Source organism: Ruegeria sp. A5 (assembly GCF_056543005.1).
This window is the reverse complement of the sequence record NZ_JBQGAV010000002.1, coordinates 114295-171335: the sequence shown is the minus strand read 5'-3', so window position 1 is coordinate 171335 and position 57041 is coordinate 114295. Positions and strand designations below refer to the sequence as shown.

The 57041-nt window shown below is 57.8% G+C and carries 58 protein-coding genes (1 of these 58 running past the window's edge); 21 read left to right on the top strand and 37 right to left on the bottom strand.

All coding sequences use genetic code 11. The features are described 5' to 3' along the window. Positions 1-288: 288 nt before the first annotated feature. The 15 genes from ACR0AY_RS06605 (at position 289) to pdeM (ending at position 15532) form a co-directional block, all read left to right on the top strand. A complete protein-coding gene (locus ACR0AY_RS06605) occupies positions 289-483 on the top strand; it encodes a hypothetical protein (protein WP_170511390.1) in 195 nt (64 codons plus the stop codon). A gap of 94 nt (positions 484-577) precedes the next feature. Further along, positions 578-760 carry a hypothetical protein gene (locus ACR0AY_RS06600; protein WP_170397339.1) on the top strand — a complete coding sequence of 61 codons (183 nt, stop codon included), beginning with the start codon at positions 578-580 and terminating at the stop codon, positions 758-760. 168 nt (positions 761-928) lie between these two features. Then, positions 929-1810: a Flp pilus assembly protein CpaB gene (gene cpaB / locus ACR0AY_RS06595; protein ID WP_170424295.1), complete on the top strand. Its 882-nt coding sequence runs from the start codon at positions 929-931 to the stop codon at positions 1808-1810. A 196-nt stretch (positions 1811-2006) separates the two neighbouring features. Next, positions 2007-3413: a type II and III secretion system protein family protein gene (locus ACR0AY_RS06590; RefSeq protein WP_170397343.1), complete on the top strand. Its 1407-nt coding sequence runs from the start codon at positions 2007-2009 to the stop codon at positions 3411-3413. 17 nt (positions 3414-3430) lie between these two features. Next, complete coding sequence (locus tag ACR0AY_RS06585) at positions 3431-4057, top strand: OmpA family protein (protein ID WP_170397345.1); 627 nt, start codon at positions 3431-3433, stop codon at positions 4055-4057. 201 nt (positions 4058-4258) lie between these two features. Further along, positions 4259-5491: an AAA family ATPase gene (locus tag ACR0AY_RS06580; protein ID WP_170397347.1), complete on the top strand. Its 1233-nt coding sequence runs from the start codon at positions 4259-4261 to the stop codon at positions 5489-5491. A 17-nt stretch (positions 5492-5508) separates the two neighbouring features. Next, complete coding sequence (locus tag ACR0AY_RS06575) at positions 5509-6948, top strand: TadA family conjugal transfer-associated ATPase (protein ID WP_170397349.1); 1440 nt, start codon at positions 5509-5511, stop codon at positions 6946-6948. Positions 6949-6960: 12 nt separating this feature from the next. Continuing rightward, positions 6961-7929, top strand: a complete 969-nt coding sequence (locus ACR0AY_RS06570; RefSeq protein ID WP_170397358.1) for a type II secretion system F family protein — start codon at positions 6961-6963, stop codon at positions 7927-7929. A gap of 11 nt (positions 7930-7940) precedes the next feature. Then, positions 7941-8918: a type II secretion system F family protein gene (locus ACR0AY_RS06565; protein WP_170397360.1), complete on the top strand. Its 978-nt coding sequence runs from the start codon at positions 7941-7943 to the stop codon at positions 8916-8918. Between the two features lie 52 nt (positions 8919-8970). Beyond that, positions 8971-9513, top strand: coding sequence for a tetratricopeptide repeat protein (locus tag ACR0AY_RS06560; RefSeq protein ID WP_370644360.1), 543 nt, complete (start codon positions 8971-8973; stop codon positions 9511-9513). 30 nt (positions 9514-9543) lie between these two features. Beyond that, positions 9544-10395: a tetratricopeptide repeat protein gene (locus ACR0AY_RS06555; RefSeq protein WP_170397362.1), complete on the top strand. Its 852-nt coding sequence runs from the start codon at positions 9544-9546 to the stop codon at positions 10393-10395. Positions 10396-10398: 3 nt separating this feature from the next. After that, positions 10399-10944, top strand: a complete 546-nt coding sequence (locus ACR0AY_RS06550) for a prepilin peptidase (protein WP_170404351.1) — start codon at positions 10399-10401, stop codon at positions 10942-10944. Between the two features lie 116 nt (positions 10945-11060). Beyond that, complete coding sequence (locus tag ACR0AY_RS06545) at positions 11061-12368, top strand: ATPase (protein ID WP_170397365.1); 1308 nt, start codon at positions 11061-11063, stop codon at positions 12366-12368. 49 nt (positions 12369-12417) lie between these two features. After that, positions 12418-14829 (top strand): ligase-associated DNA damage response DEXH box helicase, encoded by a 2412-nt coding sequence (locus ACR0AY_RS06540; RefSeq protein WP_480453882.1) that lies wholly within the window; start codon positions 12418-12420, stop codon positions 14827-14829. A gap of 40 nt (positions 14830-14869) precedes the next feature. Beyond that, complete coding sequence (pdeM, locus tag ACR0AY_RS06535) at positions 14870-15532, top strand: ligase-associated DNA damage response endonuclease PdeM (RefSeq protein WP_170511394.1); 663 nt, start codon at positions 14870-14872, stop codon at positions 15530-15532. A gap of 3 nt (positions 15533-15535) precedes the next feature. On the opposite strand, the gene ACR0AY_RS06530 is transcribed toward pdeM, so the two are convergent. From ACR0AY_RS06530 to ruvC, 18 genes are all read right to left on the bottom strand, one after another. Beyond that, on the bottom strand, positions 15536-16165 hold the full coding sequence (locus ACR0AY_RS06530; RefSeq protein WP_480453880.1) for a LytTR family DNA-binding domain-containing protein: 630 nt from the start codon (positions 16163-16165) through the stop codon (positions 15536-15538). Positions 16166-16494: 329 nt separating this feature from the next. After that, positions 16495-17385, bottom strand: a complete 891-nt coding sequence (folD, locus tag ACR0AY_RS06525) for a bifunctional methylenetetrahydrofolate dehydrogenase/methenyltetrahydrofolate cyclohydrolase FolD (RefSeq protein WP_170397373.1) — start codon at positions 17383-17385, stop codon at positions 16495-16497. Between the two features lie 53 nt (positions 17386-17438). Beyond that, the gene (locus ACR0AY_RS06520) at positions 17439-17744 is read right to left on the bottom strand and encodes a chorismate mutase (protein WP_170424305.1); all 306 of its coding nucleotides are present in this window, start codon (positions 17742-17744) and stop codon (positions 17439-17441) included. Positions 17745-17801: 57 nt separating this feature from the next. After that, on the bottom strand, positions 17802-19478 hold the full coding sequence (locus ACR0AY_RS06515) for a formate--tetrahydrofolate ligase (protein WP_170511397.1): 1677 nt from the start codon (positions 19476-19478) through the stop codon (positions 17802-17804). A 166-nt stretch (positions 19479-19644) separates the two neighbouring features. After that, positions 19645-20220: an MOSC domain-containing protein gene (locus ACR0AY_RS06510; RefSeq protein ID WP_170511399.1), complete on the bottom strand. Its 576-nt coding sequence runs from the start codon at positions 20218-20220 to the stop codon at positions 19645-19647. 95 nt (positions 20221-20315) lie between these two features. After that, a complete protein-coding gene (gene ftsH / locus ACR0AY_RS06505) occupies positions 20316-22232 on the bottom strand; it encodes an ATP-dependent zinc metalloprotease FtsH (protein WP_170397380.1) in 1917 nt (638 codons plus the stop codon). Positions 22233-22309: 77 nt separating this feature from the next. After that, entirely contained in the window at positions 22310-23563 is a 1254-nt protein-coding gene (gene tilS, locus ACR0AY_RS06500) for a tRNA lysidine(34) synthetase TilS (RefSeq protein ID WP_170511401.1), read from the bottom strand. After that, entirely contained in the window at positions 23560-24390 is an 831-nt protein-coding gene (gene ybgF, locus ACR0AY_RS06495; RefSeq protein ID WP_170511580.1) for a tol-pal system protein YbgF, read from the bottom strand. The genes tilS and ybgF overlap by 4 nt, the downstream gene beginning before the upstream one ends. 4 nt (positions 24391-24394) lie before the next feature. Next, a complete protein-coding gene (gene pal / locus ACR0AY_RS06490; RefSeq protein ID WP_170397385.1) occupies positions 24395-24898 on the bottom strand; it encodes a peptidoglycan-associated lipoprotein Pal in 504 nt (167 codons plus the stop codon). Positions 24899-24984: 86 nt separating this feature from the next. After that, positions 24985-26304 (bottom strand): Tol-Pal system beta propeller repeat protein TolB, encoded by a 1320-nt coding sequence (gene tolB, locus ACR0AY_RS06485; protein WP_170511403.1) that lies wholly within the window; start codon positions 26302-26304, stop codon positions 24985-24987. Next, the gene (locus ACR0AY_RS06480) at positions 26301-27410 is read right to left on the bottom strand and encodes an energy transducer TonB (RefSeq protein ID WP_170511405.1); all 1110 of its coding nucleotides are present in this window, start codon (positions 27408-27410) and stop codon (positions 26301-26303) included. The genes tolB and ACR0AY_RS06480 overlap by 4 nt, the downstream gene beginning before the upstream one ends. Positions 27411-27425: 15 nt before the next feature. Then, positions 27426-27896: a protein TolR gene (tolR, locus tag ACR0AY_RS06475; RefSeq protein WP_170511407.1), complete on the bottom strand. Its 471-nt coding sequence runs from the start codon at positions 27894-27896 to the stop codon at positions 27426-27428. Between the two features lie 2 nt (positions 27897-27898). Continuing rightward, positions 27899-28594 carry a protein TolQ gene (gene tolQ / locus ACR0AY_RS06470; RefSeq protein ID WP_170589159.1) on the bottom strand — a complete coding sequence of 232 codons (696 nt, stop codon included), beginning with the start codon at positions 28592-28594 and terminating at the stop codon, positions 27899-27901. Positions 28595-28699: 105 nt separating this feature from the next. Beyond that, positions 28700-29083 carry a tol-pal system-associated acyl-CoA thioesterase gene (gene ybgC, locus ACR0AY_RS06465; RefSeq protein ID WP_170511411.1) on the bottom strand — a complete coding sequence of 128 codons (384 nt, stop codon included), beginning with the start codon at positions 29081-29083 and terminating at the stop codon, positions 28700-28702. Continuing rightward, a complete protein-coding gene (locus tag ACR0AY_RS06460) occupies positions 29080-29703 on the bottom strand; it encodes a hypothetical protein (protein ID WP_170511413.1) in 624 nt (207 codons plus the stop codon). Before ACR0AY_RS06460 ends, ybgC begins: the two co-directional genes overlap by 4 nt. 64 nt (positions 29704-29767) lie before the next feature. Then, complete coding sequence (gene ruvB, locus ACR0AY_RS06455) at positions 29768-30787, bottom strand: Holliday junction branch migration DNA helicase RuvB (RefSeq protein ID WP_170397397.1); 1020 nt, start codon at positions 30785-30787, stop codon at positions 29768-29770. Positions 30788-30803: 16 nt separating this feature from the next. Next, complete coding sequence (ruvA, locus tag ACR0AY_RS06450) at positions 30804-31481, bottom strand: Holliday junction branch migration protein RuvA (RefSeq protein WP_170511415.1); 678 nt, start codon at positions 31479-31481, stop codon at positions 30804-30806. Beyond that, the gene (ruvC, locus tag ACR0AY_RS06445) at positions 31478-31975 is read right to left on the bottom strand and encodes a crossover junction endodeoxyribonuclease RuvC (RefSeq protein WP_170404395.1); all 498 of its coding nucleotides are present in this window, start codon (positions 31973-31975) and stop codon (positions 31478-31480) included. Before ruvC ends, ruvA begins: the two co-directional genes overlap by 4 nt. Positions 31976-32308: 333 nt before the next feature. Here ruvC and ACR0AY_RS06440 point away from each other — a divergent pair, with 333 nt between their 5' ends. Further along, positions 32309-32524 carry a DUF1127 domain-containing protein gene (locus tag ACR0AY_RS06440; protein WP_170397404.1) on the top strand — a complete coding sequence of 72 codons (216 nt, stop codon included), beginning with the start codon at positions 32309-32311 and terminating at the stop codon, positions 32522-32524. A 108-nt stretch (positions 32525-32632) separates the two neighbouring features. Here ACR0AY_RS06440 and ACR0AY_RS06435 read toward each other — a convergent pair whose 3' ends face one another. The 4 genes from ACR0AY_RS06435 to ACR0AY_RS06420 all read right to left on the bottom strand — a co-directional run bounded on the left by ACR0AY_RS06435 (position 32633) and on the right by ACR0AY_RS06420 (position 37528). After that, positions 32633-32977 carry a hypothetical protein gene (locus tag ACR0AY_RS06435; protein ID WP_170397406.1) on the bottom strand — a complete coding sequence of 115 codons (345 nt, stop codon included), beginning with the start codon at positions 32975-32977 and terminating at the stop codon, positions 32633-32635. A 104-nt stretch (positions 32978-33081) separates the two neighbouring features. Beyond that, entirely contained in the window at positions 33082-33954 is an 873-nt protein-coding gene (locus ACR0AY_RS06430) for a 50S ribosomal protein L11 methyltransferase (protein WP_170511417.1), read from the bottom strand. A gap of 66 nt (positions 33955-34020) precedes the next feature. Beyond that, positions 34021-35253: an MFS transporter gene (locus ACR0AY_RS06425; RefSeq protein WP_170511419.1), complete on the bottom strand. Its 1233-nt coding sequence runs from the start codon at positions 35251-35253 to the stop codon at positions 34021-34023. A gap of 79 nt (positions 35254-35332) precedes the next feature. Next, on the bottom strand, positions 35333-37528 hold the full coding sequence (locus tag ACR0AY_RS06420) for a primosomal protein N' (protein ID WP_170511421.1): 2196 nt from the start codon (positions 37526-37528) through the stop codon (positions 35333-35335). 88 nt (positions 37529-37616) lie between these two features. On the opposite strand from ACR0AY_RS06420, the gene fsa reads away from it, so the two are divergent. From fsa to ACR0AY_RS06400, 4 genes are all read left to right on the top strand, one after another. Beyond that, positions 37617-38270, top strand: coding sequence for a fructose-6-phosphate aldolase (gene fsa / locus ACR0AY_RS06415; protein ID WP_170404410.1), 654 nt, complete (start codon positions 37617-37619; stop codon positions 38268-38270). Between the two features lie 197 nt (positions 38271-38467). Then, on the top strand, positions 38468-39175 hold the full coding sequence (locus ACR0AY_RS06410; protein ID WP_170397417.1) for a DUF484 family protein: 708 nt from the start codon (positions 38468-38470) through the stop codon (positions 39173-39175). Continuing rightward, positions 39172-40092: a tyrosine recombinase XerC gene (locus ACR0AY_RS06405; RefSeq protein ID WP_170397419.1), complete on the top strand. Its 921-nt coding sequence runs from the start codon at positions 39172-39174 to the stop codon at positions 40090-40092. Before ACR0AY_RS06410 ends, ACR0AY_RS06405 begins: the two co-directional genes overlap by 4 nt. Before the next feature lie 54 nt (positions 40093-40146). Continuing rightward, positions 40147-40860: a CDP-alcohol phosphatidyltransferase family protein gene (locus ACR0AY_RS06400; protein WP_170397421.1), complete on the top strand. Its 714-nt coding sequence runs from the start codon at positions 40147-40149 to the stop codon at positions 40858-40860. Here the strand turns inward: ACR0AY_RS06400 and ACR0AY_RS06395 are convergent. The 11 genes from ACR0AY_RS06395 to ACR0AY_RS06345 all read right to left on the bottom strand — a co-directional run bounded on the left by ACR0AY_RS06395 (position 40845) and on the right by ACR0AY_RS06345 (position 52542). After that, entirely contained in the window at positions 40845-41312 is a 468-nt protein-coding gene (locus ACR0AY_RS06395) for a hypothetical protein (RefSeq protein ID WP_170397423.1), read from the bottom strand. The genes ACR0AY_RS06400 and ACR0AY_RS06395 overlap by 16 nt on opposite strands. Positions 41313-41388: 76 nt before the next feature. After that, positions 41389-41847, bottom strand: coding sequence for a methylated-DNA--[protein]-cysteine S-methyltransferase (locus tag ACR0AY_RS06390; protein WP_170397424.1), 459 nt, complete (start codon positions 41845-41847; stop codon positions 41389-41391). A 137-nt stretch (positions 41848-41984) separates the two neighbouring features. Then, the gene (gene ileS / locus ACR0AY_RS06385; RefSeq protein ID WP_170511423.1) at positions 41985-44894 is read right to left on the bottom strand and encodes an isoleucine--tRNA ligase; all 2910 of its coding nucleotides are present in this window, start codon (positions 44892-44894) and stop codon (positions 41985-41987) included. A gap of 164 nt (positions 44895-45058) precedes the next feature. Beyond that, positions 45059-47767: a DUF2339 domain-containing protein gene (locus ACR0AY_RS06380; RefSeq protein WP_170511425.1), complete on the bottom strand. Its 2709-nt coding sequence runs from the start codon at positions 47765-47767 to the stop codon at positions 45059-45061. Positions 47768-47868: 101 nt separating this feature from the next. Further along, entirely contained in the window at positions 47869-48348 is a 480-nt protein-coding gene (locus tag ACR0AY_RS06375) for a DUF2269 domain-containing protein (RefSeq protein WP_170511427.1), read from the bottom strand. Continuing rightward, positions 48348-48644 carry a DoxX-like family protein gene (locus ACR0AY_RS06370; RefSeq protein WP_480453875.1) on the bottom strand — a complete coding sequence of 99 codons (297 nt, stop codon included), beginning with the start codon at positions 48642-48644 and terminating at the stop codon, positions 48348-48350. The genes ACR0AY_RS06375 and ACR0AY_RS06370 overlap by 1 nt, the downstream gene beginning before the upstream one ends. Further along, the gene (locus ACR0AY_RS06365; RefSeq protein WP_170511429.1) at positions 48641-48841 is read right to left on the bottom strand and encodes an NAD-dependent epimerase/dehydratase family protein; all 201 of its coding nucleotides are present in this window, start codon (positions 48839-48841) and stop codon (positions 48641-48643) included. The genes ACR0AY_RS06370 and ACR0AY_RS06365 overlap by 4 nt, the downstream gene beginning before the upstream one ends. An 86-nt stretch (positions 48842-48927) precedes the next feature. Further along, positions 48928-49638: a VIT1/CCC1 transporter family protein gene (locus ACR0AY_RS06360; protein ID WP_170404431.1), complete on the bottom strand. Its 711-nt coding sequence runs from the start codon at positions 49636-49638 to the stop codon at positions 48928-48930. A 54-nt stretch (positions 49639-49692) separates the two neighbouring features. Beyond that, a complete protein-coding gene (locus ACR0AY_RS06355; protein WP_170511431.1) occupies positions 49693-50682 on the bottom strand; it encodes a YcjF family protein in 990 nt (329 codons plus the stop codon). Continuing rightward, a complete protein-coding gene (locus tag ACR0AY_RS06350; RefSeq protein ID WP_170511433.1) occupies positions 50675-51130 on the bottom strand; it encodes a GNAT family N-acetyltransferase in 456 nt (151 codons plus the stop codon). The genes ACR0AY_RS06355 and ACR0AY_RS06350 overlap by 8 nt, the downstream gene beginning before the upstream one ends. After that, entirely contained in the window at positions 51127-52542 is a 1416-nt protein-coding gene (locus tag ACR0AY_RS06345; protein WP_170511435.1) for a YcjX family GTP-binding protein, read from the bottom strand. Before ACR0AY_RS06345 ends, ACR0AY_RS06350 begins: the two co-directional genes overlap by 4 nt. Before the next feature lie 107 nt (positions 52543-52649). On the opposite strand from ACR0AY_RS06345, the gene truA reads away from it, so the two are divergent. Beyond that, positions 52650-53417: a tRNA pseudouridine(38-40) synthase TruA gene (truA, locus tag ACR0AY_RS06340; RefSeq protein ID WP_170511437.1), complete on the top strand. Its 768-nt coding sequence runs from the start codon at positions 52650-52652 to the stop codon at positions 53415-53417. A gap of 2 nt (positions 53418-53419) precedes the next feature. On the opposite strand, the gene ACR0AY_RS06335 is transcribed toward truA, so the two are convergent. From ACR0AY_RS06335 to ACR0AY_RS06320, 4 genes are all read right to left on the bottom strand, one after another. Then, the gene (locus ACR0AY_RS06335) at positions 53420-54358 is read right to left on the bottom strand and encodes a HoxN/HupN/NixA family nickel/cobalt transporter (protein ID WP_170511438.1); all 939 of its coding nucleotides are present in this window, start codon (positions 54356-54358) and stop codon (positions 53420-53422) included. Further along, positions 54343-54990 (bottom strand): DUF1007 family protein, encoded by a 648-nt coding sequence (locus ACR0AY_RS06330; protein ID WP_170511583.1) that lies wholly within the window; start codon positions 54988-54990, stop codon positions 54343-54345. Before ACR0AY_RS06330 ends, ACR0AY_RS06335 begins: the two co-directional genes overlap by 16 nt. A gap of 70 nt (positions 54991-55060) precedes the next feature. After that, positions 55061-55861 (bottom strand): thioesterase family protein, encoded by an 801-nt coding sequence (locus tag ACR0AY_RS06325; protein WP_170511440.1) that lies wholly within the window; start codon positions 55859-55861, stop codon positions 55061-55063. 15 nt (positions 55862-55876) lie between these two features. Then, a protein-coding gene (locus ACR0AY_RS06320) for an acyl-CoA dehydrogenase family protein (protein WP_170424353.1) crosses the window boundary here: on the bottom strand, positions 55877-57041 show its 3' portion. Its footprint extends 71 nt past the window's final position; the window shows 1165 of its 1236 coding nt (coding positions 72-1236); its start codon lies off the right edge, out of view — the gene reads right to left on this strand; the stop codon is at positions 55877-55879.

Here is a 57041-nt window from a genome sequence, read left to right as displayed (position 1 = left end):
AAAACCAAGCGAATTGGGGCAATTTCGCCTCAATTGCCGCCATTTTGCATCGCCCACACAACGGAAGTACAAAAAAGGTGTGATTTTTTCTATTTATTTTCAATTAGTTACTAAATTCACCAACAAAAAATTAAGCTTTGAGCAAAAAAATATTGGTTTGGCCCAATTCCTGCCACGCACAGGGGTCAAACATATATCCATACCGAGACGATCGGGAGCGGACTGAGAGAGAAAGCTCTGAAAGACGCCGAGGTTAATTAATTTTTGATCCTTTAGGAGGGACATAACATGATCAAGTTCATCAAGAACTTCCGCAAAGACGAAGACGGCGCCGTAACTGTAGACTGGGTCGTTCTGACCGCAGCTGTTGTTGGCCTGGCAGCCGTTGCTTACAACCAGATCCATAATGGTGCCAGCAGCCTGGCAGGCAACATCGATGACGCTCTGGGTTCGGTAACTGTGACAGTTCCGGATACCGACTAATCTGTTATCGGTCTAGCATAACAATTTGGGGCCATGTCTTTACTCAAAGGCGTGGCCCCTTTGTTTTCAGAAGAAAGCGACCCGGTATAGTCCAATGTTAAAAAGAGTACATAGTTTCCGAACCGATGAGACCGGCGCGATAACCGTAGACTGGGTGGTTTTAACTGCTGCAATCGCAGGTCTCGCCGCAATAATCTACTTCATCCTGAGCCAAGGACTTCTAACAGCGGGACAGCCGATCGCAAATGTAGAAGTAGAAGAGATGGTCTTTGAGTAGCGCGGGCCCGTTCCCATTTACTAGCGAAACGGCAACCGTGCGAATAAGCGAATTTTCTGCCAAAAATTACCGGGATTGTCCGCTTTTTCGACACAATTGAAAAATATCTTGGATCCTGAATCGATGTGACTTCAAGAGTCGCGGTCTACGGAAAATAAAGAGGGACAAATGCGAGCTGTTTTTGGACTTGTTCTTATCATCGGGGTCGCGTTGGCCGGTGGTGCTGTCTATATGGCACGCGAATACATCACGGACAATCAGGCCAAACTTGCTCAGGAACGCAAGTTGCGCGAAGAGGCGCTTGCCAATGCGCAGGCGGGCATTGTCCCGACAGTAGGCGTTTTGGTTTCGAATCGCTCCTTCAAATACGGCGAACGTTTGAACCAGGAAGATATCCGCGTCGTTCAGTGGCCAGAGGATGCGATTCCCGAGGGTGCCTTTGTGGACATGACAACCCTATTCCCGGAAATCAAAAACAATGAACGATTCGTTCTCCGCGCGATGGAGAAAGACGAAGCGATTATGGAAGTCAAAGTCACCAATCCAGGCGAGACTGCGGGCCTCAGATCACAATTGCCCAAGGGAATGCGCGCATTTGCGATAAGCGTTGATGTGGCATCTGGCGTATCAGGCTTCTTGCGCCCAGGCGATACGGTGGATGTGTATTGGACCGGCTCATTGCGTGGCACCAGTGATTCTGGCCGCGGTGAGATTACTCGTTTGGTACTGACGAACATCGAATTGGTCGCTGTTGATCAATCGGCGGGACTGGATGTAACCGGCACAACCATTGCTCGCACGGTCACAGTTGCAGCGACGCCACAACAGATCGCCGCTTTGGCGCAGGCTCAGAACACGGGTCGCATGTCGCTGGCACTGGTTGGCGCTCAAGATGACAAGGTGGCAGAGGTGGTTGAAGTCGATCAGCAGTCTTTGCTTGGCATTGAAGAGAGGGCCCCGGCCCCCGTCGCGGCTCCGGAGAAGGTCTGCACAATCCGCACCCGTCGTGGCGGCGAGACGGTAGAGACCCCAATTCCCTGCACAAACTAACTAAGTTTCAGACCTTTACGAGACAAAGACCGCGCATTTTGCGCGGTCTCTTTCTTTGTGTTGTTGCGCATAATCCACATAAGGAACTTTCCAGAAACCATTGATTATTGCAATAAATCTGGTTCTGTCGCAGGGTTTCATAGCATAGGGCATAAGACCCAAAAAAAATCGAGTGGTGATCGGAGAGGCAGGTCACATGACAATACGTTCCTGGATCAGCGCAACCCTGCTGGGGTTGTCGCTAGTTGTGAGCCCAATCGGCGATGCCGCTTGGGCCCAAAATCTTCGCGTGGTTAAAAAGGGTACAGCGGAAACGCTGGATGTCCCCGTAAATCGCGCAATCGTGGTGGAAAGCGAACAACCGTTCGCAGACATCAGCATTGCCAATGCAGGCATAGCGGATATTTCGACCCTGTCGGACCGCACTATCTATGTTCTCGGTCGGGCACCGGGTACAACCACCCTGACAATGTTCGACGGCGCGGGTAATCTGATTACCAACGTGCGTGTGCGTGTTTCCCCTGATGTTTCGGAATTCAAAGAACGCTTACGTCAGATTCTTCCCAGTGAGCGAATCGAGGTTCGGACCGCCAATGATGGGATCGTCTTGTCGGGAACAGTTTCCAGCAGTGCCAAACTGGCGCGTGCGCTTGAGTTGGCAGAACGGTATGCCCCTGAACGTGTATCGAACCTGATGAATGTCGGCGGCGTGCAGCAGGTCATGCTGAAAGTGCGCTTTGCGGAAATGAACCGCTCTGTAGCCAAAAACTTGTCGGCATCGTTGGGCTTTGGCGGTGGCGACACCACTGCGGGCTTCAATTCCTTGAATAACCAGGGCGCACTGAACAACGCACTGGCGAACAACATCCCGTTTGTTCAGACAAATTCCGGTGCCATTCTGTTCGGTTTCGGCGCGGGTTCAACGCAGGTTAGACTGCTTTTGGAAGCCCTTGAAACCAAGGGTTTGGTTCGCAGCTTGGCAGAACCGAATCTTTCTGCACTGTCTGGCCAAGAGGCGGAGTTCCTTGCCGGTGGTGAGGTGCCAATCCCAGTACCCCAAGGCGACGGTGTCGTTGCGATCGAGTATCGTCAGTTTGGCGTACAGCTGCTGTTTGTTCCGCGCGTCGTCGATGGCAACCTGATCAACCTGGAACTGGGTGCATCAGTATCGAGCATCGACCAGAGTGCGAACTTCACGATCAACGGCGACAATGTTCCTAGCTTCATCACGCGTCAAACACGGACAACCATCGAGTTGCGCGACGGTGAGAGCTTTGCCATTGCAGGCCTAATCCAGGATGATTTCACGGATCTGAACAGCCAGGTTCCCTGGCTTGGCGATGTGCCTGTATTGGGCGCGTTGTTCAGGAGCGCTCAGTATCAGCGTGAGCAGAGTGAATTGATCATCATCATTACCGCGCATCTGGTGTCGCCCACTCGTGGCGAGGCGCTTGCCCTGCCGACCGATCGCGTGAAACCGCCCAGCGAGTTCGATCTGTTCGTAAACGGCAAGATCTCTCGGACTGAACGCGCCGGAAATGGTGCAGCCTCTGAAGTTGCCAATCAGGATTTTGGCACCTCTTACGGCTACGTGCTGGACTGATAGAGAGGATAGAACCAATGGAAAAGTGGATCATCACACTGGGTCTTTCGGTTGCTGTCGCCGGTTGTACACGCGAGGCCGGGTACGAAATCGATCAGGGCACGTTTGGTAACGCTACACTGAACAACATTCAGGTCATGAATGGTGAGTTGACGTATGGCCAAATCCTCGCGCGGCGTTTCGCTGCCGAGGTGCCTACACAGATCAACTTTGCCTTCGATAGCGCACAATTGGACGCTTCGGCGCAACGAATCCTGTTGCAGCAGGCGGCCTGGATCAAACAGTTCCCCGAGGCGCGGTTCCGTGTCTATGGGCACACGGATGCCGTTGGCTCTGAGGCATATAACAAGCGATTGGGCCAGCGCCGCGCCAATGCCGCCGTTGCATTCCTGACACGACAAGGAATATCGCGTTCACGGTTGGAAGCCGTTGTTTCCTTTGGCAAATCCAGGCCGTTGGTTGCCACCCAAGATCGGGATCGACGCAATCGGCGGACAGTGACCGAGGTATCCGGCTTCTTCGACCGGCATCCAAATATTCTAGATGGAAAATATGCGGACGTGATCTATCGCGAATACATCTCAAGCGCGATCCCGATAAGCGATATCCAACGGCAAGAAGACGCCGGTGGTACCAGCGACTAATAAATAGGAAATGGGCGGCATTGTCGCCCATTTCCCTACAATTGGTTCTTTTGCGCCCAATTCTTGCCTAACTTCCAAGCCAGTTTGTGAACAATTGGGTGACCTGCGGCCAAAATCGACCGCATCGGGCGACAGCATACCAGAACTGAATCTTCTCGCGTTCAAATGGTTTGCTCAGCCCTCTCGATGAGGATTGTGTTAATGACGAGCGCGACGCCGCAAGACGATAATAACGCCATTTTGGCCTGTACCATCAGCCGTGATGTCCAGAACTTCGACCTTTTGATCGAGGATATGGAAGCTGCGCTGGGCGAACGCTGGGGTGATCTTGGATTTGCCGAAGCGCTTGCGTTCTTTAGCCAACCCGAAGCCAAGACGCTTCAATTTGTAGCGCTGGCGCTGGACGGCGATGATGAAGACAACCTGACACTGATGGGTGAGATCATCACTCAGGCCAAGGAAAAAGGCATCAAAGTTGTCTTGATCGCCGAGGATGTCACCCCTGCCGCATTGCATCAGCTGCTACGCAGAGGTGCGGACGAGTTTGTCCCCTACCCGCTTCCCGAAAATGAACTTCAGGAAGCAATCGATCGTATGCAACAACCCGATCCGGTTGTGGCACCACAAGCAGCGCCTACTGCGACGAACGGCTCCTCGAAAGAAGGGGCGCTTTTTGTCGTACAGGGTCTGGCAGGTGGTGTCGGTTCTACAACCATGGCGGTCAATCTGGCATGGGAACTTGTAACGGTTTCAGCCAAAGAAGCCCCGAAAGTGTGCCTGATCGACCTGGATCTGCAATACGGCACTGTTTCGACCTATTTGGATCTGCCTCGTCATGAAGCCGTGTTCGAAATGCTCTCAGACACGGATTCGATGGACGAAGACTCCTTTGGACAAGCGCTCCAGACGTTTGAAGAGAAGCTGCAAGTTCTAACGGCACCATCTGACATGGTGCCGCTGGACATCATCACGCCTGAGGACATTCAGCGTGTGATCGACACCGCACGCGCGAATTTTGATTATGTCGTCATAGACATGCCAAAAACACTTGTTCACTGGTCAGAAACGGTTCTGCAGGCCGCCCATGTCTATTTTGCGTTGCTTGAGCTGGATATGCGCTCGGCCCAGAACGCATTGCGTCTGAAACGGGCACTGCAGGCCGAAGAATTACCCTTCAACAAACTGCGGTTTGCTATGAACCGGGCTCCTAAATTTACCGATCTCAACGGTAAAAGCCGGGTTAAACGTATGGGTGAAAGTCTGGGTATTTCCATTGATCTGCTTCTGCCCGATGGCGGCAAACCCGTCATGCAAAGCGGCGACCACGGTTTACCGCTGGCAAATTCAGCGGCCAAGAACCCGCTGCGCCGGGAAATCGCCAAATTGGCTCAATCGCTTCATAGCCTTGGCAGTAGTGACGCCGAAGCCGCATAACTCAAAGGGGAGCTGCCGTGTTTTCAAGATACAAAAAACAGCCTTCGGCACAGCCGGTTGAAACCCAGGCGTCGAAAGTCGAGGCCCCGGCAGCAGCAGCTGCGGCACCAGCTGCCAACGCAATTGCGCGCAAGCCGGTCAAGAAAAAGGCGGCAGAAGTTGTTGGAAACGACAAGGAACGCAAGCGCAAGGAACGGCTGGGCGAAATCAAGCTTGAGCTGCACCGCGAGCTTCTTGAAAACCTGAACCTCGCAGCCCTTGAAAAAGCTGAAGAATCAGAACTGCGGACAGAAATCAGCGCGATTGCCAGCGAAGTTCTGGAAGCCCGCAACATCGTTCTGAACCGTGAAGACCGCAGCCAGCTAAACAAAGAGCTTTATGACGAGGTCACCGGTCTCGGGCCGCTGGAAGCGCTGCTACAAGACGACTCGGTCAACGATATTCTGGTCAACGGCCCCCAGCAGATTTTTGTCGAACGGGCCGGTAAGCTTGAGATCAGCGACATCACGTTCAAAGACGAAAAGCACCTGATGCGGATCATCGACAAGATCGTTTCTGCCGTTGGTCGCCGTGTCGATGAATCCAACCCGTATGTTGACGCCCGCTTGGCTGATGGCTCACGTTTCAATGCGATGGTGCCGCCGATCGCGGTGGATGGTTCGCTTGTTTCCATTCGTAAGTTTAAGAAAGACAAGCTCGGCATCGACGATCTGGTCAATTTCGGTGCGTTTACCGAAGAAATGGCAGCCTATCTGCAAGCCGCCGTGTCGACTCGTCTGAATATCATTGTTTCGGGCGGTACCGGTTCCGGTAAAACGACAACGCTGAACGCGCTGTCGAGCTTTATCGACGACGCCGAGCGCATTCTGACCATTGAGGATACCGCGGAACTTCAGCTGCAGCAGACCCATGTGGGTCGGATGGAAAGCCGTCCGCCCAACGTTGAAGGCAAAGGCGAGGTCAGTCCACGCGATTGTTTGAAAAACGCCCTGAGGATGCGCCCCGACCGCATCATCGTGGGCGAGACCCGTGGCGCCGAAGTGATCGATATGCTGCAGGCCATGAATACCGGCCACGACGGATCAATGACCACGATCCACGCGAACTCGGCCCGTGACGGTATCTCGCGTCTTGAAAACATGATCGCCATGGCGGGGATCGAAATGCCGATCAAAGCGGTCCGCAGCCAGATCTCGTCGGCTGTGAATCTGATCGTTCAGGCCAGCCGTCTGCAGGATGGTTCGCGCAGGATGACATCAATCACCGAAATTACCGGCATGGAAGGTGACGTCATCTCGATGCAGGAAATATTTAAATTTCAACGTGTTGGCCTGACCCCCGACAACAAGATCATCGGTCATTTCACCGCCACAGGTGTGCGCAGCCACTATTCCGAGCGCTTCCGTCTGTGGGGCTTCGATCTGCCCGCCTCGATCTACGATCCAACCACGATGTAGGAGAACCAAGATATGCAACTGCCTGTCGAGGCGCTCATCTACATCGTGATTTTCGTCGGGGTCTTTGCCCTGGTCGAAGGTATCTATCTCGTCGCATTCGGAAAATCGATCAGCCTGAACAGCCGCGTCAATCGCAGGCTGGACATGATCGATAAGGGCGTCGGGCGCGAGCAAGTACTGGAGCAGCTGCGCAAGGAAATGCAGCAGCACATGAAATCGCAGAGCATACCGCTCTACTCGCTATTGGCAGACAAGGCGCAGAAGGCGGCGATCGCCTTCTCTCCTCGGCAGTTGATTGTGATCATGGCACTGGTTTCAGGGCTGGCTTTTGTAGGTTTGAGCGTAGGAACAGCGACCGAACCGACGCTTCGGGCGGCTCTATCGGTCGCGATCGGGGTCGGAGCGGTGTACGCTTGGGTCAATAACAAAGCCAATAAACGTATGGCCTTGATTGAAGAACAATTGCCCGACGCGGTGGAACTGATGGTTCGGTCACTTCGCGTCGGAAACCCATTTGTTTCCTCGATCCAAATCGTTGCTAACGAGGTCGAGGACCCCCTTGCGACAGAGTTCGGTGTTATCTCGGATGAATCCGCTTATGGCCGGGATGTCGGTGAAGCACTCAAGGATATGGCAGAGCGGCTGGATATGCAGGATTTACGGTTTTTGGCCGTCGCCGTTTCGATCCAGCAACAATCGGGGGGTAACCTTGCCGATATTTTGGCCGGATTGGCCAAGGTGATCCGCGCACGTTTCCGACTGTTCCGCCGGGTGAACGCTATCACCGCCGAAGCCAAATGGTCGGGCAAATTCCTGTCGGGTTTCCCGGTCGCCTGTCTTCTGTTCATCATGGTTAAGGACCCGAACTACTACGACGCCGTAATCGACGATCCGCTTTTCATTCCGGCATGTTTCTTTGTCGGTATCACGCTGACCCTGAACCTGATCGTCATGCGTATCCTGACCGACATTAAGGTTTAAGAGGCCCAAAGATGGAATTTTTGAACCAGATCAATGAGCTGTTGAAGCAGAACTTGGGTGAATTCGGTCCGCTGATTGTCGTGGGCGTTTTGGGATTGTTCATGATCCTGGTCACGATCCCGCTGATGCTGAACCAGCCGGAAGACCCACTAAAGAAGTTGCAGCGGTCAAATTCACCGCCAAAAAACAACAAGAAAGAAAAGAAAGAGCGTCTCAGAACAGCCAGCCGGAACGAACAGCTTGAGAAATTCGCCAACTTTCTCGAACCAAAGAACGAAGAAGAGTATACCGCCGTTCAACTCAAGCTGAGACAAGCCGGCTATCAGTCCAAGGACGCGGTTCGTTTCTATCACTTCGCTCAGTTCGCATTGGGCATAATCGGGATCCTGATCGGCGTCTCGCTGGTTACCGTATTTGCTGGCGATCAGGAATTTGACTCGACACAAATCCTCATTCGCGTTCTGGGGCCAGGTATTGCGGGTTACTTCGTGCCCAAATACTGGATCACGCGGCGCGTAGAGGAACGCAAGGAAGCGATCGTAAATGGTTTCCCTGATACGCTCGATCTGATGTTGGTATGCGTCGAGGCCGGGCAGTCCTTGGATCAGGCCATTGTACGGGTCGCGTCTGAGATGAAAGCATCTTACCCAGACATCGCGCTTGAGTTCGAGGTTGTCGCCTACGAAATGAAAGCCGGTAAAGAAAAGGACACCGTTTTGCGCGACTTCGCGACGCGATGCGGCGTTCAGGACGTCAGTGCGTTCGTCACCGTGATGATCCAATCAGCGACATTCGGGACATCCATTGCCGAAGCGTTGCGGGTTTATGCCGATGAAATGCGTGACAAACGCGTGATGCGCGCCGAAGAGGCAGCGAATAAGTTGCCAACCAAAATGACGCTTGCGACAATGATGTTGACCGTCCCTCCTCTACTGGTCATCCTTGTTGGACCTTCGGCAAAAGGTATTATGGAGTTTGGAAACCGATAACGCCTTCCCGCTTCTTCGCTGGGTTGCCAAATCAGGTTGTTGGCACCTTCGTATGACAATTCAGGCCGCCATGGTTTTCACCATGGTGGCCTCTTGCACTGAAACAGGCGCGACAGACGATCCGTTTGCCCCTGGCGTCGACCCAGATGGGCCTGCGGTAGATGAGGTGACCGTCGGAAACCGATTGATGGCGGCGGGCGAATATGAGCTTGCACTTGAATCCTTCACCCGTGCAGCGTTGCAACAGGGTATGACCCCGCAAATCCTGACTTCGCTTGGGACAGCTAATTTGGGATTGCGCCGGATTGGCCAAGCTGAACCGCTATTGCGTCGTGCTGTCGAGGACGATCCCGAGTGGCCTGTGGCATGGAACAACCTGGGTGTCTTCTTGGTGGAAACGGGCGAATATGCCGAAGCCGCGCAGATGTTCCGCAGAGCCTATGCGCTGGACAATGGCGAAAGTGACGCAATCCGCGACAATCTGCGGTTAGCACTCGCAAAAATGGAAAATCCTGTTAATAATACCCCACAAGAACAAGAATTTGAACTGGAGCAGCGCGGCAACGGGCAATTTGTTCTGCGTAAAATCCAGTAATAGAGGCAGAGCAGTAAAGGACGCACAAAAATGCGCCAACCCTTCTTGATTCCGACGATGCTGGCGTGCGGGCTGGTTTTGGCCGCCTGCGCAAAGGAAACCGAAGAGGAAAAGGTTGAACGTACTTTTCAGGAAGTGAACGTTATCGACGAGACCAACCTGAATGACGTGATGCTGAATGCGGCCGATCCCAATGAGGCGGTGACCTATTTCCAAAGTGCGGCCGCCAAGAACCCCGACCGCATCGACCTGCAACGAGGACTAGCGATCACGCTGACCCGTGCCAAGCGCAGCACTGAAGCTTCCGCCGCGTGGAAACGTGTGCTGAGCATGAAAGGGGCCAACAACGCCGACCGTGTCGAATACGCTGATGCTCAGATTCGCAGCGGCAACTGGGATGGCGCAAAGGCGACATTGGACAAGATCCCCCCTACATATGAAACCTTTAAACGGTATCGGCTTGAAGCGCTGGTGGCAGATGCCAAAAAAGACTGGAATCGCGCCGACCATTACTACGAAACCGCGGTGGGCCTGACGACCCGCCCTGCCGGAGTCATGAACAACTGGGGCTATTCCAAACTGACGCGCGGGCAATATGCGGAAGCCGAGCGGCTGTTTACCGACGCCATTAGGCAGGACAATTCTATGTTCACCGCCAAGAACAACCTTGTTCTGGCGCGCAGCGCGCAAGGCAACTACAGCGTCCCTGTTGTCCCAATGACGCAGACCGAACGGGCGAAACTGTTGAACACCATGGCCATTTCAGCCGTGAAACAGGGGAATATCAACCTGGCCAAGAACCTCTATCGCGAGGCGATTTCCACCCACCCGCAGCATTATGACGAGGCGGTCCGCTCGCTTCGGGCCCTTGAGGACGCCTGATCCATGATCATACCAGCGGCAGCGGCGGCCTGGTTTCTACCTTTTGTTCTGCCGATCTGTTTCTACGTTGCCTTTACGGATATGCGTGAGATGCGGATCAAGAACCACGCTGTCGTCGCGCTGGCGGTTGTTTATCTCATCGTCGGGCTTATCGCATTGCCACCGTGGTCCGGTCCGTGGATCCCCGGCAACATCGGGCCGTTAACCCTGACCCTGCCTGTCTACGGATGGCAGCTGCTTCACATGGTTGTCGTTCTTGTTATCGGCATCGTGCTAAATGCAGCTGGTGTGATGGGGGCCGGAGACGCGAAGTTCTGTGCCGCAGCCGCAGCGTTTGTCTGGGTCGGTGACCTGATGTGGGTCATGGTGATTCTGACGGCAACTCTGCTGGGAGCGTTCTTTGCCCACCGGTTGGCGAAATACACCCGGCTGCGCCAGATCGCACCACATTGGGAAAGCTGGGATCGCGGCAAACAGTTCCCTATGGGTCTGACGCTGGCTGGCAGCCTCGTTGTTTATTTGATTTTGGGCATAATCCACGGATCGTGAACAATCATCAGCGCGCCTTGCCCGCGCCTTTGTCCTGCCACAAATCCGCGCCAAATTCTTCCAAAGCGGCCCCGCAAGGGCCTTTTGCGTGATTTTTGGATGGACGAGCCCCGCTCATGAATATGCAGACCTCCTCTGTGATTGCCCCCCCTGCCCCTAAAGGCCTGGGAGAAATGCAACTTCCGCTGGTGATGATGCGGGACATTCTGTTGAAGACCGTCTTTCGCAAGAACGTGGATACGGTCAGCGAAATTGCGGGTGCCATCTGTCTGCCCGGGTCCGTGACACAGGAACTAGTTGATATCGCACGCGAGCAGAAACTGCTTGAAGCGACCGGGACTCTGAACGCCAACTCCGGCAATGAAATGGGCTATCAGCTGACCGATGCAGGCAAGGCCCGGGCGCTGGACGCGTTGAGCCAGTCTGAGTATTTCGGCGCGATGCCCGTGCCGCTCGATGTTTACCGCGAGCAGGTCAAGCGCCAGTCGATCCGCAACATTCAAGTCACCCGCGACCAGCTAACCGGCGCGATGGGCCATCTTGTTCTGCCCGACAGCCTGCTGGATCATCTGGGCCCGGCGGTCAGCGCCGGTCGCTCAATTCTGATGTATGGCCCTCCGGGCAATGGTAAATCCTCGATCTCGAACGGCATTCGTGATGCTTTGGGGGACAACGTCTATGTTCCGCGCGCAATCGAATATGCTGGTCAGGTGATTACGGTCTACGACCCGATCGTGCACACCGCGATCGAGCAAGAAGAGGACGATCCCAACAGTCTGCGCCGTCGCAAGCGGTTCGACACTCGCTATGTTCAATGTGAACGTCCCACCGTTGTGACTGGTGGTGAACTGTCACTGAGCATGCTGGATTTGGTCTACAACCCCACCGCGCGTACCTATCAGGCGCCTTTGCAGCTGAAATCCACCGGCGGCATCTTCATCGTGGACGACCTTGGACGTCAGGCAGAGCCCCCTCAGGCCCTGATCAACCGCTGGATTGTTCCGCTTGAAGAAAGCAAGGATATCCTTGGCCTGCAATCGGGTGAGAAGTTCGAAGTACCATTCGACACGCTGGTTATATTTTCGACCAACTTCCACCCGAATGAGATTTTCGACCAAGCGGCCCTGCGCCGGATTTTCTTCAAGATCAAAATCGACGGCCCGAACCAAGAGAACTTCCTGAAGATCTTTGCCATGGTCGCCCGCAAGCGCGGTATGCCACTAGACGAGGCGGCGTTGGTGCATTTGCTGAAGGTCAAATACCCGACCATCAACAACATCTACGCAAACTATCAGCCGATCTTCCTGATCGACCAGATGATCTCAATCTGCGAGTTTGAGGGTATCCCTTATCAGATGAGTCCGGACCTGATCGACCGAGCCTGGGCCAACATGTTCGTGAAGGAAGAAAAGATCATTCACTGATCCCCTTGTCCTGGTTTCCATGGCCTGAGGGCTGCGCTAGGTTTGCCGGATGGTGCAGATTCCCCCGGCAATCCAAAACTGGTTTTCGAACAAAGGCTGGTCGATTCATCCACATCAGCAAGAAATGTTTGAGCGGGCGAATGATCCCGCGACCCTTCTTATCGCTCCAACTGGTGGCGGGAAAACCATGGCCGGGTTTCTGCCTTCCCTGGCCGAGTTGGCGCTGGGGCAGCATGACGGATTGCACACGCTTTATGTGTCTCCTCTCAAGGCGCTGGCAGCGGATATCAGGCGCAATCTGCGCGTTCCCGTCGAGGAAATCGGCCTACCAATTCGGATCGAAGATCGCACCGGCGACACATCGGCCACGCAGAAGAAACGCCAGCGCGCCGATCCTCCACATATCCTGCTGACCACGCCCGAAAGTCTGGCGTTACTTACTTCATACGAAGATGCTCCGCGCATGTTTGCTGGGGTCCAGCGCATTGTTGTCGACGAAATACATGCACTGGCAGAAAGCAAACGGGGGGATCAACTGATGCTGGCGCTGGCACGATTGCAGACACTCTGCCCCGATCTGTGCCGCGTAGGCTTGTCCGCCACGGTTGAAGACCCCGAAGGCATCGCACGATTTCTAGCCCGCAATCCCGATCCTTGCCGAGTTATTCAGGCTGATCCCGGCCCTGACCCCGATATCTCGATGCTGCAAACACAAGAGATGCCGCCATGGTCGGGCGGTGGCGCAGCCTATTCCATCCCCGCTGTGATGGAGCAGATCAAAAAGCACAAGACGACACTTATCTTTCACAATACTCGGGCGCAGGCCGAGATTTTCTTTCACAACCTCTGGCTCGCCAACGACGACGCTCTGCCCATTGGCATTCATCACGGCAGCCTGGATCGGCAACAACGCGAACGGGTCGAGGCCGCGATGGTCAGGGGTGATCTGAGGGCAATTGTCTGCACCGGCAGCCTCGATCTGGGGATCGACTGGGGCGATGTGGATCTGGTGATCCAGATCGGCGCGCCGAAGAACGTCAAGCGGCTGGTGCAGCGGATCGGGCGCGCAAATCACCGCTACAATGCCCCTTCCAAAGCTATTCTCGTCCCAGCCAACCGGTTCGAAGTGGTCGAATGTGTTGCTGCGCTGGAAGCTGTGCAAGAACATGATCTGGATGGCGACCCCCGCGGGCCAGGACCTAGGGACGTTTTGTGCCAGCATATTCTGATCGCCGCCGCAGCGGGACCCTTTGATGCAGATGCACTCTACGCCGAAATGACGGCTGCCGGGCCTTATGCGCAGATCACCCGTGCTGAATTCGATGCCTGTTTGGAATTCTGCGCCACCGGTGGATATGCCCTGCGAGCCTATGATCGGTGGCAGAGGCTACAGCAGCGCCCGGATGGAGCCTGGCAATTGCGCGACCCGAGGGCGGCACAGCGTATCCGCATGAATCTTGGCACGATTCAGGACACCGACACGCTGAAGGTTCGGCTTAAGCGTAATCGCGGGGGCAAGCCTCTGGGTGAGGTTGAGGAGGGATTCGCGGCCTCGCTAACCCCTGGTGATACCTTCCTGATCGGTGGTCAGATCGTCCGCTATGAGGGTCTGCGAGAGATGGTGGTCGAGGTCAGCCGCCGCGCTGACCGCAAGCCCAAGATCGCGACCTTTTCGGGTACTAAGTTCGCCACGTCCACCCAGCTGAGCGACCGAATCCTACGGATGTTCGCACAGCCGGATTGGCCTCAACTGCCCGGACATACTGCCGAATGGCTGGGTCTTCAGCGCGAGATATCACGCCTGCCGCAAAGTGACCGCCTGTTGATTGAGAGCTTCCCTGACAGGGGGCGCGAGCATCTATGCGTCTACGGATTTGCCGGCCGCAATGCGCAACAGACGCTGGGCTTGCTGTTGACCAAACGCATGGAGGAAACCGGCCTTGCGCCGCTGGGATTTGTAGCCACTGACTATGCCACCTTAATCTGGGGGCTGGATGCGGTGACCGATCCGCGCCCACTATTTCAGTTGGACGCGCTACGAGAAGGATTGGAGACTTGGCTGGCGGGTAACGCCGTGATGAAACGCACATTTCGTGCTTCGGCCACAATCGCGGGCTTGATCGAACGCAACACTGGTGGGCAGCGCAAGAGTGGTCGGCAGGCGACATTTTCGTCAGATATCCTCTATGACACCTTGCTGAAATACGATCCTGAACATCTGCTGATGCAAATCACCCGCGAAGAGGCCATGCGCGGGTTGGTCGATTTCGGACGGATCGAAGCCATGGTCGCCCGGATCGGAGACCGGATTGACCTGCTGCGGCTAGACCGCGTCTCACCCCTGGCGGCGCCTCTGTTCCTCGAAGTTGGCAAAGTCCCCGTCAAGGGTGAAGCCGAGGAACGCCTGCTTGCGGAAGAAAGTTCCCGTTTACTGCAGGCGGCCGGATTGCAACCGGCATAAACCACTTGCGCAATCCGCAAAATCGTATGAAGAACGGATCATGAACAAGATCGCGTTTTCATTTTACGGCCAAGACCTGACTGCGCTTGGGTCGGGCGCACTATGGTGGCCGGAACAGGGCTTGCTCTGTGTTTCCGATCTGCATTTAGGCAAATCCGAACGGATCGCCCGCAGAGGCGGCCCGACCTTGCCGCCGTATGACAGCCGCGAAACATTGACCCGATTGGCAAGTGATCTTGCCCGTACCGGTGCCACGACGGTCATCTGTTTGGGGGACAGCTTTGACGATCTCGATGCCTCGGGCGCGTTGGCTGCCGAGGATAGGCAACAGATCACCGCAATGCAGGCTGGTCGACGTTGGATCTGGATCGAGGGGAACCATGACCCCGGCCCGGTAGAAATGGGCGGCACACATCTGTCCGAGTGGGCTTGCCACGATCTAATTTTTCGCCATATCGCCCAGCAAAACAGTGCAGGTGAAGTCTCGGGCCACTACCACCCCAAAGTTAACCTGAATGCCCGAGGGCGCTCGATCACCCGCCCGGCTTTTTTGTTGGATCAATCACGTCTGATCCTTCCAGCTTATGGCGCTTACACTGGGGGGTTGCGCAGTTCAGCAGAGGCTCTGAGCGGCATCATGGCACCGGATGCGCGGGCAATTCTGACCGGCGCGCAGCCTCAACTCATCCCGATGCCCAGATAGGTTCTAGAGCAACCCGTCGTCCACGAGCTGTTGCTTGTATTTCCTGCTGACAGGAACCTGATCGCCGTTGCTGAGGTGCAAAAAGGATTTTCCCTTTTCTTTTTCGACCCCAACAATCGCCGAATCCACGACCCAGTGTGAACGGTGCGTACAATGGCCTTGTACCGGCTCCATCTCGGCAATCGCGTCGGTAAAGCGCGAGCGGATTGTAAACGTGCCATCGGACGTGACCACATCGACATAGTGATCGCGCACGGTCAACCGATAAACCTGACCCTCAAACTTGGCAGACAAACGATTGAAAAGACGTGGTCTGGGTTCGAATACCGGTGCTGCAGTTTCTTCCCGCCGACGCACAAGCAAAAGTCCGGTGGCGAAGAGAAGACCATAAGGGGCGACTTTCAATATGCCCGGTGCCATCAATCCATTTAGCGTGAACAGAATCCAGGTCAGCAACCACAGCGATGGGGCAAACAATGTCAGGATCAACAGGACGAAGGCAAAATCACGGACCAGCAATCCGGATCGATTCAGCCGTTCGCGTACTAGCTTTCCAGCCGACCAAGTCGCTGCAAGCGCGAGCAGCATAACACCTGTCCAGAACACCATCCGCTGACTGAATGGCAGTGTCATATCCCGAAAGGGGGCAAAGGAATACGCCAATAAAGGAATAAAAACGAGGCCCGCCACTACCCGTTGAAGGCTTATTAACGAGAAGATCGGACTCAGCTTCATCATACCAGGTAACGCACCCCGCCAAAGGTAAAACCATGAAACACGAACAGACAGGATTATAACCCCTTAAACGGCTGGAATAGAAGGATTATCACCGACCGACGCTAGGTCAAGTCAAGATGTAGTTATATAAATATCCTAATCTAATGAAAAAGGCCGGAGAGCTTTTCGCTCTCCGGCCAATTCAATCATGGACGTTGCTCCCGGATTGAACACCGAGGCTGCTATTAAGCAGTCAGACCTTCAGGTTCAGGCAAGCCGTTTGCGCGGCAAGCCGCGGTGAGCGTGTTCGCAAGGAGGCAGGCGATCGTCATAGGGCCAACTCCGCCGGGAACAGGGGTAATCGCACCAGCGCGTTCTGCCGCAGTGGCGTAGTCAACGTCGCCAACCAGCTTGTTCTTGCCGTCGCGTTCGATCCGGTTGATGCCGACATCGATCACGGTTGCGCCTTCCTTGATCCAGTCACCCGGAACCATCTCGGGGCGACCAACTGCGGCGACCACAATATCAGCACGGCGCACAACATCGGGAAGGTCTTTGGTGCGGCTATGCGCGATGGTCACGGTGCAACTGTCGCCCAGAAGCAACTGCGCCATCGGCTTACCCACGATGTTCGACCGACCGATCACTACAGCATCCATGCCGGACAAAGAGCCGTGGTGATCGCGCAACATCATCAGACAGCCCAGCGGAGTGCACGGCACCATTGACTTCTGACCTGTTCCCAGCAGGCCCACATTCGAGATGTGGAACCCGTCCACATCCTTTGCCGGATCGATCGAGTTGATCACCAGATCTTCGTTCAGATGCTTGGGCAGCGGCAGTTGCACCAGAATGCCGTGCACCGCAGGGTCATTGTTCAGTTTGTCAATCAGCGCCAGCAGGTCCGCCTCGGACGTGTCCACATCCAGCTTGTGCTCGTACGAGTTCATGCCGACCTCGACGGTCATCTTGCCCTTAGAACGGACATAGACCTGGCTGGCCGGGTCTTCGCCCACCAGAACCACCGCCAGACCGGGGGTGATGCCGTTCTCTTCTTTCAGCTTTGCAACCTGGTCAGCCACCTGCGCGCGCACTTTGGCGGCAAAGGCCTTTCCGTCGATAACCTGCGCTACCATTCTTTGATCCCTTCTTTCACAAAACGGATCGGGCGCACTAGGCGCCCGTTTCTTCAGTCTGGGCCGAGCACGCGTTCTTCGCGGGCAATCGACCAATCAATCAGTATACGCCAGAGCTTTTCGGCAAGATCGGGGTCCATACCCAACTCATCCGAGCTCTTGCGGACGCGCTGCACCACATCTTCGACACGTTCCGGGATGCGGGCTGGCAGGCCCTCGCCGGGTTTCAGCTGCGACGCGCGGTCGATATAGGTTGCGCGCTTTACCAGCAACCCAATCAATTGGCGGTCCAGCTTGTCGATCTGAGGCCGCAATTCCTTCATCGAATGACAGTCTTGCGGAGGTATCAGAGTGGGCATTTTGGTCTCCTGCGGCCCGGGGATATCCCCGGACCACGAGATGTCTTATTTGAGCGCTTAGAACAAGCCCTCGATCTCACCTGCGTCGTTAAGGCAGATGGTTTCGGCGGCCGGTTTGCGCGGCAGACCGGGCATGGTCATGATCTCACCGCAGACAACGACGATGAAACCAGCTCCGGCGCTCAGGCGAACCTCACGCACCGGAACCGAATGGCCGGTGGGCGCGCCGCGCAGCGACGGATCGGTCGAGAACGAATACTGGGTTTTCGCCATGCAGACCGGCAGGTTGCCATAGCCTGCTTCTTCCCATTCGCGCAGCTGGTTGCGGATCTTGTTGTCGGCCAGAACTTCGTCGGCGCGATAGATACGCTTGGCGATAGTTTCGATCTTCTCGAACAGCGGCATGTCGTCTGGGTAGATCGGTGAGAAGTTCGCGGCACCATTTTCGACGATTTCGACAACTTTTTCGGCCAGAGGCGCAGAGCCATCCGAACCCAGCTCCCAGTGACGCGACAGGATTGCCTCAACACCATGCTCGCCGCAGTAGTCCTTGACCGCCTGAACTTCGTCATCGGTGTCGGTGACGAAGTGGTTGATCGCGACGACAACCGGAACACCGAAGGATTTGACGTTTTCGATGTGGCGACCCAGGTTGGCACAACCTGACTTCACAGCGTCAACGTTTTCCGCACCCAAGTCAGCCTTGGCCACGCCGCCATTCATTTTCATCGCGCGCACGGTGGCAACCAGTACCACTGCCGAAGGAGCAATACCCGCCTTGCGGCACTTAATGTTCATGAACTTCTCGGCACCGAGGTCAGCACCAAAGCCCGCTTCGGTGACAACATAGTCGGCCACTTTAAGCGCGGTCTTGGTTGCGATGACTGAGTTACAGCCGTGCGCGATGTTCGCGAACGGGCCGCCGTGGACGAAGGCCGGGTTGTTTTCCAGCGTCTGCACCAGGTTCGGCTGCATCGCGTCTTTCAGCAGAACGGTCATTGCACCTTCTGCCTTGATATCGCGGCAGTAAACCGGGGTCTTGTCGCGGCGGTAAGCAACAATAATGTCGCCCAGACGCTTCTCCAGATCTTTCAAGTCGTTTGCCAAGCAGAGGATCGCCATGACTTCGGACGCCACGGTGATGTCAAAGCCTGCTTCACGCGGGAAACCATTCGACACGCCGCCCAGAGACGCCGTGATCTGACGCAGAGCACGGTCATTCATGTCGACGACGCGGCGCCATGCAACGCGGCGTGTGTCGATTTCCTGCTCGTTACCCCAGTAAATGTGGTTGTCGATCATCGCCGACAGCAGCGAGTGGGCCGAGGTGATGGCGTGGAAGTCACCTGTGAAGTGCAGGTTCATTTCTTCCATCGGAACAACCTGCGCGTAACCGCCACCTGCGGCGCCGCCCTTCATGCCGAAGTTCGGGCCAAGCGAAGCTTCGCGGATACAGATCATCGCGTTTTTGCCGATGCGGTTCAAGCCGTCGCCCAGACCTACGGTGGTGGTGGTCTTGCCTTCACCTGCGGGAGTTGGGTTGATCGCGGTCACCAGGATCAGTTTGCCGTCTTCGCGGTCCTGTACCGAGTTGATGAAGTCCTGGCTGACTTTGGCCTTGTCATGGCCGTAAGGCAGCAGATCATCGCTGGAGATACCCAGCTTCGCGCCGATTTCCTGAATCGGCTTTTTGTTCGCCTCGCGGGCAATCTCAATGTCGGATTTGTAGCTCATTGGGCAGGGTCCCTGATTGAATTCCGTGCAAAACCGACGCACGGGCGTCGGCGCTGCGCAACATATACTGACGTACACAACTCTGATGGCTAAGGATTCCGACATTTTCATGCCGCGAAACGGCGTTGCGAGAAATCGTAATGCGCAAATCGGAAACGGATTGAACCTAAGGGTTCCAAAGGGGCTGATCCGGCACAAACAATTGCATCTTGTCGCCGCGTTTCAGAGCCCCCGGACGTTCGACCCAAGCCGTTATCCCGCGTCGCCCTTTGGCCGCAGGTTTGAATGCCGCCCCGTAACCAGTGTGATCCGCCTCGATCTCACGGCCCGGAAGAACGCAGGGGGCGTTTTCCATGTCCACAGTGATCGTTAAACCGCTCTCGGCCTGCAACCGCGAAGATGGAGGGATATGAGAGAAATCGGGAATGCCCTTCAGGACAATCGAAGCCCCAAGGTAAGACGGATCAAGCGTTGCCAACTCCATCTCAGCCGCAATATCACCCAATTCCTCTGCCGACAGCACTGACAGTTGCCGCACATTCCGGATCTCGGTGCCCTTTTGATAGAGATTCGCTACTCGAACACAGGACGCCCTATTGAGCCCCTGATGCCGTTCCCCCTGAACGCCATCAAAATTCAGGTCCAAATCGTTGACAGGCTTGGCCCGCAAAGACTGGCCTGCTGGAACATGGCCCAGCCATACCACCTCGGCTGAATATTCTGTTTCACGCAAGAATGGCATGAGGCGCCCCCCTTCAATCACAGGTTAGCAGGCATAATGCCTAGCAAAGCCCTGATGAAAAGAGAAAACCCGGAGGCTGGCTCCGGGTTTTGCAATTATGCAGTGGGTTCTGGTTCCATCCCGCCATCTGGCGGCGATTTCTTGGACTTGGTCTTCGGGATGGCAGTTACGCTGGGGGCGTTGCCCTCATCGGGGCTGTCACCCTCATCATCGCTTTCGGTGGGCGGTTCGCCATTCATGACGCGCTTGATCTCCTCGCCGGTCAGGGTCTCATACTCAAGCAGGCCTTGCGCCAGTCGCTCCCATTCCTCGTTCTTGTCGGTCAGGATCTTGTGCGCGCGTTCATAGCCTTGCTGGATCAGGCGCTTTACCTCTTCTTCGATCAGCTCTTTGGTATGGGCCGATACCGAGAACCCGGCGGTGTTGCCCTGATAGCCTTCATGCGCCTCGGCATAGTCGATGTTGCCGACCTTGTCGGACATGCCCCAGCGCATCACCATGGCGCGCGCCAACTGGCTGGCCTGCATGATATCGCCCGCAGGGCCATTCGAGACGTGGTCCTCACCATACTTGATCACTTCAGCGGCTTTACCGGCCATGGTCATGGCCAGCTTCTGCTCACACTCATCGCGATGATAGTTCAGACGATCCATTTCGGGCAGCGACACAACCATACCCAGCGCTCCACCGCGCGGAATGATGGTCGCTTTATAGACCGGATCGCACAGCGGCAGTTCCAGACCCACAACGGCATGGCCGGCCTCGTGATAGGCGGTTTTTTCCTTCTGGTCCTGCGTCAGCACCATCGAACGGCGCTCGGCCCCCATCATCACCTTGTCTTTGGCGTTCTCAAAGTCCTCCATGGTGACAAAGCGACGACCGACGCGGGCGGCCATCAATGCGGCCTCGTTCACGAGGTTCGCCAGATCAGCACCCGAAAAGCCCGGCGTGCCGCGCGCGATAATGCGCAGGTCGACATCGGGACCCAGAGGCGTCTTGCGCGCGTGCACGCCCAGAATCTTTTCGCGGCCTTTGATGTCGGGGTTGCCAACAGTCACGTTGCGGTCAAACCGGCCCGGACGCAGCAGCGCAGGGTCCAGAACGTCCTTCCGGTTGGTGGCCGCCAGAATGATCACGCCTTCATTGGCCTCGAAACCGTCCATCTCAACCAGCAGCTGGTTGAGAGTCTGTTCGCGTTCGTCGTTACCGCCGCCATAGCCAGCACCACGATGGCGCCCCACGGCGTCAATTTCGTCGATGAAGACGATACAAGGCGCGTTCTTCTTGGCTTGCTCGAACATGTCACGCACACGCGATGCACCAACACCAACGAACATTTCAACGAAATCGGAACCCGAGATCGTAAAGAACGGCACACCCGCCTCGCCCGCAATCGCACGGGCAAGCAGCGTCTTACCAGTGCCCGGAGGGCCAACCAGCAGCGCGCCTTTGGGAATCTTACCGCCCAAACGCGAAAATTTCTGCGGGTTGCGCAGGAATTCCACGATCTCTTCCAGCTCTTCCTTGGCCTCGTCGATGCCCGCAACGTCGTCGAACGTCACCCGGCCATGCTTTTCGGTCAGCATCTTGGCCTTGGACTTGCCAAAACCCATCGCACCACCTTTGCCGCCACCCTGCATCCGGTTCATAAAATAGACCCAGACACCGATCAGCAGCAGGAAAGGCAGCAGCGTGATCAGGAACGACTGGAAACCCGATTGCTGCTGTTTTTCAGCACGTACGGGGATGTTCTTGTCGATCAGCAGCTTCGTCACCTCGGCATCGGTGGGTTTGATGGTGACAAAGTCCTGATTCTCATTCGTGCGATAGCGGATCTGTTCGCCATCCAGCGTCACGCTGGTGACGTCTCCGGCGTCCACGGCGCTGACGAATTCGGAATAGGTGCGTTCATTGTTCTGAAGCGACCCGCTGGGTCCACTGAACAGGTTGAACAGTGCCAGGATCAGCAGAAACAGAACGACCCAGAAGGCGATGTTGCGAGCGTTGCCCAAGGAAAATCTCCCGAAAGGTTTCGGCAGGTGGGGACCTGCCGGGGTTGTTCCTTAAAATAGAGAGGATTGTGGCAGGTTCAATGAGATAAAATCACCGCATCGAAGTCGGACCTTTCTGGAAGTAGTTCAGCCCGCCATTCGTTTGCAAAACCGACCAGGGGTGCAGCCAATAGCGTGCCTTCGGCCCAGACCGAGGGCGTCGACAACACTGCAGCGCGAGGTTTGCCCACAGAGCGCCAGTTTTCCAGCTGCAATATACCATCCTCACCAAGCGCCCGGATTTCCGCATCTTCAGTTTTTGGCCCGGATATAATCCAACGCCTGTCCCAAGGTTCTGAGGGGCGCGCGTGCTGATTGCTGACGGCGTTTAGCTCTCTGCAAATCCAAGTTTTTTTGCCTTCCGGGATTAAAATGCATCCCCCCAGGGTGGCCGTCTGAGCAGACGAAATCGCATCCAACACTTGATCCACCGCTTTGTGTCGTGGCGGATACTCTCCCCCTGCGATCCATGAAACAGACGCGGTCACAAGCCGACGACGGATTTCTTCGGGCAGAGTTTCGAAACCTTCGCGATCAATGCAAAGATCGCCATCCGTCACCGTCATGCACCGTAAAGCGGATTCTTGCGCGTATTGCGCCAATGCTTCACGCGCTTGCGCCATATTTTCAGCGACCCGTGATAATGACTCTGCCGTGATCCCGATTTGATTTAATCCGGAAAGTGCCTGGCGGGCTTTGATCCGGTCAAAACGAGGGTCCTGATTCGACGGATCATCAATCCACGAAATACCTTGCACAGTCAGATATTCCCGAAGATCGGAGCGTGTCGTGGACAGCAATGGGCGCAGCAATGTGACCAGACCTTCTTTTCGCGATACAGCCATGGCCGAAAGCCCCGAAACGCCCGAAGCACGGGCCAGCCGCATCAGTACCGTTTCAGCCTGATCATCCTCCGTGTGGCCCAGCGCAACTGCCTCTAGGCCCTTCGATTCGGCCCACGCGACCAGCAACCGGTATCTCGCACGCCGCGCCTGATCCTGCAGATTTCCGGATCCATCCCACCCCTGCCATTTCAGCGTTTCATGAGGAATGCCTAAGCGCTGCGCCAGTGTCGCGACGGCCAAGGCCTCTGAGGCAGATTCAGCTCGCAGACCGTGATCAACGGTCGCCGCAAACAGCTCGATCTGCTCTTGTCGCGCGATATCAACAAGTAATCGCAACAGGGCAGTCGAATCACTGCCCCCTGATACCGCCACCCCCAGACGGCGCGGCAGTGGATCGGGCAGACCTGCCCGCAAATTGGCCCGAAGCGTATCGGTGTCAGAGGTCAAGAACAGCCCAGTGTTGCCATTTCTTGTGTGGCCGAAGCAGCTGGTGCCGAGGTCGGGAACCGTACGCCAACTTCGCCGAGGGTGATGCAAGCCTGATCGGTTTGGCCCAGCTGTCCAAGCGCTGCGCCCAACTCAAACAACGCCTCGGGTGCCAGAGGCCCTTCGGAGTCGCCCGTGAAGCTGGCCAGAAAGGCGCGCGCCGCTTCGCGTGTATCGCCTACCCCTTTCAGCGCCTGCCCGCGCCGCAGGTTGGCTTGGCTCGCCAGCGGGCTGCCCGGATAGGACTGGTCGAATTGCGCAAACAGATCGGCCGCGGTCTGGAAATCTCCATCCACCAGGGCCTGCGAAGCGGCATCAAAATCCGCTTGTTCACCGACTGCAAGCTCCCCCTGATCAGTGACCGTGGGTTGCGTAGGGTTGGGGGTGGGTGCCACAGCCACATCGGTCGATGTCTCACCACCCAGCGTTGAGGTTTCGCCCAGCGCGCTCAGATCACCGCCTTCAAGTTCAACCAGACGAAACTCCAAATCACCTATACGATTGGTGCCATCGGTCACGACATTCTGCACCCTTTGGTTCAACTGCTCGGTCTGGCGTGTCAGGCGCTGCAATTCTGCCTCGATCGCATCAACGCGCTCAAGCACGGAACTGCCGGACAGGTTTGGCGCGGGGGACCCAGTGGTTGAAAACTCGCGCTTGAGACGCTGAATTTCCACATGCAGCACGGTTAATTCCTGACGGATATCCGCCAGCGTCTGCTGATCCTGAGCCTGTGCCACACCAGCGACGGCCACAACCGCCGCCAGAACCAATCCTGCAATTCGCATCATCTTACCCCAAGGTTGAACCGGTCAGCACCGTCACCGCGCGGCGGTTTTTCGAATAGCAATCCTCGGTGCTGCAAATTTCGATCGGGCGTTCCTTGCCATAGCTTACGGTGGTCAACCGGTTGCCTGCCACCCCGCGTGAGATCAGATACTCCCGCGCTGCATTGGCCCGACGAGCTCCAAGCGCAAGGTTGTATTCGCGCGTGCCCTGCTCGTCTGCATGGCCTTCGATATTGGCGACAAAGTCCGGGTTGGCGAGCAGCCAATCGGCCTGCCCTTGCAGAATCGTTTGCGCCTGCGGGCTGAGCGTGGACTGATCGACCGCGAACAGAACCCGGTCACCAACTGTCTGCTGGAAATAAGCCGGTGAGCGCGGATCACTGGGTGAGCCCGGAACCAGCGCGCCGCTGCCACCAGCGCCGCCACCCAGAGCCGACGGATCATTATTGGAACAGGCCGCAATCAGGGTCAGCGCCCCAATTGCCGCGACTTTGCTCAACAGTTTCATCTCAAGTGCCTCGTGTTTCGTTGTTTATTGCCGCGCTTCTACCACATTGCGGGTTTGTTGTGAACTTTACCTGCTGTCTGTTCCGATCAATTCTGCAGTGGCCCCCAAGACGGGTCGCTACCGCCATCCGGCGTTCTAACAGGACGCAAGTTACGGCCCGAAATATCCACAGAGTAAAGCGTCGATCGACCGCTTGCCCCCTGCGTTTCGCGGGTGAACATGATGACCCGCCCGTTTGGCGACCATGTGGGACCTTCGTCCAGGAACGAGGCGGTCAAAAGGCGCTCTTCGCTGCCATCCGTGCGCATAACACCGATGTGGAAGCGACCTTTGTTCTGCTTGGTAAAGGCAATCAAGTCCCCGCGAGGAGACCAGACCGGCGTGCCATAGCGGCCTTGCCCAAAACTGATCCGCGTTTCCTCGCCTCCGTTGGCGGGCATGATGTAAAGCTGCGGAGTGCCCGACCGGTCGCTTTCAAACACGATCCGACTGCCATCTGGCGCATAGCTTGGTGCAGTTTCAATCGCGGGCGTATTGGTCAGTCGCACGCTTTGGCCCGAGGCCAGATCCATTTTCCACAAATCCGTGTTTCCGCCTTGGGTCAACGAATAAACAATTGAACGACCATCCGGAGAGAAGCGCGGTGAGAAACTCATGGTGCCTTCCTGCGTTTTCAACTCCTGCCGCTTCACGCGGCCGACATCCAGAACGTAAATACGCGGCTGACCGGTCTCGTAGCTGGTATAGAGCAACTGGTCGCCCGTCGGTGAGAACCGAGGCGCCAGAACAATCGCTGCGCTGTCGGTCAGATACTGCACATTAGCGCCGTCGTAATCCATTATGGCCAACCGTTTGCGCCGTTGATCCTTTGGGCCGCTCTCCGACACGAACGCGACACGGCTGTCGAAATAGGCGCCCTCTCCCGTGATCCGGGTATAAACCTGATCCGCGACCTTATGCGCCATGCGCCTCCAACCGTCGGTTGTTCCTGCAAACTGCAAACCGTTGCCGAGTTCCTGCCCCGAGAAGACATCCCAGACCCGGAACCGGACCGTCAGGCGCTTGCCCGACACGTTGACCGCCCCTGTCACCAGTGCTTGAGCGTTGATCGCCTTCCAATCAGCGAACTGTACCGGCGCGTCAAAACTGCTGACGCGGCTGATATATGCATCCGACGAGATTTCACGAAACAGGCCCGTTCCGGTCAGGTCAGACACGACCACCCGCGAGATATCTTGTGCATATTGTGCCGCCGAGGGACCGTCAGGCACAAAGCTTGGCACGGCAAACGGCATAGGTTCGATGATCCCTTCATCGATTTCCAGACGCAGCGGGCCACTTTGGGCGTAGGCCGAGGTCGAAAGAAGGGTCAGGCCAATTAAGAGGCTGGTCAGAAGTTTCATCATTTGATCCGCATCCTCTCGGGATTGAATGTAATCTCAATATCCTGCCATTGATCGTATTTGTCAGCAGGTAGGTCATATCCTTTAGACCCACAGCGCAAAATTGCGCGGCGCGCAGCTTCGTAGGCTTGTTTTGCTGATGCGGCCGAGCCGCCTGTACTGTCGAGTAGCTGCAAACTGCCGCCAACCACTTTGCCATCTCGGGTTAACGAAAACCCGACAACAACCACAGTTTCCAGCGCATCCGTCGACAGGGACCCGACATTCCAACACCGCGACACCGCAACCCGCATCGCGTCTTTTTCACCGCTAGTCAGTGGGGGGCCCGAAGGTTCGGTGCCATTGCCCAATGCTTCGGCCAAGGCGTCATTTATCGCTTGCTCGTTTTGCGCGGGTTCAGTCGGCGCGGGCTCGGGCGTTTCTGCAACCTCAGGCTCTGGCTGGGGTGCCGGTCGGTTCGGGCGCACGCGCGGACGAGGAGAGGTTCGCGGGGCCGGATCTTCGACTTCTTCCGCCTCGGTCACGATCTCGGGCGCGGCCTCTTCTGGAGCCGTTTGATCCTGCTGTTCTTGTTGGATTTCCGCCCCTTCATCCAGCGAAACCGGAGGGGTTTCAATGTCATCCGGCTTGGCCTCAGGCGGAGGAGGAGCAATCTGCTCGGGCGCGATCTTATCCGCAGGGCTTGGTTCTGCCTCTGGGCCCGGAGGCGCAGGAAGCGCCGCCAGCTCAGGCTCGGGCTCTTCAAGCGTTGGAGGCTGTTCTATCAGTTCGGGTTCAGGTGGGATTTCCACTGTTTCTGTTTCTGGTTCTGGTTCCGGTTCCGGATCCGGTTCGGGTTGAGCAACCTGCTCAGGTTCGGGCGTATCTTCCGGCGTCGGGTCCAGTATTTCGATCTCATCAGGTTCTGCAGGCTGTTGCAGTTCAGCCGGGTCAGTCGGCACCTCGGGTGCCTCGCGTTGCGCGGTCATGGCCGCAAACTGCTCAGCCGAGATCACCGAGACATCCTGTACAGCCATCGGCAGCGGCTCGGACCGGAAGGTCCCGCCGATCAGCGCCCAGCCAATCAGGCTGACATGCGCAATTGCCGAAATCTTGGTGCCGGTATCCACCGCGCAGCCTCACTCTCACCCTTCGTCCAGCGTTGGCCCGCCGGTATCGGTCACAAGGCCTACGTTGGAAAACCCACCCGCGTTCAAAGCGCCCATGACCTGCATCACTTGCGCGTAGGGAATCGCGCCGTCAGCACGCAAGAACACACGGTCGCTGCTGCGCTCAGCTGCGATCGCGCGCAGCTTACCGATCAGTTCTTCGCGCAGCACATCCGTGGTCTGGATCTGCACGCGCCCATCTGCGGTCAGGGTCACGGTCAGCGGCTCTTCGTTGTCACCGGGTAAGGCACTTGCGGCAGTCTTGGGCAGATCGACAGGTACGCCGACGGTCAACAATGGGGCCGCCACCATAAAGATGATCAGCAACACCAGCATGACATCAACAAAGGGCGTCACGTTGATCTCGGCCATCGGTTGGGCGCGCCCGCGCCGCCGTCCGCGCCTGCGTCCGTTCCCGCCCGAGTTCTGCTGAACTGCCGCACCCATCGTCAGCTATCCAACTGACGCGACAGGATAGTGGCGAATTCATCGGCAAAGGCCTCGTAGCCGCCGACGATGCGGTCACTGTCTGCGCTGAGTTTATTATAGAATATCACCGCCGGGATCGCGGCCAGCAAGCCAAGACCGGTGGCCAGCAACGCCTCGGCAATACCCGGGGCCACAACGGCGAGGTTTGTGTTCTGCTGCTCGGCAATCTCGATAAAGGCATTCATGATGCCCCAAACGGTGCCAAACAGGCCGATAAACGGCGCTGTCGATCCGACAGTGGCCAGAATGGGCAACCCTTTTTGCAGCCCCTCAGCCTCTTTCGCGATCGCCACGTCCATCGAGCGATCGATCCGCGCCGTCGCCCCTGCGATCAAGCCGCCATCGGTGCGGTGCGAGCGTCGCCACTCGATCATCCCCGCCGCGAAAATCTTCTCGGAACTGCCATCGGGCTGGGTTCCGATCCGTTCGAACAGCTCATCCAGCGGATTGCCAGACCAGAAGCTTTCATCGAATACCTGCGCCTCGCGCCGCGCGGCTCGGTAGTTGATCAGTTTCTGAATGATAATGCCCCAGGACCAGATGGATGCACCGATCAGCATCAACATCACCAGTTTGACGATAAAGGTCGCGCGGGCATACAGCCCCCACATGGAGAAATCGATCTCCTGCGCCAGCGCCAGCGTTTCAGCTTCCATGAACCTGCTCTTTGTTTTGCCTGATGGCCATTTGGCCTTGTTTTGCCAAACGCTAACGCAGATGGAGATGAAAAGCCAACAGAACCACCCCGGAGGCTGAAAATGTTACATCAATGCGCGAATCTCTGCCGGAAGACGAACGGGCTTACCTTGCGCATTCATGCAGACAGCCGTTACCTCGGCGCGGAAAATCTCGGTCTCGCCACGCTTGACCAATTGCGACATTGTCAACCGAGCGCCCGATAGCGAAACCATCTCGGTCTCGACCATCAGCTCGTCTTCAAACCTAGCGGCGGCGAGATAATCCGCCTCGATCCGCCGCACGACCCAGACAATGCCTGCGTCCCGCATCGCGTTCTGATCATTGCCCAGCTTCAGCACCCAGTCTGACCGGGCGCGTTCGATGAACTTCAGATAATTCGCGTGATACACCACCCCGCCCATGTCGGTGTCTTCGTAATACACGCGAACCGGGAAGAGGTGTTTCATTGCGGCGGCTCCAATCTGGCAAACAAGCGCAACGCATGAGAGGCATCCTGCGCCGCACCGGGCAAAATCGGATCGTAGGCGGCGCGGATCAAGGCGGCAATATCAGGCCGCAAGATCGTCGCGTCACCAGCAATCGCCAGAGGTGAGGCGCTGCGAAAAGCTGTGTCGGACCAAAGCAGGATCGTTTGTACAACCTGGCTTAACGCCAGCGTTTCTGCCGGCACTTTCGACAGCTCTTTGTCCATGCGCAAAAACACAAATGCCGCGCGGATAGCGCCGTCATCCTCGAACCGAAATATGCGATACTGATTGGCATCGGCAGCCACCAGCCGGTCAACCAGTGGGGCCAGATCCGGGATCAGGCGATCCAGATCGGGCACGTCCAACAATTCCTGCCACTCACGGAAGAAGAACACCATGCAATTGGCACCCAGTTCGGGATCCGTCTCGGCCATCTTGTGATTTGCCAGAGTGACAACCGCCTCGAACGCACCTTTTACGGTCGACAGCGTTTCATCCTCGACACCAAACACGATGGGCACGATGGGTCTGCCCCAGCGCGCAAACAGAAACTCACCGCTATCGCGTGTGAACAGCGCCTCAATCTCATCGGGTGTCACGCCCCAGTCCTTCTTCTCGATTTAGATACGACCGCCTGAGGCTTAAAATCTAATGCGCCCCACTTCAACCAAACAGATCGCTCTGTCCTTTGGGTGCAGCCATCCCCAGATGCGTCCATGCCTTTTGCGCCAGCATCCGTCCGCGCGGAGTGCGCTGGATCAGGCCTTGCTGCAGGAGATAAGGCTCGATCACCTCTTCCAGCGAATCCCGGCTTTCGGACAACGCCGCCGAGAGTGTTTCAATCCCCACTGGCCCGCCCGCATAGTTTTCGGCAATCAGCTTCAAATACCGGCGGTCGGCCCCGTCCAGACCAAGGTTATCGACCCCCAGCCGGGTCAGTGACCCATCCGCCAAGTCGCGCGTAATCCGCCCATCGCCTTCAACAATGGCAAAATCCACCACGCGTCTCAGCAGACGACCGGCGATCCGTGGTGTTCCACGAGACCTGCGCGCGATCTCACGCGCGCCTTCGTCATCCGCAGGTGCGCCCAGTTTGCGGGCATTGCGGGTGACGATCTCGTGCAACTCGTCGACCGTATAGAACTGCAGCCGGGTCGGGATGCCAAACCGATCGCGCAACGGCGTGGTCAGCAACCCCATCCGCGTTGTCGCCCCGACCAGCGTAAATGGCTGCAGCTCGATCCGTACAGTCCGCGCCGCCGGACCTTCACCAATGACAAGATCCAGCTCGAAATCCTCCATCGCGGGGTACAGCACCTCTTCGACCGCCGGGTTCAGACGGTGAATCTCGTCGATGAACAAGACATCCCGCGATTCCAGATTGGTCAGGATCGCCGCCAAATCCCCTGCCTTGGCCAGAACCGGCCCCGACGTCATGCGGAAATTCACTCCCAATTCGCGCGCCATGATCTGCGCCAGCGTTGTCTTACCCAGCCCCGGAGGGCCATGGAACAGCGTGTGGTCCATCGCCTCACCGCGCTGGCGGGCCGATTGGATGAAGATGCGCAGGTTGGCGCGCGCCTCGGCCTGACCAATGAACTCATCCAGGCCCTGCGGGCGCAGGGCGCGATCATTGTCCTCGGGCATCGGCTCGGGGCGCAGGGCGGGATCGGCGTCTACCATTCAGTTACCCTTTCACTCAGCCTTTGGGGGCCAGTAGCTTCAGCGCGGCGCGTATCAGATCGGCCTCGCCCGCATCTGGCATATTGGCCGCTGCCTCGGCCACGGCCGATGCCGCCTCGGACGGTCCATAGCCCAGATTGCCCAACGCCGACAGCGCATCGGCAGAAGCAGCGGAAGCGCCCGAGGCCGGTTTCGCCACCCGTTTCGGTACAGGCGCAGGCTCGGTCGTCTCAACCACTTCAAGTGCCGGGCCATCCATCGCTTCGGTCACCGTGCCGCCCATCGCCATCACACCCGGGGCCTTGTCCTTGAGGTCAAGCACGATCCGCTGCGCGGTCTTGGGGCCGACACCCTTTGCGGCCTTCACGGCCCCCCAGTCGCCCAAGGCAATCGCGCGGCTGACACCATCGGGCCCCAGCGCACTAAGAATGGCCAGCGATACCTTCGCACCCACACCCTGAACCGAGCACAGCAGACGGTGCCATTCCTTCTCGACCAAGGACAGAAAACCATAAAGCTGCATCAGGTCTTCGCGCACGACCATATCGGTGTAGATCGACATTGCCTCACCCACCCCCGGCAGGGCCGCCATGGTCCGGTCAGAGCAATAGACGATATAGCCGACCCCCCGCACGTCGATCAGTACGTGATCCGCGGCGCGGTAATCCAACCGTCCAGTAAGCTTGCCGATCATGCGCGTACCTCTTTCATCCGTGCCTGTGGTGCGGCGCCATAGTAGGAATGGCAGATTGCAATCGCCAAAGCATCCGCAGCATCGGCCCCTTTGGGGGAACAACCGGGTAGTTGAAGTTTGACCATATGCAGAACCTGCTCTTTTTCGGCGTGGCCGACGCCCACCACCGTTTTCTTGACGCGGTTGGGGGCGTACTCGCCAACCGGCAAACCCGCCTGTGCAAGTGTCAGAAGCGCAACACCACGCGCCTGACCCAGTTTCAGTGTACCGGCCCCATCTTTGTTGACGAAGGTCTGTTCAATTGCCGCCTGATCTGGATTGTGCTCGGCGATGACTTCGACGATTTGATTGTGTAGCGACAGCAGCCTTTCCCCCAGATCATCACCATCGGATTTGCACAATCCATTCGCAACGTGGCTCAGGCGGCTGCCATGCGATTCGATGACGCCCCATCCCAAGGTTCTAAGCCCTGGATCAATGCCCAGAATTCGCATGTTTTGTCTCGGCCTGCTCGGGTTTGTGTGATCTTTTTTCATCGACTAGCACGAAGCGTGAACATTTTCCAAGGAAATCAACTCAGGGTCCAAAACCGACATTCATGTCGCCTCCGGTTCCTCGCGGCCTGTTTGCGACCGGGTTAGGTTCGTTTTCGACGCTTATCCGATCGAACTTTAACCAATGATTTAAGGGGTTTTCATCAATTTCGAGCGTTGCAAAAAATGCATAGGACACATGCAATTTCTGCGCTTGCGCACGGCGAAACTCATCACTAGATGCCGCTCAGATCGCAAGATCAGAGTTTAACACAAACCAGAAGGAAACAGGATATGGCTGCACTGGATACCACCCGCACCACCACTGGCTCATTCGGCCTCGTCGGCCGTATCGGCGCACTTTTTGCATCGGTTGTAAACGCCGTTGTTGAATGGAATGACGCCCGCGCAACCCGTAACGCGCTGAACGGTCTTTCTGACCGCGAACTGGACGATATCGGACTATGCCGCGGCGACATCGACGTTGTCGCCGAAGGCCGCCGTTACTGAGATAACGGACTACCGCATACGCCCCTTCCTCCTCCCTGTGGGGCAAACAGAAACACCGCACGCCGTGAGGCATGCGGTGTTTTTATTAGGAGGGTGCAAGATATCCGGTTAGAACCATACCTTGTTCAGTTGGCTCGAGAAAAACGCGGTCACCGGATCGGCCTGCATGATCCAGGCGCCAGCTTTCTCAACCGGCGTGCCCTGATTCAGGCTTTCAACACGCGTTTCGTACGCAGTCGGGCCAAGATGAGACAGTAAAAAGGCCTTGAAGGCAAAGAAGCCAACCAAACACAGCAACAAAACCCTCGCTGGAACTGCTGAACGCATACGCTGTGGTTTCATCACCACCAGCCCGTCTGAGCGCAACGTGGCGCGATAGCCGCGGCTGAGTTTCTGGTGCTTTTTGTTCAAACGCGAGATGCGTTGATCGAATTCGAGTTGTTTTCCTGTCATGGCAGCCTCCGAAAACCGCCCCCCGAGTGCATTGAAAGACGGTAATTAGAGAATGCGACAAAAACGTGGCAAAAATCCACAAAACTCCCGTAAATGGCCTAAATTCAGCCCTGTTTGCTTAAGATTAGCGTCGCCCACTCACCAATCCGATCCTGGCGAACCAGATTGAAGCCGTTTTGGAGATAAACCGAGATCACGTCATCGGCCTGTTCATTGAGGATTCCCGATAGAATCGCTTGTCCACCCCCCCGCAGGTTCGCCGAAATTTCAGGCGAAAGGGCCACGAGCGGACCTTTTAGGATATTGGCGAATATCAGATCGTAAGGCGCACGCGCCTTCAGATCCGGGTGATCGAAACCTGCCGCTTCAACGCATTTAACCGCACCCGCCATACCGTTCGCCCGAAGGTTGGCCTCGGCCACGTCGACGGCAACCTCATCAATGTCGCTGGCGACAATATCGCCCTCCCAGACCCGCGCTGCGGCCATCGCCAATACGGCGGTGCCACAGCCGATGTCGGCAACCTTGCTGGCCGTAAACCCATCATCCAGAAGATGGTCCAAAGCCGTGAGGCAACCAAGCGTTGTCCCATGGTGCCCTGTGCCAAAGGCCATCGCAGCTTCGATCAGCAGCGGAATGCGGCCTTCGGGCAGTTTGTCGGCATCATGGCTTCCATAAACAAAAAACCGACCGGCCTCGACCGGGGCTAGTTCGCGGCGGACATGGGCGACCCAATCCGTTTCGGGCAGTTCCGAGACCACAAAGGGCTTGGCCACGAACGCGGCGGCCAGAACCGCCAGCGCGGTTTCATCCGGGGTTTCGGTAAAATAGCCGCCGACTTCCCACAGGCCCGAGCCATCCTCGACCTCGAACACGCCGACGCCGGTTGGTTCCGGGTCCAGCCGTTCCATCGCCTCGCCCAATCCTTCGGCGGCTTTCTTGCCGGTCAAAGTGGTCAGAGCAGTGAATGTTGGCATGGGGGCCTCCTGTTTCGATCGAAACAGCGCCTAGGGGCACCGACCGCCAAGGTCAAGCGGAGTCGCTTATTCGGCGGGCGCGGGGGCGTATTTCGACAGGATGGTTTCGTTGCCCGGTTCCGGATGACGCGGGATCAGTAGTGACAGCAGAAGCGAGATGATCGCCATTGCAGCGGCCAAACCAAACACTGCGCCGGGCGAAACGACCCATAGCAGACCTAAAAGTGCTGGCAGGAAAACAGCGGCGATATGATTTATGGTAAATGCCACCGCCGCAGTGGGCGCAATATCCGCCGGGTCGGCGATCTTCTGGAAATAAGTTTTCAAAGCCAACGCCAGAGCAAACAGCACATGGTCGATCACATAGAGAATCGCCGCCAGCAGCACGCCCCAGCTAAACCAGTAGATGCCGCCATAGGCTGCGAAAACGATCGCGAGCCCGGCATATTCAAAGATCAGCGTGCGGCGTTCGCCAAACCGCGCGACTGCCTTGCCCAGCAGCGGAGCCGCCATCATGTTGATCATCAGATTGATCAAGTACAGGCTGGTCAGTTCGTGCACTTCAAAGCCGAATTTCTCGACCATCATGAAACCGGCGAACACGACAAAAATCTGCCGCCGCGCGCCCGCCATGAACTGTAATGCATAATACAGCCAGTAGCGGCGGCGTAGGATCAGCTTCTTGGTCTGCGGCGTCGGCGCGTCGAATTGCGGGTAAGCGATCAGGCAAAACAATGCCAGCAAGGCCGTCACGCCGCCCGCCGCCATGAACACGAAGTTATAGGACAGGTCGAAGCGGTCCCATGTCAGAACGATCAACCCATAGACCACAGCCGTCGCAGCCGAGCCCATAGCCACCAGCCAGCCAAGCACCTGCGGCGCACGGTCTTTAGGCAGCCATTGCAGCTGCAGTGACTGGTTCACCGTCTCATAGTAGTGAAACCCGATCGAGCTGAACAGCGTCACAAACAGCAGCCCGCCAAGGCTGGGAAACCAGGCCGTCACCGCCGTCGCCACGCCCAACATCATCAATGAGATCATGGCCAGTACCTGTTCGCGGATGAAAATGATCACCGCGATCACGCCAACGGCCAGAAAGCCCGGAATCTCGCGTACCGTGTGCAAAAGCCCGATATCCGCCCCGTCGAAGTTCGCCGCCTCGATGACGAAATTGTTCAGCAATGCACTCCACGCGTTAAACGCGATCGGCATGGTCAACGCCATCACGAACAAGAGCGTCATAGGGCGGCGCCAGAGCGGAAGACTCTGCGCCTCAGACAAGGGCATGGGTTTCAGCATGAGGATGCTCTACGCCCATTTGTACTTTTTGGCGAGGGGAAAGCGGCCGGCGCACAGCGGCTCTGCACTGATGCAGGGGTCAGTAGAAGCTTTGCGGATCGATATCCACGGTCAGGCGGATATCGCCTTTCAACTTCAACGGGGCGATCCAGCGGGCGATGGCGTCCTGAATAGGCGCACCTTTCGGGGCTCTGACTAACAGCCGGACGCGGTGACGCCCGCGTATGCGCGCGATCGGGGCTGGAGCAGGGCCAAATACCTGAGCACCAACATCGCGCAACGGCGCATCGTTGCGCGCCATGGCGTTGCCGATGTCGAAGACCGGCCCGACCTCGGGGCCAGACAGGACAATCCCGGCCATTCGACCATAAGGCGGCACCCCGGCGGCCTGACGCCCGGCGGCTTCAGCCTTCCAGAACCCTTCTTCATCGCCCGATAGAATCGCCCGGATCACCGGATGTTCCGGCTGGAATGTCTGCAACAACGCCTGCCCCGGTTTTTCCGCACGACCTGCCCGGCCCGCCACCTGCCGCATCAATTGAAAAGTTCGTTCCGCCGCGCGCAGGTCAGCACCATGCAGGCTAAGGTCCGCATCGATCACCCCAACCAGTGTCAGCTTTGGAAAATTATGTCCTTTGGCCACGAGTTGCGTCCCGATAACGATATCCGCATCGCCTTCGGCAATCTCTTCGATCTTGGCCTTCAGGGCACGAGCCGAACCAAACAGATCAGAGCTGAGCATAGCGATTTTGGCTTCAGGGAACGCCGCCTCGGCTTCTTCTGCCAGCCGTTCAATCCCGGGTCCGACCGGTGCCAGTTTACCCTCGACCCCGCAGGATGGGCAGGCCTCTGGCATTGGCTTGGTCTCACCACATTGATGGCACATCAGACGCTTGAGGAACCGATGTTCAACCATTCGCGCGTCGCAATGATCGCAGGCAATCTGCTCCCCGCACGCCCGGCATAGTGTCACGGGCGCATAGCCACGGCGGTTGATGAACAGCAGTGACTGCTCTTCGCGTTCGATACGCTGTTGCACCGACTGCCGCAGCGAGGGGGAAATCCAAGTCCCGGCCTGCATCTGCTCGGCGCGCATGTCGATCGGCTTCATTTCGGGCAGGACTGCTGCACCAAAACGCGAGGTCAGGTCCAGCCGTTCGTATTTACCCGCCTCGGCATTGGCCCAGCTTTCCAGTGAAGGCGTCGCGCTGGCCAGAATCACCCGCGCTCCGCAGATGGCCGAACGCAGAACGGCCATATCCCGCGCACTATAATGCACCCCATCTTCTTGTTTGTACGAGGTGTCGTGTTCTTCATCGACAACTACGAGACCAAGATCGCGAAATGGAAGAAACAGTGCTGACCGGGCCCCAACGACCAGTTGCGCATCACCCTGACCGACCATCCGCCAAACCCGGCGACGTTCGGTCATGGTCGCGCCCGAATGCCACTCAGCCGGACGCGCACCAAATCGCGCCTCGACACGGGTCAGAAATTCAGCCGTCAGCGCGATCTCGGGCAGCAAGACCAGTGCTTGCCGCCCCACGCGCAGGGCCTCGGCGACCGCCTCAAGATAAACCTCGGTCTTGCCCGAGCCCGTCACCCCTTTCAGAAGAGTCGTTCCATAATCTCCCGTCCGTTGCCCGGTCTGAAGCCGCATCACGGCCTCCGCCTGATCTTCGGTCAGGTCCTTTCCCGGCAATTCTGGATCAAGATGAGGATAGGGAAGATCACGCGGGCTGTCCTCTTCACGCACAGCGTTCTGTTTGACCAACCCCTTGATGACCGAAGATGTGACCCCCGCTTGCTCGGCCAGTTCCTTCAGCGTAAAGGCCAAGCCGCCATAGTCTCGCAAAACTTCAAGTACCCGCATTCGTGCGTCGGTCATTCGGTCCGGTTGACCACCGCCCAAACGATAAACCTTGCGCATTGAGGGCGGATCGCCCAACCCCGGCGCGCGCGTTGCTAGCCGCAGCATCGCAGGCATCGGCGTCAGGGTGTAGTCAGCCACTTTCCCCAGAAACACCCGCATTTCTTCACGCATCGGCGCGACCTCAAGCACCCGGTTCACCGATCGCGCCTTGGCCAGATCAAAACCACCCTGCCCCGGCCCCCAAACCACACCCAAGACTTTGCGCGGGCCCAAAGGCACCTCGACAAACGCCCCAAGAAAGCACCCGCCCTCGGGCGCTTTGTAATCCAACGTCCGGTCCAGCGGCTGCGTGGTCAGCACCGCAACCAGCTCTCCTTCGTCGAAAAATCCGTTAGCGCTCACGGTATATCCTTCGCAGGGGGTTCCAGCATGGGTCTCTTTGAGGTAAAGCCATCCGCGACCAAGGCCAACCCATCAAAGGACTGCCCTCATGAAATTCTTCGTAGACACCGCCGAGATCGATGCCATCGCCGAACTGAACGATCTGGGCATGGTGGACGGCGTAACCACCAATCCCTCGCTGATCCTGAAATCGGGCCGCGACATTCTGGAAGTCACCAAAGAGATCTGTGATCTGGTCGACGGCCCCGTCTCGGCCGAAGTTGTCGCCACCGAGGCCGAAGACATGATCGCCGAAGGCCGTAAGCTGGCCAAGATCGCGCCCAACATCGCAGTCAAAGTACCGCTGACATGGGCTGGTTTGAAAACCTGTAAAACACTGACCGACGAAGGCCAGATGGTCAACGTGACCCTGTGCTTCTCGACCAATCAGGCCATTCTGGCCGCCAAGGCGGGCGCGACCTTCATCTCGCCCTTCATCGGACGTCTGGATGATATCAACCTCGATGGCATGGACCTGATCGCAGATATTCGCCAAGTTTATGACAATTACGGGTTCGAGACCGAAATCCTCGCCGCCTCGATCCGCACCGTAAACCACGTGACCGACAGTGCCCGCATCGGGGCTGACGTGATTACCGCACCTCCGGGCGTGATCAAAAAACTGGCCGACCACCCGCTGACCGACAAAGGCCTTGAAACTTTCCTTGCCGACTGGGCCAAGACAGGTCAGAAAATCCTCTGATCCCAAGCATTGCCGCGCGGTACCATCAGGCACCGCGCCCGGCCCAACGGCAAAAGCTGATCTTTGATCAGCGCCGGGCAGGCGGGAGCGCCCGCCACAGCAGCGATGAAATTCGCCTTTCGCGTGCATTTTTCCCAAGGCAAATCCAGCAACCCATGTTATAAGCCCGCCAAACAAAAAAAACGACCGGACGGGACATGAGCAGCGATCCTAAACTCAAGGACAATCTCCGCGCCGCAATTCTGGCTGAGCCTGACGCCGTGCTGGATGACAAAGACCTGATGCAGGCCTTGGTGGCTGCAAATGAGCAGGCGCGTGGTGACAACGTTATCGACCTGCGCGGTATCGCCATGCAGCGGCTTGAGGCGCGTCTTGACCGCCTTGAGGACACTCATCGCTCAGTCATCGCGGCGGCGTATGAGAACTTGGCGGGCACAAATCAGGTGCATCGCGCCATTCTTCGCCTGTTGGAGCCCACCGTGTTCGAGGATTTCCTGCGCGCGCTAGGCAATGACGTGGCCGAAATCCTGCGAGTCGATCACATCACTCTGGTCCTCGAAACAACCGTCGTACGTGATGATCCGGTGGTGAACCAGCTCGGCGGCGTGCTGACTGTGGCTGAGCCCGGCTTTATCGATAGCTATCTGACCGCTGACCGCAACGGTCAGCCGCGCGAGGTTACCTTGCGCGAAATCCGCCATCCCAATCCGCAAGTTTACGGTAAACAAGCCGATCAGCTACGATCCGAGGCCTGCCTGAAACTCGATCTTGGCACTGGCCGCCTACCCGGCATGATTGTCATGGGCGCGCGCGATCCGAGGCATTTCTCACCTCAGCTTGGCACTGATCTTCTTGCCTTCTTTGCCGGCGTGTTCGAACGCTCTATGCGCCACTGGCTGTCGTGAGCCTGATTTCCCCAGCCTGCCGCGATGCTCTGCAGCATTGGCTGGACAGTCTGGGGGCGCTGGCGGGGCGGTCTGAAAATACGCTCAACGCCTATCGCGGCGACGTGACAGAATTCCTGTCCTTCATGACCTTGCATCACAGCGAGCGCCAAGGGCTGGCCGCGCTGGAACGCATCAGCGTTTCTGACATGCGGGCCTGGATGGCAGAGCAGCGAAATTCTGATGTCGGCGCGCGATCTCTGGCGCGCAAGCTTTCTGCCGTCAAAACCTTCTATCGCTGGTTGGCCGAACGCGAAGGGTTCGAACCTACTGCGGTGCTGTCCACCCGAGCGCCCAAATTTACCAAGAAACTGCCCCGACCTCTGGCCGAAGATGCCGCGCGCGCAATGATCGACACGGTCGAGCTACAATCCTCATCGGACTGGGTCGCTGCACGGGATGTTGCAGTTGTGACGCTCCTCTACGGGTGCGGGTTGCGGATTTCCGAGGCGTTGTCTTTGACCGGTGTGGACGCTCCTCTGCCAGAAACGCTGCGCATATCGGGTAAGGGCGATAAGGAAAGAATCGTACCGGTCTTGCCTGCCGCTCGGGCTTCGGTGGATCGCTATCTTCACCTCTGCCCACATCCGCAATCCCCTGATAAGGCGTTGTTCCGAGGTGTCAGGGGCGGCCCGCTCAACCCCGGAATCATTCAGGCTGTGGTCGCCAAGGCACGGATGCAACTTGGCCTTCCCGCAACAGCCACCCCGCACGCGATGCGCCACAGCTTTGCCACCCATCTGCTGTCTGCGGGCGGCGACCTGCGCGCGATCCAAGAGCTTTTGGGTCACGCCTCGCTTTCAACCACGCAGACCTATACCGCAGTCGATACGGCCCGGTTGATGGAAGTCTATAACCGCACGCACCCAAAAGCCTGAAGCAAAGACCCTTTTTGCTTTGCATCTGCGCCTTGCTTCCGTCATGACACCACCATGACACTCAGATTCAAAGCGCTTTCCGTTCATCTCTTCACCGCCACAGGTGCCGTTTTCGCAATGCTCGCCATGTTGGCAGCAGTCGAAGAGAAATGGAGCCTGATGTATCTCTGGCTCGTTGTCTCGTTCATCGTCGATGGCATCGATGGCCCGCTGGCGCGGCACTATCACGTTAAGAAGAACGCACCCGAGTTTGACGGAGTCTTGCTGGACCTGATCATCGACTATCTGACCTATGTTTTCATCCCTGCCTTTGCCCTGTTCAAATCGGGTCTGATGGACGGTTGGACCGGCTGGTTTGCAATCATCGTCATCACCTTTGCAAGCGCGATGTACTTTGCGGATACCCGCATGAAAACAAAGGATAATTCCTTCTCTGGCTTTCCAGGCTGCTGGAACATGTTCGTCATTGTGATCTTCGCCCTGGAGCCCAACTTCTGGGTCATCCTGCTGCTGGTCACCTTGCTGTCTGTCGCAATGTTCCTGCCGCTGAAATTCATTCACCCAGTCCGGACCGAGCGTTGGCGCACCCTGTCATTGCCTATGGCTTTTGCGTGGACATTCTTTGCAGGCTGGGCCGCCTGGGTCGACTTTCACCCCGAAAGCTGGGCCCATTGGGGGCTGGTGATCACCAGCTTGTATTTGGTCTCGGCCGGTATTGCGCAGCAGATCATTCCGCCGCGCAAGGCCCGGGATTACAAGACTTCCTGAACCTCGAACTCAGTCCCGTTATGGGTGAACACGTCACCCTCTTGCAGGCCAACCATAGCCAGATAGATCGGGCTTTGGGTCGAAATGCCCATGTAGGTTTTGCCGTCCACCTCAAACCGAGTCGTTGAGACACATACGACGAAGCGGCGATTGTTGAACTTGATTACGGCGCCGGGCTGCACCGTATCCGTGAGGCCAAAATCGGTGTTCTCGATCACGTCAATCTTGGCGTGATGCGCATGAACAGGCGCATCAAAGGCGGCCGCCAGATCTGCATTCTCGCGCGAGGCAGCGATGTCGTCCTTGTCATGCCCTTCTCGGTCATCCAACTGCGAGTCCTTAAGGAAGGCATCATAATGTGCCTGTGCGGTTGCCAGTTCCTGTTCTTCCAAAGACATCAGATGATCGATGATGGCTTTCTTGCGTGCGGCGGGGTCTGTCTGGCCGGTCATTCAATTCGGTCCTTCAAATTCACTATTCGATATAGGTTGGGGCCGTGCCGCTCCGATTGCAACAGATAAGTACCGATCAGATCAACAGGCTGGCAGCACCTTCGTGACGCAGCAGAGCCACTTTGGTCTCAACACCGCCGTGGCCTGAAAAACCAACCATCTTCCCATCTGCACCCAGAACCCGGTGACAGGGAATAATGATGGGGATGGGATTTCCCCCGCATCCGCGCCCAACCGCCTGCGCCGAGTAGCCAAGGTCGTTAGCCAACTCGCCATAGGTGCGCGTATCACCAAATGGGATAGCATACATGGCATCGCACACCTGACGCTGAAATTCCGATCCCTTGATCCGGTAGGGCAGTTCGAACTGCTGCAAACGCCCTTCGTCATAGGCACGCAACTGCGCCGCCGCTTCTCGCAGAACCGGGGTGGCTAGACCTTCGTCACGGCCATTCCAGACAAGACGCGTGATGGCGCCGCTGGTCTCTTCGACACCAAGGCAACCAAACTGAGTTTCTACGGCGATCATCGGCATAAGAGAACGGTTGCAGATGTTTCACCACACCTGCAACCCGAATCCTGACTATCCGCCTCTTCATCTGGCCAAAAATACCTCGTAGCGCGAGGCAGAGCCTCGCATCATCGATCTCTCTCTCGCGCTCCGTTCGAATGTCAGCTCAGCGCCTCGTTACAGCGCCCGCATACGCCCGGATGGGCGTGCAGCCCAACATCAGGAAGGATTTTCCAGCAGCGCTGGCATTTGTCACCTTGGGCTTTTTCGAACACTACAGCTACGCCCTCGATTTCTGGCACACGGAACGCCTCAGCCGGGGCCGGATCGCCTGTGACGGCCAGACCAGAAGTGATGCACATGTCATCCACGTCGAAGGTCGCAAGCAGATCGCGGGTTTCCTGATCTTCGACATGCACGATCGGTGCGGCCTCAAGGCTGGATCCGATCACCTTGTCCTGCCGCTGAATTTCCAGCGCTGCGGTCACGGCGCGGCGCACGCGGCGGACTTTGGCCATGCTGGCTTCCAGTTCTTCATGGCGCCAATCAGCGGGCGTTTCAGGGAAATCCATTAAATGGACCGAACTATCATCGGCCGGGAACCGTTCCAGCCAGACCTCTTCCATAGTGAAGACCAGAACTGGGGCCAGCCATGTGGTCAGACGGTGGAATAGGATATCCAGCACAGTCCGCGCGGCACGGCGGCGTAGGCTGTCACCGTCGCAATAAAGCGCGTCTTTACGGACATCGAAATAGAACGATGACAGATCAACCGTGGCGAATGTGAATACGGCGCTGAATACACCCTGGAAGTCAAATGCTGCATAACCTTTGCGCACCTGCTCATCCAGATCGGCCAGTCGGCTTAACACCCAGCGCTCCAGGCGCGGCATATCTTCAGGCGCAACCCGATCCGCTTCGGTGAAGTCCGCCAGCGAGCCCAGCATGAACCGCATGGTATTGCGCAGGCGGCGATAGCTGTCGGCTGTCCCTTTCAGGATCTCCGGTCCGATCCGCTGGTCGGCGGTGTAGTCGGTCTGAGCCACCCACAAGCGCAGGATATCGGCGCCGTATTGTTTAACGACCTCTTCCGGCACGATGGTGTTGCCCAGCGATTTGGACATCTTGTTGCCCTTGGAATCCAGCGTAAATCCGTGGGTCACTACGTTGCGGTATGGTGCACGCCCCTTGGTGCCGCAAGCCTGCAGCATCGACGAATGGAACCACCCGCGGTGCTGGTCGGTGCCTTCCATATAGACGTCAGCGATACCGTCCGCGGTCCCGTCCTCACGATCACGCAGCACAAAGGCGTGGGTCGAGCCAGAGTCGAACCACACATCCAGCACGTCGAACACCTGATCGTAGTCGTCGGGGTTCGCGATACCGTCGAGGATCTTCTCCTTGAACCCGTCCGTGTACCAGACGTCTGCGCCATCCTTCTCAAACGCCGCCTTGATACGCGCATTAAGTTCGTCGTTGCGCAGCAGGTAGTCCGCATCGGTCGGCAATGCCCCCTTCTTGGTGAAGCAGGTCAGCGGCACGCCCCAGGCGCGTTGGCGCGACAGAACCCAGTCCGGGCGTGCTTCGATCATGGAATACAGACGGTTGCGGCCGGTCTGCGGCGTCCATTTCACCAGTTCATCAATCGAGCGCAGGGCACGTTCACGGATGGAGTCGCCCATCTCGCCCATGCCGTCCTCCAGCTTGCGGTCAACCGAGGCAAACCACTGCGGCGTGTTGCGGTAGATGATCGGCGCCTTCGAGCGCCACGAATGCGGATAGCTGTGCTTGATTTTGCCACGCGCCAGCAGCCCGCCAACCTCGGCCAACTTGTCGATGACGGCCTTGTTCGCATCGCCTTCACCGCCCTTGCGGGACAGGATGTATTTACCGCCAAAGAACGGTAGATCGGCGCGGAAGCTGCCATCATCCATCACGTTGTAAGTGATGACCTGTTCCAACATCCCCAGATCACGGTAAAGCTCGAATTCCTCCATCCCGTGCGACGGCGCGCAGTGGACAAAGCCGGTGCCTTCGGTGTCGGTCACAAACTCAGCGGCGCGGAAATCGCGGATGTCGTCCCATTCGCCATTGCCATCTTCGGCCCCGGCCAGCGGGTGTGCCAGTTGGATCTTGGCAAGATCCTCCTGCGTGACATCACACAGGCGGCGGTACATCGTATCGTCCAGACGCGCGCGGGCAAACACATCCGCCGCGCGGTCATCGGCCAGTAGATAGCGTTCACCGATCCGCGCCCAGCACTCCTCGGGGCGGCCGATGACTTCGTAGAGACCGTAGGAGATATCCTCGCCATAGACCACGGCCTTATTCGAGGGCATCGTCCATGGGGTCGTCGTCCAGATCACCACATAAGCGTTGTCCAGCGTCACATCGCCGGTGTTCACAACCTTGAACTTCACCCAGATGGTGAAGCTTTCCTTGTCGTGATACTCGACTTCGGCCTCGGCCAGAGCCGTCTTCTCGATGGGCGACCACATCACGGGTTTCGAGCCTTGATAAAGCGTCCCATTCATCAGGAACTTCATGAACTCATCCGCGATCACGGCCTCGGCGTGATAGTCCATCGTGATGTAGGGATCGGGCCAATTGCCGGTGATGCCCAGACGCTTGAACTCTTCACGTTGGATGTCGATCCAGCCTTCGGCGAACTTGCGGCATTCCTGACGGAAGTCGACGATGTTCACCTCGTCCTTGTTCTTGCCCTTCTTGCGATACTGTTCCTCGATCTTCCATTCGATGGGCAGACCGTGGCAGTCCCAGCCAGGTACATAGCGTGAATCGTAGCCCATCATCTGATGGGACCGAACGATCATGTCCTTGATGGTCTTGTTCAGTGCGTGGCCGATATGCAGGTGGCCGTTCGCGTAAGGAGGGCCGTCATGCAGGGTAAAAGGCTTGCGGCCCTCTTTCTCGCGAAGGCGGTCATAGACGCCGATCTTTTCCCAGCGGTCGAGCCATGCTGGCTCGCGCTTGGGCAGGCCTGCACGCATGGGGAATTCGGTTTTCGGCAGGTTCAGCGTGTCTTTGTAGTCAGGTGTTTCGGCGCACATTTGGGGCGTCCTCAGGATGTTCTGGTCGTGTATGGATCGAAGCGGTCAGTGCGATAACTCAAGCACCTTTGCCCGGCGTCTCGCGATATCAGAGCGCCGGGGATATAATTCGAATAATGATGGCCAGCCGGTCAAACATGGCCGCGCTTATAGGACGCCTGCTCTCAATGGTCCAGAGGTTCCGGGTCTTGCGACGAATGGCGCAGCTTGGCCCAGCGATTGAGCCATGCGAGACCCGCCAGTGCGAGACCGAGCGCCAACAGCGAAAACACCCGGATCAGCCCGCCCAATCCGGCAATATCGATCAGAAACACCTTGGCCACCGCGAGGCCAATCACGGCCAAACCGGCCTTGCGCATCAAATCGGACCGGCGGGCCAACGACTGGTAGAACAACCCTGCGCCGACCACCAACAAGGTGATGGTGTATGAATAAAGCTCGGGCTGGGTGACGCAGTTGCCTTCATACATGCCACCCGCCCCCTGCCAGACATGACGGATTGTAAGCCCCAGCCAAAAAGCGATCAGGGCACCGGCGACCCAATAACTGATCTGCTTCAGTAGCACGGGCTGCGTCACGACGCGCCAAGCCGAGAAGCCGATGGCCAGCCCAGGCAACAGATAGGCCACCGCCAACGTGTTCAGCACCGGCGGGCCGAGCACGGGATCGGCAAATGGGTCGAGCAACGGGTTAGCCTCAGACAAAGCCTGAACCAGACGCATCATGCCGTGTGCCGCAAAGAACGCCGCGAGCGCGTAACGCGCGTAGTTCAGCTTACCGCCAAGCTCGAACCGCTGTATTTGTGCAAAAGCCAGCAGCAGCCAGATCACCGCCAGCAGCCCCAGCCCCCAATGGCTGTCTGTCGCGCCGCCTTCTCCGAAGCTTTTCAGCCAGCGCAGCAACAAGAGCGATAGCAGTATTCCCGCCGTTGCCCAGGCCGCGCTTTCAAGCAGCAATGAGGCAATCGGGCGGTCCAAGGACCTTAGCAACGCCCACCCCATGATGAACCCGGCAACCGCCACCGCATAGACCAAGGTCATTTCGATCAACGGCGCGGTTTCGGCCCAATCGAGCCCCGGGTCGAGCACCAGCCGTACGGTCACCGTGAACACACCCGCCCAAATGAACCAACTCATCGGAGCCAGAACAAATCGCCGGTCCAGCGCCGCGGCCACAACAATCATGGCGACAAGTGCTACGGTCAAAGCGGCAGAGCTGAGTACGATGATGCAAGCAAAGCTAAGGCACGATAGCGCAGACAGAGTTGCCAGTGCAGGCCGCATCCGTTTCTCACCATCGGCCCGCGCAAACCGTTCGGCCAAAACCACCATCATCGCGCCTAATGCGATTGCGTGTAAGGCCCACGCATAAGCTCCGATCACGTTTGCAGGCTGCCATCCGACTTCAAGCGCGATCGCCAGCGTCGGGGCATATAGGGCTGCACCACCGGCCCAGACCACAGCGTAGCGCCCGGCGTGGAAGGACCGCCACGCAGCGAGCACGCTGATCAAGGCCCCGAGGGCAACCAATAGCGTGACTACCCAAGGATAATCGGCCTCGGCCGTTTCCACGTATGTGTCGGCAAAGCCGCGCCACACGGAGCCACCGTCCAACCCGTGCAGCAGAACAAACCAGATCAGACCCAACGCAGGCAGCACCGTCACATCCTGCAAAGCACGCGCAGCTTTTGTCCAAAGGATCAGCGCCAGTATCAAAGCGGTAAACAGAGCAACGCCCAGCCAAAACTCACCGCTTGAATCCGACCAATGCAGCGACAGGATGATGGAACTGGTGAGAACCGCACCAAAGGCAATTCGGGTTGGAAACTCGGGCCATGGATCCCCTTTCCGTCGCCGGATGACCTCGGCAATCATCGGGCCGGTGTGGTCGGGCCAGATACTGCGTACGGGTATCGCCATCGCAATCAGCGCCAGTGCTGTCACACAGGTCAGATACCCCGGTTCCGTAGAGGGGGAAGACAGCACCAGCAAAAACGCCGCCCCGTATGCACCCACTAGCGTCAGAATAGAAATCCATGCCCAACGCCTGACGGTATCGATACCCAAGCCCAAAATGGCGATGATAAAGAAATAACCATAAAGCCAACTGGGATCGTCCGATGCGCCTCCAACCATAAAGGGCGCGGCAAAGGCTCCGATTAGACCTACGGCGGCGAGCAGCGGCCCGTGGAACCATCCCAAGACCAACGCAAACAGAGCGATGATAACGAGACCGGCCAGAGCGGCCTCGGGGCCGATCAGATCATAAAGCTGGCGCGCGGCCAGAACCCCACCGAACAGGGTCACCAGACCTGCGCCCGAGAATACAGACGGCAAGTATGCAGTAGATGAGTTTTCATCGTCGCCAAAGCGGCGGCGGATCACTTCACCCGCTCCGATCAGCAAAAGGCCAAAGACCAACGCCGCGATGACGCGCGCTGTCGGTGGCAACAGTCCGTTTTCAACCCCGTACTGAACCAGAAAAATCCCCGCCAACGCCAGTGACAACGCCGAAACCGCGTAGAACCAGTTTTCACGCATCCACGCGCCCAGCACGGCAATCTTTTCCTCACGAAAAACGATGGTGGCAGGAGGATCGTCAGCCTCTGAGGCCTGCGGCACATCCGATTGATTTTCGTCAGTGGCAGATGAAGTTTTTGCCGCGGCCCAGGGATCATGCTTGGTTTGCGTCGTCGTCGGCTCCGGCCTTGATGTCTTGGAGGTTTCGGCGCCGCTTTCCGGTATTTGCCTGGCCAATTGCCGCTCAAGCTGTTCGACGCGCTTACGCAACCGCGATTGACCAATCAGCAAAGCGATGATCGAAACAGGAATGGCCAGAACGATCAGACCAACGAGGACAAGCAAGGATTCCAACCGAAACCTCCGGGATGCGATGCGCCAAACGTACCGTGCAGACAGGCTAGTTTATAGTCTGGAAATCCGCATGGATACCGCCTGCTGCTCAGGTAATCGGCCTAGAAAAGCAGGATGTGAGGGCGTGCCAGCATCAGCCAAGGGATCGCCAGCACTGCGGCATAGGCCGGAATACCGCAAGCGAACCATCTGCGGAACAGTTTGTCGTAACTGCTTGGCAAGGAGGTACCATCCCGATCAGCCTGCCTTGCATAATCCCTCAGACGCAACTGAATCCAAACCACCGGCAGCCAGAACAGGCCGGTCAGTACGTAAAGCAGCAGTGATATCGCGATCCGACCCTCCGACAGCAACCAGCCCAGTTGCCAGGCCAGCAACACGCCGGTGATCAGCTGGAAAATGACTGAGGTGGCCGTAATAACTGTGTCGGCCAGCACCACGATTCCCGCCGTATGAGCAATCACCCGTGCATCTGCCGTGCGGTGCGCCATCAGCATGAAAAAGGCGATCCCCGCGCAAGTGCCCAATAGAACGCATGCTCCGATCACGTGAAGCCAACGCAAGATCAGATCCGGGTCCATCAGCGGCTCTCCAACATGGGTCGCGCGATCAGTGATAGCATCAAAGCCGGTGCTATCTTGACCAACGGTCCCAAAGGGTCGAGCCACAGTTCAGGCACCGTCAACGTGGCGGCGATCAGATAGAAAGCGGCGATTGCAGCCTGCGCGAGGCAAGCGCGCGCGGCCCACGGACGCCACAAGATTGCCAGCCCCAGCGCGATATTGATCATCGACCAAAACACCACGCTCGCGTTGGCAATCCCAACGGGCCAACCATTGCGCGAGAGTATCTCGACCGCCCGCGATAGCCCCGTCAATCCACCGCCGACTTGAAATCACGTAGATCCCCCGAGATCAGCGCAATATCCGGAAGGACCCTCTCAGCCGTCTTCTGGCTGCGCACAAGCCCCTTCACACAGGCGCCATCCGCATGCAGCGACCGAACGACCGCAGCACCGATGAAGCCATAAGCGCCCAGCACCAAAACAGTTTTTTCAGGACGATCCGTTGCCACGAGCTGCCTCGCATTGGTTTACAACACCATAGCGGATCAGATTCTGAGGATCAGCCTGATCACCCCGTCCGCGACAACAGCACCATTCAGGGGTGAAACAACGAGCCGACCCAGAAGGCGATAGCTGCCGCCGCACCCCCGATCAGCAGGGTTTCTCCGCCTGATCGCCACCAGGGGGCAAGCGACCACCGGCTTTTCATCGCGCCAATGGCAAAGAATACGCCCGCAGTCATCCAGGCTGATACCGTGAACGCATTTGCAACGGATAAGAGGAACGGCAACAACGGAATCATCCCCGCGATCAGAAAGGCAAAGAACGTCGCCATCGCGGCTTTGAGGGGATGCGGGTCGACGCTGCCCAGCCCGTATTCGCCCTCGATCATCAGGTCGACCCAATTGTCGTGGTTCGAAGTGATTTCAGCCGTCGCGTCATCCAGAACGCTGCCTGAAAGGCCTTTTTGTGCGAGGATTTCGCGCACCTCCTTTCGCTCGCCATCCGGATACAACTTGATATGCCGTTCCTCGATGGCTCGAATACGGTGGATGTTATCGAGCTCGGCCTTGGTTCCCGAGTAGTTGCCCGCCGCCATCGAGAAACCATCCGCCAGCACGTTGGCCAGCCCAAGTGCCACGATGACAAAAGGCGATAAACCTGCCCCGGCAACCCCGGCAACGATCGCGAATGTCGTGACTGAGCCATCGATGCCGCCATAAACCACATCGCGCAGAACCCCACGCCCCGGAGGCGCATTGATCCGTTCGAAAATCTCTTGCTGGCTGTGGCCGTGTTCGGTCATGGCTGGCTCCGTCCTGTTTATGCAGGACAGGTTCAGGCACGGCCTTGCGCCAGATCAAGTCCTGGAGAACAACCCGCTGAGCGCGCGTTTGATCATGCCACGGGTCGAGGGCTGGTGGCGTTTCGAGAAAGGCAGCGGGCGGCAGACCTCCATCGCGGCAACACCAACACGGGCGGTGAGCGCGCCGTTGACCAGCCCCTCGCCGAACCGGCGGGACAGTTTGCTGAGGACTGAGCCGCCCAATATCGGTTCCAGCAGATCATCCCCAACCGCTACTGCACCCGTTGCCACCAAATGCACGAATACGGCGCGGGTCAGTCGCCAACTGCCCAAGAAACCTGCGCGACCGCCATAGATTTCGGCAATACGTCGGATCATTCGCAATGAGCTTGCCAGCGCGGTCGCGACATCGGCCAGCGCGAGCGGAACCAAAGCGGTAACGGTGGCAACCTGCCGGGCTGCGGCCTCGACCTCGCGGCTGGCAGCAGCGTCCAGCGGGGCCAGCAATTCGTCTTCGGCCAAGCTCAGCAGGGTTGCCGCATCGAATTGCTCTCCCATGCGTTCGGTCAAACGGTCGCGACCCCAGCGTGTTTCATCGCGTCCCTTATAGAACGCAATCAGCCGTGTGGTTACAGCGCGGGCTTGCGACAAGTCCTCGTCTGATAAAGCTGTGTCCGCCGCGCGCCGCAGCCCATCGACGCGAGACAGACGGCTGATTGCGGCCAACTCGCGCAGTGCAATGATCAGGACGACCAGCAAAAGCGCAGCGATCAGACCGGTGACGATCCAACCCAGAATTGGTGCGCGTTCCAGCAGAGAGATGGCGAAATCCCATGCGGCGACCGAGACCACCGCCCCCACAACGGCTAATGTCAGCCCCCAGAACCAACGCGCTAAAACCGAAGGTTTCCGCGCTGCAAACCGTACCGCTGCCTGCATCGCCTGCCCCTGCGGAGGCGCGATGTCTGGAACAGGAGGCGCGGCCGAGACATCAACTGTCGAGGCATCGTCTTCCAGATCAATCAAAACAGGGCCTTTAGCCATCGACCAACTCCTCGCGCGTCCAGACATATCTGATGTCGGGCAGGTTTTCGTCATTTTCGGACCCATCGCCGCGTGCGACCTCAACAAAGCCGTTGCGCTCATAGAACCGGCATGCGGAAGGATTGGCCTGAAACGCATACAAGTTGAGCGTGGGACGCTGCGTTTTGGCACGATCCAGCAATTGCTGCCCGATCCCCTGCCCGCGCGCCGAGGCCGCCAGATAGAGCGACTGCACTTCGTCCCCATTCAACGCCAGAAATCCGGCCACCTGCCCTTGCTTTTCGGCCACCGTGACCCAGCCGAGATCAATCATCCTGCCGCAAAACGCAATGGTCTCGGCCTCAGAATGCAGTTCAGGCATCCAGTCGTTTTCGCGGGCGAACCCGTGCAGAATAGCGCCTGTGGTTCCGGCATCGGTACTGCGAGCGGGGCGAAGGATCACGTTCACAGCCGGTCTCCGATCAGAAACTGCGCAGCCCGGTCCAGCCGAATATGTGGCGGACCGTCACCGGGATTCAGGGTCAAATGTGCGGGTGCAAAGGCCATATTGCCATAGTCCTCGCCCAGCCATCGCTCGGCCCCATTGCGCGCGGGGCCCAGCAGATGGGCAGGGTCCTCTGGCAAATCACCGGGGTAAAAGGCCGCCTGCTTACCGCTATCTAGCAGAGTGCCGCGCACACATGGCAGTTCTACGCCGTTATGGCTGCGCATCTCTTCCGTCGTTGTCCGAAGTGAAGCCAACGATAAGGCCGCAGTTTCAGCCCCGGCAAAGCTGGCGCGGTCGCGGGCCTCACGGGTCAGGGCCTCAATGATCGCGGTCAGGCGCGGGTGCTGCAGATGGTGCAGATGGTCCGCTTTGGTGGCCGCAAATAGGATACGCTCGACCCGCTTGCCAAGCAGCAGCCTGTTGAGCCATGCGTTGCGACCGGGGCGGAAGGCCGACAGGATATCGGCCATCGCGCGGCGCATATCCTCGACCGCTTGCGGGCCTTTATGGATTGCCCCCAACGCATCTACCAGAACGATCTGCCGGTCGATCCGGGCAAAGTGGTCGCGAAAGAAAGGTTTGACCACACGCGATTTGTACGCCTCGTACCGCCGCTCCATCTCGCGGTGTAGTGAACGCCGAATTGACGCCCCCGACACCGGGAGCGGCGCGAATGTCAGCACAGGAGACCCGGCCAGATCGCCCGGCAGAAGAAACCGACCGGGAGTGCAGTCATAGAAACCGGCATCACGCGCAGCATTAAGGTAATCGGTGAAGCTGCGGGCGAGGTCCTGCGCCTGCGGCTCATCATGTGGCGCGGTTGGGTCGGTCGCCTGAACCTTTGCCATAAATGCCCCTGCTTGTGGGCGATTGGATATGTGTTCGAGCGTGTCCCGCGACCAATCTTCATAGGATTTGTCCAGTAGGGCCAGATCCAGCAGCCACTCACCCGGATAGTCCACAATGTCCAGATGCAATGTTCGAGGGCCCTGCAATCCCGAAAGCAGACCTGCGGGCTGGACTTTGAAGGACAGGCGTAACTCGGAAACAGCACGCGTGCTGTCCGGCCAGTGCGGCGCTGGTCCGGTCAGCGCGGACAGATGGGATTCGAAATCGAAACGGGGCACGGTGTCGTCGGGTTGCGGCTGCAGATAGCTGGCGGTGACACGCCCCTCTTGCTGCGCCACAAGACCGGTCATGCGGCCCCGATCCAGCAGGTTGGCGACCAGTGATGTGATGAACACCGTCTTGCCCGACCGCGCCAATCCCGTGACGCCCAGCCGGATGACCGGCTCGAAGAATGTCTCGGACACACGGTCACCCACGGATTCGACGCCGCGCACCAGACTGTCTGCCAAAGATGAGATGACCAAGCTGTCGCCCCGCAATTATCGTTTTGCCCAAGATAGGTAGCGGTTGCGGCACTTGCCAGAGCTTTCGCCCCCTTGCCCGTCCGACCAAGGCGCGATACCAGCGCCCCATGCCCAGATACGCGCTGCAAGTCGAATACCAAGGGGAACCGTTTGCCGGATGGCAGCGGCAAAAGGAGCTACCTTCGGTTCAGGGCGCGATCGAACTAGCGCTTTCGCGGATCGAACCCGGAGAACACACCATCGCCGCCGCCGGTCGTACCGACGCGGGGGTTCACGCGCTAGGACAAGTGGCGCATTGCGATCTGGTCAAAGAATGGGACCCATTCCGCCTATCCGAAGCGTTGAATTATCACCTCAAGCCGCAGCCCGTTGCCATCGTGAAAGCCGCACGGGTGGATGATGACTGGCACGCGCGGTTTTCGGCGCTTGAGCGCCAATATCTGTTCCGCATCCTGATGCGTCGCGCACCTGCAACCCACGACAAGGGGCAGGTCTGGCAGATCAATCATTCTCTGGACGTCGCGGCGATGCAAGCCGGGGCGGATATGCTGATCGGGCGGCATGACTTCACCACCTTCCGGTCCTCCATCTGTCAGGCCGCCAGCCCGGTCAAAACACTGGATGAGTTGCGGGTGGAACAGGTTCAGGGCTTCTCGGGGGCCGAAATCCACTTCCATGTTCGCGCCCGATCGTTCCTGCACAATCAGGTACGTAGCTTTGTTGGCACGTTGGAGCGCGTGGGGGCCGGAGCTTGGACGCCCGAAGACGTTCGCGATGCGCTTGAGGCGGTTGACCGTGCGGCCTGTGGGCCGGTTTGCCCGCCGCAAGGATTGTATCTGGCACGGGTAGGATATCCCGAACCGGTGTTTGGCTAAGTCTACAAGGCCCGCAGTAGCAGCCCGCTTGCAATCACGGCGATGATAAGACCCGCAACCAGTTCGATGGCCGGGGCCAGTACCGATGCAAAGCGCGTAGCCGAGGCTGAGGCCAGCAACCCGCCGCGCAACCCAAAGGATGTCCAACCGACCAAAGTGGTGACGGTTGCAGTGCCTAAAGCCATGGCGAATGCGCCTGCGATACCGACCATTGCGATACCCATCTGCCATGTCAGGATCAGCACAAACAACGCGCCCGTACAGGGGCGTGCGGCTATACCAGCGATCAGGATCAACGCCTCGCGAAAGCTGCCGACCTGAGCGACCTCATCGGCCGTCGGGCCGTGGCGGTGGCCGCAGTCAGCGCAAACCTCGTGGTCGTGATGATGGTGGTCGTGATCATGCGCATGGTGATGGTGGTCGTGCGTTTGAGAGGCTTGGTTTTTGTGACGCCGCGCAAAACTGCGGATGGCGCGGAAAACCAGCCACAGGCCTATAGCGGCAATTGCGCCGTAGCTGATCGGTGCCATGACCTGTTCGGTCGTGCCTACAAGCGACTCGCGTGACATCTGGAATACCAATACCCCTGCATAAACCAGCACAACCGCCGTAACTGCTTGCCCTAGGCTCGACAGGACACTTATTGCAGAAAGTCGCCAAAACGCGACACGACGGCCAAGCCCGTATCCTCCGATCAGAACCTTGCCATGGCCCGGTCCGATGGCATGAAAAAACCCATATGCAAAACAGACCGTCAGTAGCGTTGCCACAGCTTCGGGCTGCTCGGCGCGTGCTGCGCGCAGGGCGCGGGCGATCTGGTTTTGGAATTCGCGCTGCTCACCGGCAGCCCAAGCGGCCAGATGGTCAAAACCACCGCTGCCCCAGAACCACAGCAGCACCCCGCAGGCGATGGCAACGGGAACGATCAGGTATTTGGACATGAAAGCCGAATCTCGGTTGCGAATTTCTCACCGACCAGAGGGATATCGTTTTCTTCAAGGTCATACTCGGCATCCAGCGTCAGCAAAAAAGCCTGCATCTGGGCCAGTTCGTTGTCGATATCCGGATCGCTGCGTTCGATATTACAGGTCGTGGGGCCTGAAACCAGAACCGGGCGGGTCACTTCGTATGCGGTATAAAAGCTCTCATCAAACGCTTTGATCGACAGCGCATCCGCGGGAACGGGGTCTCCTTCAATCGCGCGCAGATGTGTGGTCACGATGCGGGCATCCTCGGTCGTGGCCTGCGGCTCAAGCGGGCCAGAGAGCGGGATCACATTTTCGCCCATGCGGATGACCAGATCGCCATTGTAACCTTCGACCCACTGCGCGTCGAAGCCGCTTAAAAACTGCTCTTCGGCCTCGGTCAGGACGCCGTCCGCATCCTGATCCAGTCGCATGTCTTCGAGAACCAGCAGTGAATAGAACTCATCATAGGCCCAGGTCACACGCACATGGGTCAGGTTACCTGCGTCATCGACCATAAACTCTAACCCCGTGTCGATAAAGACATGGGGATGAGCCAGAGCCGGTATCGGCAAAAGACAGGTTAATGAGAAGGCAAGCCAGCGCATAGGGCGAAGATAGGGTTCGCAATGCAGTACGGCAATCCGATTGAGCGCAATCATGCAGAATTCTGCCGCTTTAACCCGGCGGAAACAGGATCAATGTCTGCAGCGCCGTGCCGACCGGCCCCTGTGTATCGAAAAGAACCGACTGCGACATCCCAATCCCCGAGGGCTGCCAGTGCGAGATCGAGTCAGAAGCCAGCCAGTCCGAGACAGGCTCACGGTGGACTTGCACCGTGAGGTCGGTATTCATGAAACCCATCTCAGATGTGGGCGCGTTCCACGATATGCCATTGCCGCAATCTGCAAGCGGGCAGAGCGCTTGGATCGGCGACGGGTTCTCTCCATACAGCAGGGCAGGTGTGCGCATCCAGACGGTTTTGGGGCCAGCCCCTTGCTTGCCATCAGCGGGATAGCCGATCTGGGAATGATGAGCAAAACCGGGCAGATCATGGCGCATCTCACCGATTGGGAACGGGCCATCGACCATATCTTCGACACTGGGCGCATGCAGCTCGACATTGGGCACGTCCCCAAGGTCTTTGCGCACCATATGCATGGTCGTGGCCGTAGCACATAGCGTGTCGTCCAGATCATGTACGGTAACCCGCGTGGTCGCCAACGTCTTGGTATGGCGCGTGGTCTCAGCCGCGACTCTCAACCCAGCCAGAGGCAATGGGCGCAGCAAATCGACGGTCAACCGGGTCAACATCTTCTCGGGGCCAACTTCGGTTTCTGCCGCCCGCACAATCAGTCCGCTGACAGGCCCAGCATGGCAATGATCGGCTGACCAAGGCCCGCGCGCGGGGTCATTGCCGACAAACACACCCTGCGCATTCTGGTGGAAATACGCCTGCCCCAGTATATCCAATGTCATTGTGGTTCTGTCGCCTCAGACTTTTTCCTGCGTGTATTTCTTCAATTCGGCCCGTGCGACCTGACGGCGGTGCACGGCGTCCGGCCCATCCGCCAGACGCAGGGTACGCACATGGGTCCAGGCATTTGCCAAGGGCGTATCCTGACTGATCCCCTGCGCGCCGAACATTTGCACGGCCTCATCGATCACCTTCAGCGCGACCTTGGGGGCAACGACCTTGATCTGGCTGATCCATGGGGCCGCCGCCCGTGCATCGCCCTGATCCATGTACCAGGCGGCCTTGAGGCACAGCAGACGGGCCATTTCGATCTCCATCCGACATTCGGCGATGATGTCGTAGTTTGCCCCCAGCTGCGCCAGTTTCTTCCCAAACGCCTGGCGCTGCAGCGAACGCTTGCACATCTGTTCCAGCGCAGACTCGGCCTGACCAATCGCGCGCATGCAATGGTGAATACGGCCCGGCCCCAAGCGACCTTGCGCAATCTCGAACCCGCGCCCTTCACCCAGTAGAATGTTTTCGGCTGGGACCCGAACTTCTGTGAAACGGATGTGCATGTGTCCATGGGGCGCATCGTCGTGGCCATAGACCTCCATCGGGCGCAATACCTCAATACCCGGCGCGTCTGCTGGGACCACGATCATCGACTGGCGCTGGTGCTTTGGCAGATCGTCCCCGCCGGTTTTGACCATCACGATATAGACCTTGCAACGCGGATCGCCCGCCCCAGACGACCACCATTTCTCGCCGTTCAGAACATATTCGGCCCCGTCCCTCACGCAGGACATCGAAATGTTGGTGGCATCTGATGAGGCCACATCGGGTTCGGTCATCAGATAAGCCGAGCGAATCTGCCCGTCGAGCAAAGGCTTCAGCCACTGCTCTTTCATCGCGCCTGACCCGTAGCGTTCAAACACCTCCATATTCCCTGTATCGGGCGCGGAGCAGTTGAAAACTTCGGCCCCCAAGGGCGTCTTGCCCATCTCCTCGGCGAAATAGGCGTATTCAACTGTACTGAGGCCAAAACCTTTGTCGCTGTCTGTCAGCCAGAAGTTCCAAAGCCCCGCCGCCTTGGCCTTGGCTTTCAGCCCCTCGAGAATCTCGGCCTGTCGCTCGGTATATTTCCAACGATCGCCTTTATTGATTTCTGCCTGATACTCATCTTCAAGCGGCATGACCTCG

What these genes read in the sequence shown, in the direction of transcription:
- ACR0AY_RS06355 (WP_170511431.1), bottom strand. Translation starts at nt 50,682, where the DNA reads ATGGCTAAAGGCCCTGTTTTGATTGATCTGGAAGACGATGCCTCGACA.
- ileS (WP_170511423.1), bottom strand. Translation starts at nt 44,894, where the DNA reads ATGTGCGCCGAAACACCTGACTACAAAGACACGCTGAACCTGCCGAAA.
- ACR0AY_RS06590 (WP_170397343.1), top strand. Translation starts at nt 2,007, where the DNA reads ATGACAATACGTTCCTGGATCAGCGCAACCCTGCTGGGGTTGTCGCTA.
- ACR0AY_RS06600 (WP_170397339.1), top strand. Translation starts at nt 578, where the DNA reads ATGTTAAAAAGAGTACATAGTTTCCGAACCGATGAGACCGGCGCGATA.
- cpaB (WP_170424295.1), top strand. Translation starts at nt 929, where the DNA reads ATGCGAGCTGTTTTTGGACTTGTTCTTATCATCGGGGTCGCGTTGGCC.
- ACR0AY_RS06540 (WP_480453882.1), top strand. Translation starts at nt 12,418, where the DNA reads ATGGTGCAGATTCCCCCGGCAATCCAAAACTGGTTTTCGAACAAAGGC.
- truA (WP_170511437.1), top strand. Translation starts at nt 52,650, where the DNA reads ATGCCCAGATACGCGCTGCAAGTCGAATACCAAGGGGAACCGTTTGCC.
- ACR0AY_RS06425 (WP_170511419.1), bottom strand. Translation starts at nt 35,253, where the DNA reads ATGCTGAAACCCATGCCCTTGTCTGAGGCGCAGAGTCTTCCGCTCTGG.
- ACR0AY_RS06440 (WP_170397404.1), top strand. Translation starts at nt 32,309, where the DNA reads ATGGCTGCACTGGATACCACCCGCACCACCACTGGCTCATTCGGCCTC.
- ACR0AY_RS06550 (WP_170404351.1), top strand. Translation starts at nt 10,399, where the DNA reads ATGATCATACCAGCGGCAGCGGCGGCCTGGTTTCTACCTTTTGTTCTG.
- ruvC (WP_170404395.1), bottom strand. Translation starts at nt 31,975, where the DNA reads ATGCGAATTCTGGGCATTGATCCAGGGCTTAGAACCTTGGGATGGGGC.
- ruvB (WP_170397397.1), bottom strand. Translation starts at nt 30,787, where the DNA reads ATGGTAGACGCCGATCCCGCCCTGCGCCCCGAGCCGATGCCCGAGGAC.
- ACR0AY_RS06565 (WP_170397360.1), top strand. Translation starts at nt 7,941, where the DNA reads ATGGAATTTTTGAACCAGATCAATGAGCTGTTGAAGCAGAACTTGGGT.
- ACR0AY_RS06325 (WP_170511440.1), bottom strand. Translation starts at nt 55,861, where the DNA reads ATGACATTGGATATACTGGGGCAGGCGTATTTCCACCAGAATGCGCAG.
- ACR0AY_RS06375 (WP_170511427.1), bottom strand. Translation starts at nt 48,348, where the DNA reads ATGGACCCGGATCTGATCTTGCGTTGGCTTCACGTGATCGGAGCATGC.
- ACR0AY_RS06530 (WP_480453880.1), bottom strand. Translation starts at nt 16,165, where the DNA reads ATGACACTGCCATTCAGTCAGCGGATGGTGTTCTGGACAGGTGTTATG.
- pdeM (WP_170511394.1), top strand. Translation starts at nt 14,870, where the DNA reads ATGAACAAGATCGCGTTTTCATTTTACGGCCAAGACCTGACTGCGCTT.
- ACR0AY_RS06580 (WP_170397347.1), top strand. Translation starts at nt 4,259, where the DNA reads ATGACGAGCGCGACGCCGCAAGACGATAATAACGCCATTTTGGCCTGT.
- ACR0AY_RS06545 (WP_170397365.1), top strand. Translation starts at nt 11,061, where the DNA reads ATGAATATGCAGACCTCCTCTGTGATTGCCCCCCCTGCCCCTAAAGGC.
- ybgC (WP_170511411.1), bottom strand. Translation starts at nt 29,083, where the DNA reads ATGAAACACCTCTTCCCGGTTCGCGTGTATTACGAAGACACCGACATG.
- ACR0AY_RS06400 (WP_170397421.1), top strand. Translation starts at nt 40,147, where the DNA reads ATGACACTCAGATTCAAAGCGCTTTCCGTTCATCTCTTCACCGCCACA.
- ACR0AY_RS06560 (WP_370644360.1), top strand. Translation starts at nt 8,971, where the DNA reads ATGACAATTCAGGCCGCCATGGTTTTCACCATGGTGGCCTCTTGCACT.
- ACR0AY_RS06570 (WP_170397358.1), top strand. Translation starts at nt 6,961, where the DNA reads ATGCAACTGCCTGTCGAGGCGCTCATCTACATCGTGATTTTCGTCGGG.
- ACR0AY_RS06410 (WP_170397417.1), top strand. Translation starts at nt 38,468, where the DNA reads ATGAGCAGCGATCCTAAACTCAAGGACAATCTCCGCGCCGCAATTCTG.
- ACR0AY_RS06515 (WP_170511397.1), bottom strand. Translation starts at nt 19,478, where the DNA reads ATGAGCTACAAATCCGACATTGAGATTGCCCGCGAGGCGAACAAAAAG.
- tolR (WP_170511407.1), bottom strand. Translation starts at nt 27,896, where the DNA reads ATGGGTGCGGCAGTTCAGCAGAACTCGGGCGGGAACGGACGCAGGCGC.
- fsa (WP_170404410.1), top strand. Translation starts at nt 37,617, where the DNA reads ATGAAATTCTTCGTAGACACCGCCGAGATCGATGCCATCGCCGAACTG.
- ACR0AY_RS06510 (WP_170511399.1), bottom strand. Translation starts at nt 20,220, where the DNA reads ATGCCATTCTTGCGTGAAACAGAATATTCAGCCGAGGTGGTATGGCTG.
- folD (WP_170397373.1), bottom strand. Translation starts at nt 17,385, where the DNA reads ATGGTAGCGCAGGTTATCGACGGAAAGGCCTTTGCCGCCAAAGTGCGC.
- ACR0AY_RS06430 (WP_170511417.1), bottom strand. Translation starts at nt 33,954, where the DNA reads ATGCCAACATTCACTGCTCTGACCACTTTGACCGGCAAGAAAGCCGCC.
- ACR0AY_RS06605 (WP_170511390.1), top strand. Translation starts at nt 289, where the DNA reads ATGATCAAGTTCATCAAGAACTTCCGCAAAGACGAAGACGGCGCCGTA.
- ruvA (WP_170511415.1), bottom strand. Translation starts at nt 31,481, where the DNA reads ATGATCGGCAAGCTTACTGGACGGTTGGATTACCGCGCCGCGGATCAC.
- ACR0AY_RS06435 (WP_170397406.1), bottom strand. Translation starts at nt 32,977, where the DNA reads ATGACAGGAAAACAACTCGAATTCGATCAACGCATCTCGCGTTTGAAC.
- ACR0AY_RS06395 (WP_170397423.1), bottom strand. Translation starts at nt 41,312, where the DNA reads ATGACCGGCCAGACAGACCCCGCCGCACGCAAGAAAGCCATCATCGAT.
- ACR0AY_RS06335 (WP_170511438.1), bottom strand. Translation starts at nt 54,358, where the DNA reads ATGTCCAAATACCTGATCGTTCCCGTTGCCATCGCCTGCGGGGTGCTG.
- ACR0AY_RS06330 (WP_170511583.1), bottom strand. Translation starts at nt 54,990, where the DNA reads ATGCGCTGGCTTGCCTTCTCATTAACCTGTCTTTTGCCGATACCGGCT.
- ACR0AY_RS06520 (WP_170424305.1), bottom strand. Translation starts at nt 17,744, where the DNA reads ATGCCCACTCTGATACCTCCGCAAGACTGTCATTCGATGAAGGAATTG.
- tolB (WP_170511403.1), bottom strand. Translation starts at nt 26,304, where the DNA reads ATGATGAAACTTCTGACCAGCCTCTTAATTGGCCTGACCCTTCTTTCG.
- pal (WP_170397385.1), bottom strand. Translation starts at nt 24,898, where the DNA reads ATGAAACTGTTGAGCAAAGTCGCGGCAATTGGGGCGCTGACCCTGATT.
- tolQ (WP_170589159.1), bottom strand. Translation starts at nt 28,594, where the DNA reads ATGGAAGCTGAAACGCTGGCGCTGGCGCAGGAGATCGATTTCTCCATG.
- ACR0AY_RS06360 (WP_170404431.1), bottom strand. Translation starts at nt 49,638, where the DNA reads ATGACCGAACACGGCCACAGCCAGCAAGAGATTTTCGAACGGATCAAT.
- ACR0AY_RS06390 (WP_170397424.1), bottom strand. Translation starts at nt 41,847, where the DNA reads ATGCCGATGATCGCCGTAGAAACTCAGTTTGGTTGCCTTGGTGTCGAA.
- ACR0AY_RS06585 (WP_170397345.1), top strand. Translation starts at nt 3,431, where the DNA reads ATGGAAAAGTGGATCATCACACTGGGTCTTTCGGTTGCTGTCGCCGGT.
- ybgF (WP_170511580.1), bottom strand. Translation starts at nt 24,390, where the DNA reads ATGCGAATTGCAGGATTGGTTCTGGCGGCGGTTGTGGCCGTCGCTGGT.
- ACR0AY_RS06555 (WP_170397362.1), top strand. Translation starts at nt 9,544, where the DNA reads ATGCGCCAACCCTTCTTGATTCCGACGATGCTGGCGTGCGGGCTGGTT.